Raw genomic sequence first — 57,374 nt, forward strand, 5'->3', positions numbered from 1 at the left:
GCTACCGGGCCAGCGATCGCGACCGCATCACCGGCGACCCGGCGACCGAGCCCTATCGCGAAAACGGCGTTCTGACGCCCTATGGCGGACTCATCTACGCCCTGACTCCGCAATGGTCGGCGTACGTGAGCTATGCCGACATCTTCCAGCCACAGAACGCGATGACCGCCGCCGGCGACAGGCTGCCTCCCGTCAAGGGCCGCAACTACGAGGCGGGCCTGAAGGGCGAGCTGCTCGACGGCAAGGTCAACGCTTCGCTGGCGCTGTTCCGACTCGACCAGAACAACCGGGCACAGGAAGACCTGGTCAATGTCTGCACGAGGAGCACCTACTGCTCCGTGTCCACCGGCAAGGTGCGCAGCGAGGGACTCGACGCGGAGATCAGCGGCGAAGTGGCCCGCGGGTGGCAGGTGTTCGCGGGTTACACGTTCAACCACTTCAAGTACCTGAACGACACGGCCAATGCCGGCATCGATTTCGCCAGCACGTATTCGCCCAAGCACATGGTGCGCGTGTGGACCGAGTACCGACTGCCCGGCGCGCTGAACGCCTGGACGCTGGGCGGCGGCGTGAACTTCCAGACCGCGAGTTCACGCACCACGGGGTCCATCAAGCTGGAGCAGGCCTCGTACGCGGTCTGGAGCGCGCGTGTCTCCTACCAGATCAACCGCAACTGGTCGGCCGCGCTGAACGTGAACAACCTGTTCGACAAGACCTACTACCAGACCGTCGGCGCGCCGGCCTGGGGCAATGTCTACGGCGAACCGCGCAGCGCCATGGTGACCTTGCGCGGCAACTTCTAGACAGGATGGCCGCCTGCCCAGGCAGGCGGCCCCAATGCCAGATGTCTAGGGGAAAAGAACGGCGCCTCCGCGATTGAGGTCCGCCAGCAATGCGCCCTGAACATAGACCGCATAGTCCGCGAAGAACATCGCGGCGCCCCCGCTCGCTCCGGTAGGAACACTCAGGCCGGCGTAGAAAAATCCTTGGCTCGCCTGGTCATTGAGTCGCGCGAGTCCTTCGGTCGTATTGATATCGACCGGGCCCCCAGGGATTTCATCCGAGAAGCGATAGGCCACTGCCGCGGGCTTGCTGCTGTCGAGTTCGTAGGTATTGAAAACGCATCGCACGGGCTGTCCGTTGCGGTTCGCAAAGTACTCGAAATAGCCCCTGTAGCGGAATCCGCTTTGACCGCGGCTGGTGAGTTGCGGCTTGGGATCGGAGACGATGGGTTCGAACGCGTAACTGTAGGTCGCCCCTGAGGCTGCAGAGCTTTTGACGACGATCGCATTCACGCTCGGGCTGAGACCCAACTCCGTATTCAGGAAGCGATAGCCTTCCTGTCCCCACGCATTCAACTGTGCAATGAAGTCTGCCGGCATCATCAGATCGAAGCTGAACTTCCGATAGGTGTAGGTGACGGGCTGACTTTCGTTCTTGACCAGGATGAAGCTGGCCTTGCGGATGGCGTTGAGGGAATCGTCCAGGGTGTGCGTCTCCCCCACCAGGTGGTGCAGCACATAGCCCTTGGCGCCCTCGTCTTCCAACCGCTGCAGCAGCGCGTTGCTGGCCCCGTCCCAGCCATCGCGACCGGAGAAGGTGAGCGTGAATTCCTTGTAGCTGTATTTGTCGTTGGCGGCTTGCGGATTGACATACAGCGAATTGCTTCCCACGGGACGCATGCGGACACTGCCCTTGGCGCCCTGATCGTTCAGTTGCTGCACGACGGCCGGCACTGATGCAATGTAGGAATCCTTGTCCCCGTCCCAGGCGGATGGGAGCGTCTCATACTGCGCGGGTGCGGGTGTTCCGGGTTCCTGGGTTCCAGGTTCCTGCGTTCCTGGGCCTGGCGTTCCAGGCCCCTGCGTCCCGGGCCCTTGCGTTCCAGGGCCTGGTGTTCCTGGCCCTTGTGTTCCGGGGTCGTCCGTTCCAGGCCCGATAAGCCCCACGGGGAAGCCACCTCCACCTCCGCCTCCGCTGCCACCCCCACATGCCGCAAGCATCAAGGCGACTGCCGTTGCAGCAGCCACTGCAGGTTTTCTGAATTTCATTCCCTTGCCTTTCAATTTTGTCGAAGCCAATGCTGCCGAGATGGCAACGTTGTCCATGGCGATCGGGCCTCCCAGCGTGGCCCGTCAGATCGCCGTCGACGTTTGTATGGCTGGCGGGAGAAATTTCCCCATGCCGAAAGTCACACAACCTGAAAGCTGTGGGAAATTGATAATTTTTTGTGAGGCAGTTATGACTAATTAGAACCATTAGATCGGAATAGAGACGGCGTCTTCTCCTTCCAATATCTAGAGGATGCACGTGGCGATTGAGGATTTTCTTCCCCGATCTATTCTTCTCTCCTGACTTTGAAAAGTAACGACTTGGCAAGACGTATTTGAATCCAGCATCGACCCACGAACAGCGCCTTGGCAATGGAGAGGAAGGCAATCAGGTCACCGGCGACGGGTCTATGAAGTACCGGGTCGCCGGAGAAAAAAACCGCGTCTGCCCCGTGACGGACGTCAGTTCTGCCATCGCCTGCAGGAGCGCAGCGGCGCTCACCGGCTTGAACAGCATCGGCACCCCCGATGACTGTGCACGCCGCAGTTGCTGCGGGGCCGTCTCGCCAGTTATCAGCAGAAGGGGAATGTCAAGCTGAAAGCGCTCGAGCAAGCGCAGGCCGACCTCGAGTCCATCTCCCCCGTCGGCCAGCCGGTAGTCGCACAAGAGCATCGAGAACGGAAGGCTTTTCGCATCCGGGTGCGTCAATGCTTCGACCGCATGCGATTCGTCCGTCACAGCCACCACATCGACGGCGTGCGCGCGCAGCAGTGCCGCCATGGCCAGGCGAATCTCCGCTTCGTCGTCGATCAGCAGCACCGGCCCGGGCAGGTTCGGTGCAGCAAGGCTGCGATGCGCGGGCATCTCCAGTTCATCGAGCAGCAGTTCGGCCGGTGCGGTGATCGCTGCCTCGGCCTGCGGCAGAACCACGCGGAAATGCGTGCCACGTCCCGGTCGCGAGTGCACCTCGATCGGGTGAGACATCAGGTGCGACAGGCGCTGGACGATCGACAGCCCGATTCCGAGTCCGCGCGCCCGGTCGCGGCCCGGGTTGTCGACCTGATAGAACTCCTCGAAGATGCGGCTCAACTGCTCAGGCGCAATGCCGACGCCGGTGTCGCGAACCTCCAGCCACACCTTGTCGCCTCGCCGCCGCGCGACCACGCTCACACCGCCCTCCTGGGTGTACTTCAAGGCGTTGTCGACCAGATTCGAAAGCAGGCGGAACAACAGCTGGATGTCGCTGCGCACCCACATGCCACTGGCACGGATGCGCAATTGCAGGCCCTTCTGCTCAGCGTAGGGGGTGAAGGTCTGGTTGAGGACAAGAAGCAGCGCATCGAGTTCCAGGGCCTGCGGTTCAGACACGACGACGCCTGCATCGAGATGCGACACGTCGAGCATGGTGTCCAGTGACGCGCCGAGCGCGTCGACGGCGCGCATCAGGCGTTTGGCATTCGTTCTTTCAGGATGGTCGTGCAGTGCGGTTTCCATGGCCGCGCCGAACAGTGCAATGGCATGCATCGGCTGGCGCAGGTCGTGACTGGCCGCGGCAAGAAAGCGAGTCTTTTCCGCGCTGGCTCGCTCCACGGCGGCGATGCGTTCGCGCAACTGTGCGGCGAGCATCTCGTTCTCGAACTGCAACATCAAGGAGGCTGTCAGCCGCTTGTTCTGCTTCACCCCTTCGTGCAGTGTCAGTACCAGATTGGCGAAACTGAAGAGCGCCAGAAACCAGTGCAGCGTGCCACCGTGCCAGATCAAGGCAAGAATCAGCCCGCCCATCACGGGGATGCCGCAGCCGAACATGGCCCCCTTGATCGGCCAACGGGCCTGAATGGCCCGGGTCCAACTGACCATGATCACGACGATCACAACGGTCGTCATTGCCGGGCTCTGGATGAGCACGAGGAACAAGGCGCATGGCAGCGCCGTGGTCACGCTGACCAGCGTCACGATCCACGCGTAGCGGCGCGCCCAATGGTGGCTTTCGGACAAGGGGACATCCGGCGTCCACCGCGGCGCAAGCAAGGCATACAGATTCATCGACACGACGGCGGCGACCATGCCGATCACCAGCAGGTGGTGGGTCGAATCGATGTTCAAGTAGCCGAAGATGCCAATGGCAATGGCGAAGCCGATGTGCGCACAGGTGGCCGTCGTGTGCGCGGCATACACCGAGGCCACGTGTTCGCGGAGCACCCGATGGTCCAGATCGGCGGCCGCCGGGGCCTGATGCATCGATCGGGCAGCGTCATTCATGAATTGGCCCTTCGTTCTTGTTTCTTCGACGATCGCGTTGCACCTCCTGCGGTGAATCAACGCAGGCTGCTGATCAGTTCCGCGCGCGATTGCACACCGAACAGCAAGAGGATCGTCGAAACATAGTTCTTCACCGTGCCTTCGCGCAGCTCGGCCAACAGTGCGATCTCCTTGTTGGACTTGCCTTCGAGAATCATCTGCAGCACACGCGCCTGGCTTCCTGTCAGCGAACTCAGGGCGCCACCAGCGGCACGGCGGGGTGCCCGCGCAACCCACCTGGACGTACCTGGAAGGCCATCGACAACGTCCCGCCCGAGCAGGCCGCAGGCACGGATGAAGCTCACCACCTCCTTGAGGTTGGCCGACTTCGGCAAGAACGCGCTGGCGCCCTGAGCCAACGCACTTTGCGCAATGGCGTTCTGGGCCAGCGCGGTGGCGCCGGCGCCCGACAACGCGACCACGCGGGCCTGCGGATAACACTGGAGAAAAACGGACACGCCGCTCAGGCCTCGTGTGTCAGGAAGTGCCAGATCGAGCAACACCAGCCCGATGCTCGCCTGAGAGCGCTCATACACAGCCAGTGCCTGCGCCATGCTGCTGGCTTCGAAGACCTCGACCGCCGGCCCGTCGGGCGAGGCCTGCGCCTGGAGCAAGGCACGCACGCCCAGGCGCACCAGGTCGTGGTCGTCCACGATCAGGATGGCGGACGCCCGGGTCGACGCAGGAATGCTCATGGCGCGCATGTTAGGGTCATGCGCCGCCGGCCGAAAGTGACGAAAGTCAACTCACCAGCAGACCTTTACTCCTTTTTCAGCCCGATCTGCAGCGCAATCTGCCCAAAGCGCGCAAGGTCTGACCGGGCCCGCGCCGCGGCCTCAGCAGGCGAACTGCCAACCGGCATCCACCCCGCGTCAATCAACCTCTTCCGCGTCTCAGGCCGCGCCATGCCCTGGACGATCACCGCGTTGAGCTTGTCGACGATGGCCTGCGGCGTGCCCTTGGGCGCGGCCAGTCCGAACCATCCCGAGGTCACGAAGCCGGGCAAGCCGGCCTCCTGCGCCGTGGGCACGCCGGGCAGCGATTCGCTGCGCTCGCGCGTCGTGACGAACAGCGCGCGCACCTTGCCGGCCTGCACGTTCGCAACCTGCGCGGCGGCGTTGTCGATCATGGCGTCGATGTGCCCGCCGAGCAGGTCGGCGATGGCGCCCGTGCCGCCCTTGTAGGGAACGACGTTGGCCGAGATGCCGGCCTCCTTCATGAACATCATCTGCGTCAGGTGGGCCTGCGTGCCCACGCCTGCATTCGCGAACGAGATCTTTCCCGAATTCGCCTTGGCATGGGCGATGAATTCCTTGAGGGTGCGTGCGGGAAAGTCCGGCCTTGTCACGACCACGAAGGGAATGTCGACCAGGATCGTGATGGGCGCCAGGTCTTCCACCGGCTTGTACTTCAGGTCGTACAGGTAGGGATTGACGGCCATCGTTCCGCTGGCCACGAGCACCAGCGTGTGCCCGTCCGGGTTGGCGCGCACGGCCTGCTGCAGCGCCATCGATCCACCGGCGCCCGGCTTCGCGTCGACGACGACCGGCTGGCCGAGCGCCTTGGCCATGAGGTCCGCGATCTGCCGCGTCATGGCGTCGGTGGCACCGCCTGCCGCATAAGGAAACACGATGGTGATCGGCTTGCCGGGGTAGCCCGGGCCGGCTGCACGCGCCGCGGTGGCGAGCGATGCCGCATACAGGGACACGGCAGCATTCAGCACGAAGGTTCGGCGATGGATCGTCATGCGGGCATCTCAACGTATCGGAGCGAAAGAAGCAAGGGTGCGGCCTGTTCGGCGAAGCGCATCAGCGCGGGCACCATGTCGGGCTGATACCAGTGTTCCTCGTGCAGCAGGTTCAACGAACCGAGGGTGCAGCCGTCGTGCCGGATCGGCACATTGATTGCAGACCGGCAGCCCAGCGCGTCGATCAGCGCATGGTCCGGGAACGCGCGGCGGCAGGCTTCCTGATCAACGCAGATGCGCGCCCGGCCGCCCTGCACCACCTCGCGAAAGAAGTCGTTGTCATGGTGCAGTGGCTTGGTGCCGCCGCACGGGTAGGCCACCGAGTCGCTCGTGTACAGGCGCCGGGACGCCGCAAGGCCGGGGTCGATCGCCAGCACGGTGAAGAGCCGGTGCCCCGGAAACCGCCGCAGCGCGTGGTCCAGGGCCTCGAAGGAAGCCGGCTCGATGGCACTCACTGCGCGATGCCCAGGCGATCGATGATGGGCCCCCAGGCGGCCGACTCGCGCTGCGTGAACTTCAGGACATCGGCCGGCGTCGACTTGACGCCGACCAGCATCTGGCCGGCCAGGCGCTCCTTCATCTCGGGCGTGTCCAGGGCCTTGTTGATCTCGGCGTTGAGCCGCGCGACCGCGTCGCCGGGTGCGCCCGCGCGCGCCACCAGGGAGTACCAACCGGGCACCTCCATGTCGATGCCCAGCTCCTTGAACGTGGGCACGTCGGGCAGTTGCGGCAGTCGCCGCTCGCCGGTCACCGCCAGCGGCACCAGCTTGCCGCTCTTGACCAGCGGCACGACGCCGACGGGGACGGTCGTCATCACCGGCGTGTCGCCCGCCATCACGCTGGTCAGCGCGTTGGGGCCACCTGCGCCGCTGATGGGCACATGCTGCATCTGGATGCCGGTGCGCGACTTCAGCAGCTCGCTCGCAAGATGGGTGGAGTTGCCGATGCCGGCGGATGCAAAGCTGAGCCGCTGCGGCTCTGCCTTGGCCATCTTGATGAGCTCGGGCAGCGTCTTCACGCCCAGGCCCGGCGACACGACCGTCACGAACGGGGTGTTGGCAATGACGGCGACACCGGTGAAGTCGCGGGCCGGCTGGTGCCCCAGCGACTTGTACAGGTGTGGGTTCCACGACATGTTCGAGACGCCGGCCAGGAACAGCGTGTAGCCATCCGCGGGCTGCGAGAGCACATAGGCCGCAGCCAGCGTGCCGTTGGCGCCGGGCCGGTTCTCCACCACGACGCTCTGCCCGATGCTCTTGGCGAGCACATCGGCCAGCGTGCGCGCCAAGGTGTCCGGCCCTGAGCCGGCCGGCTGCGGGACCACGACCTTGATCGGTTTGGAAGGAAAGCCCTGCGCGAAGGCGGGTGCGGCGAGCAGCGAAGCTGCAACGGCCAACGCGGAAAGCATGGTGCGACGGGTGGTCATGGGGAGGTCGAGGTGGGTAGGTTGCGAAAGCAGATGCGGGCGGGCGTCGGTCTCAACCCACGGTGGCGTAGTCGAGCGACTTGGGCGTGGCGGTGAGCACACGCGGCGTCGCGCCCACCACGACCGTGTCGTCGATGCGAAAGCCCCCCACGCCGTAGACGTACAGGCCGGGCTCGGCCGAATAGACCTCGTTGTCGAGCAGCGGACGCTGGCTGAAGGCCATGTCCTCCGGGTACTCGTGGTGCACGATGCCGATGGCGTGGCCCGTGCGGTGACGGATGCAGTCGGCAAAGCCGGCGCGCTCGATCACGGCCTGCGCCGCGGCGTCGATCGCGCACACGGGCCGGCCTGTCACGGCCGCGCCGATGGCCGCATCGGTCGCATCGCGCGCGGCCGTCCACAGCGCCTTCTTCTGGTCGTCGGGGCGCCCGCAGAACCAGGTGCGCTCGTTCTCGATCGTCAGGCCGTTGAGCCGGGGAATCACGATGTTGACCAGCACGTCGCCTTCGCGGATGCGCGCGCCGCAGGAGGCACCGTCGCCGTGCGGCGAGGCCGACGCCGGGCCGCTGAGCGTCCAGCAGCGCACGACCTCGAACTGCTCGCCGGGGAAGCGCTCGGCGGCCTCCTGCACGAACAGGCTGGCCATCGCGCAGTCCATCTCCTGCACCAGACGGCCGGGCTTGATCGCTTCGCGGTAGCGGTCCTGCAGCCAGTCCGTCAGCCCGGCCATGGCCTGCATGACGGCCAGTTCCTCGGCGTGCTTCTGCCAGCGCAGGCTGCGCACTTCCGCGGTGGCGACGCGCACGTTCAGGTCGGGCAGCAGGCGCTGCACGGCCGCCATCACGCCGCTGCCGGCATCCAGCGCGATGCGCGAGCGGCGCAGGCCGGCGCGGCTCAGGCGCTCGGCGAGGATCTCGGGGAGCTGCGACACGAGCGGCAGGCGGTTGCTCACCATCGGATGCTCGGCATAGAACGTGACGTCCGTGATCCACACCTTGTGCGCTTCCATCGAGAAGCGCATGTGGTTCGTCGACAGCTCGTTCATGACCAGGAAGCCCTCGCCCTGGCGCGGCACGACCGCGAAGATCGGCCGCTCCCAGGGCTGCACGTCGGTGTGGAAGTTGGTGGCGAATTGAAAGAAATCCGCGGTGGTGAACACCAGCGCATCGACGGCGAGTTCGTCCATCAACCGGACCATCTGGTCGTGGCGGTACCGCCAGACGGCTTGCGTCAGCTTGGGCATGTGTCGTTTCCTTGAAGGGGCCGGAGGCATCCGGCGGGTTGTCTGAACAGCTCGGGGTGCGGGCTACAGCGCGTCGAACTCGACCACGCCGGCCTTCATCACCAGGGGAATGCGCTCGCCCTGCCCCAGCAGGCAATCGAGATTGCGCATCGGATCGCCATCGACCAGCAGCAGGTTGGCCAGCGCGCCCGGGATCAACCGGCCGAGCCGGTCGCTCATGCCCAGCACCTCGGCGCCGATCAGCGTGGCGCTGGCGATGATCTCGGCCGGCGACAGCACCTGCGCGCGCAGGCGGAACTCGTCGCTCTGCAGGCGGTGCGACTCGCCCAGCAGGTCGGTGCCGAAGCCCATCTTCACGCCGGCCGACTTGTAGATCTCGAGCGAGCGCAGCCCGGCGCCGCGCACATCTTCCACCTTGGCCACGCTGGCGGGCGGCAGCCCCAGCGCCGCGCCTTCGTTGGCGAGGGCGTCGTAGGTCACCAGCGTGGGCACCACATAGGCGCCGTGCTCGGCCATGAGCGCGGCGGTGGGTGCATCGACCAGATTGCCGTGCTCGATCGTGCGCACGCCGCAGCGCACCACGCGCTGGATTGCGGCCGGGGTGTAGGCGTGGGCCAGTACATAGGTGTTGCGGGCCGCGGCCTCCCCGACGATGGCGCGGATCTCATCCTCGCTGTAGCCCAGGGCATCGACCGGGTCGGTGGGCGACGCCACGCCGCCGCCGGCCATGATCTTGATCTGGTCCGCGCCCATCTGCAGTTCTTCGCGCACGGCCTTGCGCACGGCGTCCACGCCGTCGGCCACGCGGGCGAGCATGCCCACGCGGGCGCAGTTGGGGCACACGGCGTTGGCCACCAGGTAGTCGGAGCGCGCGCGGCCGTCGCCATGGCCGCCGGTCTGGCTCAGCGCGCGACCCGAGACGAACAGGCGCGGCCCCTGCGCCAGCCCCGACTGCACCGCCTGCTTGAACGCATCGCCCGCGCCGGCGGCGTCGCGCACGGTGGTGAAGCCGCGGCGCAGCATGCCGCGCAGGATCGGCAGACTGCGCAGCGTCGCCAGCACGTTGGGCATCAGCGCCTGGCGCTGCAGGTTCAGGTCGACGGCCACCACGTGCACATGCAGGTCGATCAGGCCGGGCATCACGGTCTTGCCTGCGGCGTCGATGACCCGCGCATCGCGCGCCACGATCGGCCGGTCGGACACCTCGCGGATGGTGTCGCCCTCGATCAGGATGTCGTGGCGGTCCTGCAGCTCGGGCTTCAGCGGATCGAGCAGGCGGGCGTTCTTGACGAGGATCTGATTCATGGGTCTGTTTGCCGGGTTCCGAGGGCATGGGCGGCGAGGAATGACGGGATCGTAGGATCGCGTCACAATTCCGAAAAATTTATATGATGAATCCACTCCATTGACCGTATGAATGGTTTCAGCCTCCCCTGCCCATGAACTACCGCAACGCCGATCTCAACCTGCTGAAGGTCTTCGAAGCCCTCATGAACGAAGGCAACGTGACGCGCGCCGCGTCCAAGCTGTCGCTGACGCAGCCCACGGTCAGCAACGCGCTGCGCCGGCTGCGCGAGACCTACGGCGACCCTCTGTTCGTGCGCAACGGCGCGGGCATCCGCCCGACGCGGCGCGCCACGGAGTTGTGGGCGCCGCTGGCGCGCTCGCTGCGCACCATCCGGGGCACGCTCGAGGGCGAGAGCTTCGATGCCTCGCAAAGCGACGCCCGCCTGACGGTCTCGATGACCGACTACGTGGCGTGCATCGTCGCCCCCCGCCTGCTCGAACGGCTCGGCGAACTCGCGCCAGGGATGCGGCTGCACACCCACCCCGGCACGGTCGTGGACTTCGGACAGTCGCTGGACGACAACCGCGCCGATTTCGCCATCGGCGCCTACAACGACGACGTGCAGCGCCCGGGCTTCATGCGCTCACGCCGGCTGTGGTCGGTGGACTTCGCCTGCTTCATGCGCAACGACCATCCGCTGGCGAAGCTGGACAAGATTCCGCTGAAGAAATTCCTGGCTGCCCGCCACCTCGACGTGAGCCTGGCGGGCCGTGTCGGCGGCATCTACGACCGCGTGCTGCAAGGCCGCGGGCTGCAGCGCAACCTGGTCAGCACGGTGAGCCACTATTCAGCGGCCTACGAGGCCGTGCGCCGCTCGGACCTGATCGCCGTGCTGCCCTGGTCCGAGGGCTTGGAGACGATGCGCATGACGGGCCTGAAGCGCGTGGCACCACCGCTGGCGGCGCCGGCGCGCACGGTCGAACTGGTCTGGCACGAGCGGCACGAGACCTCGGCGCTGCACCAGTGGTTCATTGCTTTGGTCGTCGAGATGCTGGCGCGGGAGCCGGCTGCGCGCCCTGCGCGGGCTAGGCCCGGAACCAGATCCTGAGCGTCACGTACATCGCATAGCCCAGGCCCAGGACGCACCACGCCAAGAAGAACATGTTGGCCCAGTAATCGCCCGCATGCGCCGCCAGCGTGTAGGCCTGCCCCACGCAGCCCTTTCCGACGCAGGGCACCTCGCCCCGGACCAGGGCGCGCAGCATGGCGAAGAAGAGGTAGCAGGTCACGCCAGCGGTCAGCAGGAATCCGACGGGCCCTACGAGCCCCTGGGTGAGTTCACCCTTCTCATCGCGATAGCCCTTGCGCAGCAGCTTCTGTCCGTACCTGTACCAGGCATATCCGAGCAGGAGCATCAGGGCGTAGTAGAGGAAGGCGCGCATGTCCTGTGATCGTCGAGGTGTGGCGGGAGTGAGTGTTTCGCAAGGATCGTATCCGAGCGAAGCACCCGCCACCGGCCCCGCTACTGCGCGCTTGCCACGATGGCGATACCCCGAATCTGCCCGGCGCTGGGTGCGTCCACCGGCTTCGCGTAGCGCGATGGCGCAAAGCGGTGCAGCAGCTCGGCCTCGCGCAGGCGCGCCGAATCCAGGTTCGCCAGCTTCACATGGCCAAAGCCACGCACCGACAGCGGCAGCGCCGCGATGCGCGCGGCGGTCGGCTGGTTGTCGGGGGTCAGCGCGGTGGCCATCTCCTGCAGCAGGCGGTCGAAGTGCTCGATCAACGCGCGCTCGGTGCGGCGCTCCGCCGTGTGGCCGAACAGGTCGAAGGGCGTGCCGCGCAGGCGCTTGCCGTGGGCCAGCCACTTCATCGCCGGCAGCATCCATCCACCGAGGCGCACCTTGGCCGGCGCCTGCCCGTGCGCGGGGCGCGAGAGCAGTGGCGGCGCCATGTGGAACTCGAGCTTCAGGTCGCCTTCGAACTGGTCCTTCAGCTTCTGCAGGAACGCGCCGTCGGTGTACAGGCGCGCGACCTCGTACTCGTCCTTGTAGCTCATGAGTTTCAGCAGGCTGCGCGCTGCGTTGCGTGTGAAGGGCAGGCTCGCGTCGCCGCCCGGCAGTGCGGACTCGATCCCCTGCAGTGCGCGAATGCGCTGCTCGAAGCGTTGCGCCCATGCAGCGTTCTGGTAGCCGGTGAGGTGGCGACGCGCATCGGCGAGCAGCGCATCCAACGGGCGGTCGTCGACCTGGTGCGCCGCAGCCTCGACCGGTGCCGCGCGCAGCTGATCGAGCGCCGCCGGGTCGCCGGCCGCGAGCCGCCCGAGCGAGAACGCCGACTGGTTGGCCGCCACGGCCACGCCGTTGAGTTCGATCGCATGCATGAGCGCCTCGAGGCTCAGCGGCACGAGGCCGCGCTGCCACGCATAGCCGGTGGCCACGATGTTCGCGGCCAGCGTGTCGCCCAGGAACTCCTCGGCCAGGCTCTGCGCATCGAAGGTCTCGACCTGTTCCTCGCCCGCGACGAAGCGCATCTTCTCCAGCAGCAGGTCGACATGCAGGTCGGCATCGGGGTTGCGCAGCGACTCGGCCACCGGAATCTCGTGGATGTTCGCGAGCACGCGCGTGCGCCCGTGCCGCACGGTCTGCAGCGCGTCGGCCGAGGCGCCCACCACCACGTCGCACGCGAGGATGGCGTCGGCCTGCTGCGTGTCGATGCGCACCTGGTTCAGCCGCTCGGGCGTGTCGGCCAGCCGCACGAAGCTCAACACCGAGCCGCCCTTCTGCGCGAAGCCCATGAAGTCGAGCACGCTGGCCGACTTGGCCTCGAGGTGCGCGGCCATCGCGATGACCGCGCCCACCGTCACCACGCCGGTGCCACCCACGCCGGTCACGAGCAGGTCGTACGGGCCGGTCCATGCGTGCGGCGCGGGATGCGCGAGCGCGCCCACGCGGTGCAGGAAGGCATCGCGCCCGGCCGCGAGCGCCCCGCTCTTGCGGCGCAGCTTGCCGCCGGTGACACCCACGAAGCTGGGGCAGAAGCCCTTGGCGCAGGAGTAGTCCTTGTTGCAGCTGGTCTGGTCGATCTTGCGCTTGCGGCCCATCTGCGTCTCGTGCGGCAGCACGGCCACGCAGTTGCTCTGCACGGTGCAGTCGCCGCAGCCTTCGCACACGGCCTCGTTGATGAAGAGGCGCTTGGGCGGATCGGCCAGCTCGCCCTTCTTGCGGCGGCGCCGCTTCTCGGCGGCGCAGGTCTGCTCGTAGATGAGCACGGTCACGCCGGGCATCTCGCGCAGGCGGCGCTGCACCTCGTCGAGCGCGGCGCGGTCATGGAACTCGGTGCCCGCCGGAAACTTGTTCTTGATGGCGTCGTAGTGATGGATCGCATCGCTCACGACCACCACCTTGGTGACGCCTTCGGACTCCACCTGTCGCGCGATCGCGTCCACGCTGATGACGCCATCGACCGGCTGCCCACCGGTCATCGCGACCGCGTCGTTGAACAGGATCTTGTAGGTGAGCGTGGCCTTGGCCGCGACGGCCTGGCGGATCGCGAGGTAGCCCGAGTGGTAGTAGGTGCCGTCGCCCAGGTTCTGGAACACGTGCGGCGTCTTCGTGAACATCGCGTGTGAGATCCAGTCGACGCCCTCGCCGCCCATCTGGATCAGGCCCGCCGTGCTGCGGTCCATCCAGTTGGCCATGAAGTGGCAGCCGATGCCCGCGCGCGCCGTCGAGCCTTCGGGCACCTTGGTGCTGGTGTTGTGCGGGCAGCCGGCGCAGAAGTACGGCAGGCGCTTGACCGCATCGCTCGCGTTGGCCAGCAGCTCGGGCGGCGTGAAGTCGCGCACATGCTGCAGGTGATCGCCCAGGTCGTGGTTCTCGGGAAAGTGCGCGGCCAGCCAGTGCGCGACCAGCTCGATGAGGCGCGAAGGCCGCAGCTCGCCGAGCGCCGACACCAGCGGCTGGCCCGCGTGGTCGTGCTTGCCCACGAGCACGGGGCGCGCATCGGGCGGGGCGTTGTAGAAGATGTCGCGCAGCTGCGTCTCGACCACCGCGCCCTTCTCTTCCACGATGAGGATCTCGCCGAGCCCGCGCGCGAATTCCTTGAGGCGCGTCTGCTCGACCGGAAAGCTCAGGCCCACCTTGTACAGCCGCACCCCGGCACGCGCGAGCTGAACGGGCGAGAGTTCGAGCCGGCGCAGCACCTCCATCAAATCGTGGTGCGCCTTGCCGCAGGTGACGATGCCCACCTTGGCATGCGGGCTCACGATGACGTGGCGGTCGATGCTGTTGCGCCGGGTGAAGGCGGCCACAGCGGCGAGCTTGTCTTCCAGCCGCGACTCGATGCGCAGCGACGGCAGGTCGGGCCAGCGGTAGTGCAGGCCGTCGGGCGGCGCGGCGTGGCCGGTGGCGGCGCGCACGGCATCGGCGTCTTCCCAGGCGGCCACGCGCGCATTCACCGCATCGAGGTCCACCGTGCCCGCGCTCTCGACGATCTCGGACAACGCCGCCATGCCGACCCACGCGCCCGAGTAGCGCGACAGCTCGTAGCCGTACAGGCCGAACTCCAGGTACTCGGCCACGCTGGCGGGCTGCATCACGGGCATGCGCCAGGCCATGAAGGCGTGGTCGCTCTGGTGCGGCATCGACGACGACACGCAGCCGTGGTCGTCGCCTGCCACCACCAGCACGCCGCCGTGCGGCGACGAGCCATACGCATTGCCGTGCTTGAGCGCATCGCCCGCGCGGTCCACGCCCGGGCCCTTGCCGTACCACATGGCGTACACGCCATCGACGGTGCGCTCGGGGTCGGATTCGACACGCTGCGTGCCCAGCACCTGCGTGGCCGCGAGCTCCTCGTTCACGGCAGGAACGAAGCGGATGCCGGTCTTCTTGAAGCGCTCGCCGGCCTTCCAGATGGCCTGGTCGACCATGCCCAGCGGCGAGCCGCGGTAGCCGCTCACGAAGCCCTGCGTGTGCAGGCCGCGTGCCGCGTCGCGCTGGCCCTGCATCGCCAGGATGCGGATCAGCGCCTGCGTGCCGGTGAGGAAGACCGAGCCGGCATCGGCCCAGAGGTTGTCGGAAAGTTGGTAGTCGGGCCGTCGGAGTGCGGTCGCTTCAAGTGGGGCGTTCATGCCCGGAATTGTTCTGCGCCCCCCCAAGTAAGTGTTTCTTCAATACACTGGCGCAGACCCTTGTTTGAAGAAGAATCCACTCGAAAATCACGATGAACGTCGGTTTTGTTTCTCTTGACGAGCATTGCCTCAAGATTCTTTCTGCACTGCAGCATGACGGCCGGCAGACCGTGCAGCAGATTTCCGAGGCCGTGGGCCTGTCGCCCACACCCTGCTGGAAGCGCATCAAGGACATGGAGGCGGCCGGTGTCATCCGCGGCTACACCGCGCTCGTCGATCCCGAACACGTGGGCCTGCACGTGTCGGCCGTGGCCGAGGTGAACCTCGACCGCCACAGCGAAGCGATGGTGCAGCGCTTCGAAGAAGCCGTGGCGGCAAGCCCGCAGATCATTCGCTGCGTGTCGGCCAACGGGCCCGCGGACTACATCCTCAACGTGACCGTGCCCGACATGAAGCACTACGAGCGCTTCCTGCACGAGGTGCTGTTCAGCCTGCCCGGCGTGACGCACGTGCGCTCGAGCATCGTGCTGCGCGAGATCAAGTCGGAGACGGCACTGCCGCTCGGGCACCTGCTGGATGCGAAGGCCGGGCTGGCGGGGTCACGGCGGTCGCCGTGAGGCGTGGCGCAGTGGCCTCTAGCGCTTGCGCCGGATGACGTACGCGTTCTGCGCCAGCTCGAAGCCGAGCGTCGGGTAATAAGACATCGCGTCGGGCGCAGACAGCAGGATCAGCGACACCTCGTCGCCGATGATGGCCTGCGTGCGCTGCACGAGTTCCCGGCCGATGCCATGGCCCTGGTACTTCTTGTCCACCGCCAGGTCCGACAGGTAGCAGCAGTACGCGTGGTCGGTCAGCGACCGCGACAGCCCCACCAGTTCGTTGTCGACCCAGGCCGACAGCAGGAGGCTGGGCGCGGCGAACATCCGCGCGATCCGGGCGAGATCGTTCGTGGGGCGCTTGATGCCCGAACGGTCGAAGACGCGGGCGACGTCGGCAGGGTCCAGAGGCACGTCCTGGCGGTAGTCGATGGTGATGTTGTTCATGTGTTTCCTGGGTAGCGACGGCGCCAGCGTCATTCCGTCTCGGAAGACCCGAGCTTCTTGAGTTCGGCGAACTTGGCCGCCATCGTCGGGTTGCCGCGCGTCAGCTTCTTGATCGTCACGTCCTGCGCCTTGTCGTTCGCAAGGCGCAGGTTGCGGTCGGTGCCGAGCAGCGCCTCCTTCGTCTTCTGCAGGTGGTCGATCGACTTGTCGATCTCCGCGATCGCCTTCTGGAAGTGGCCGTGGGCCAGGTCGTAGTTCCTGCCGAAGGCGGCCTTGAAGGTCTCCAGCTCGGTCTCGAACTTCGTGATGTCGATGTTCTGCGCCTTGACCAGCGCCAGCTCCGACTTGTACTTGAGCGAGTTCATCGCCGCATTGCGCAGCAGCGTGATGATGGGCAGGAAGAACTGCGGGCGCACGACATACATCTTCGGGTAGCGATGGAACACATCGACGATCCCGGTGTTGTACAGCTCGTTGTCGGGCTCGAGCAGCGACACCAGCACCGCGTACTCGCAGCCCTTCTCGGTGCGGTCCTTGTCGAGTTCCTTCAGGAAGTCTTCGTTCCTGTTCTTCGTGGCGGTGCGGTCGTTCTCGTTCTTCATCTCGAACATGATCGAGACGATCTCGGTGCCGGCCTCGTCCGCGTCGCGGAAGATGTAGTCGCCCTTGCTGCCCGTGCGCGCGTCGTTGTCCTTCTCGAAATAGGCGCGGGGAAACGCCATCGACCGGATGCGATTGAACTCGGTCTCGCAGTGCAGCTCCAGGGTCTCGCCGACCATCTTGGTCGACAGGCGCGCCTTCATGTCGCGCAGCCGCTCGATCTCTCCTTCGCGATCCTTGATCTGCGTCTCGTACTTGTCCTTGAGCGATTTCTCGGCGAGTTGCTTCTCGAGCTCCGCCCGCTCGAGGCCGCTCTTCCACTGATCCCGCTCCTTCTCGACCACACTGACGGCCTCGCTGATCGCGAGCTTTTTCGCCACCTCGATGGCGTCGAGCCGGGCCTTCAGTTCCTGGATTTCCACGTCCTTCGCAGCGGCGCTCTTCTGCAGTTCGCCCACATGCCGTGCCTCGGCGAGCGCGGTGGCGGCCAGCTTGTCCTGCTTGGCCTTTTCAAGCTCGTTGGCGAGCGCGTCGCGCTCCCGCTCCACGGCGCCCAGGGCCTCGCTCACGGCGAGCTTGCGCGCGACATCGCCGGCCTCGAGCTTCGCCTTGAGTTCCTGGATCTCGCCGTCCTTGGCGGCGGCAGCCTTCTGCAGTTCGCCGGCGGCCTTGGTCTGTGCGAGTTCGACGGCGGCGCGCTTGTCGCGCTCGGCCAGTTCCAGCCGCTCATGCAACTGCTTCTCGAAATCGCCGTCGCGCACCTGCTTCAGGATGTCCGCGTAACCGGCTTCGTCGATCTTGAATGCCTTGCTGCAATGGGGGCAGATGATTTCGTGCATGGCTATGTGCGCTCCACCGTCAGGGTGGGCGTCGACAAGAGAGAGGGTGCAGCGAAGCGCCGCGCCGTTCGGGCGGGATCGCGGGAAGTGATGCTGTTCATAGGGTCAGGGACATGGAGCCATCCGACTGTAGCCGGACAGGGAGCGCCGGCGAGCGGCAAGCGCTTGAAGACCGAGGCCGACGTCTGCGAACGAACGATCCCGTATCGAAATCACGTTGCTAGAATCGCCGCTGCAAAAATCGACTCTGACCTGTTCAGAGCTCCATCCAGCCGTAAGCGTTTACGTCAACCAACGCATCACCAGTGGCACCCGCATGCCGACTGGCGGTGTGCGTTGGTCGCTTCGGTGCTCATCGTCCCGCCCATTCGACCGGCTGGTGCCGCCTTTGAAAACTCAAGGAGCGGCGCTCGATGACGAACGTCCAAACAAACTCGTCTTCCCTGCGCACGTTGGTCTGGATGACCCTCGCGCTTTTCCTCGCCTACCTGTCTGTCGCCATGTCGATGCCGGCCGTGACGCTCCACGTGTCGCAGACATTGGGCATGGGCAATGTCGCGTCCGGCCTGGGCGTCGGCATTGCCTTTTTGTCCACCATCCTGAGTCGCGGCTGGGCGGGTCGGCTCGCTGACGAACGCGGCGGCAAGGTCGCCATGTTCTGGGGCCTTGTCCTCTATGCGGCGGCATCGCTCCTGTGCTGGGCGTCCTCGCTGCCCGTGCTGGGCCATGGCGTCGGCGCGTACCTGGTTCTTCTGGTGGGGCGTCTCGTGCTCGGCCTCGGCGAAAGCTTCGCGCTCGTCGGCATGCTGGGCTGGGCGATGGCGGCCATGGGCCCCGCGCGTTCCGGGCAGGTCATGGCACTCGTCGGCACCGGCATGTACGGCGCTTTCGCGGTAGGCGGCCCGCTGGGCCTCTGGCTGCTGGAGCGACTCGGCTTCGCCGGCCTGATGGCGGGCAGCATCGCCTTGCCGCTGGTCAGCGGCGCGATGCTGTGGTCCATCGCGCCCGCCATGTCTGCACAAGGGCGCCGCGCACCGTTCTCGGATGTGCTGGGACTCATCTGGAAGCAAGGCGCGGTCGTGGGCCTGCAAGGCGTCGGCTTCGCCGCCTTGGGCGCGTTCTTTCCCTTGTACTTCCTGGCGCATGGCTGGCAGGGTGCCGGCTACGGACTGACGTGCTTCGGCCTGGGCTTCGTCGCAGTGCGTCTGCTGGCGGGTCGCTTGCCCGACCGCATCGGTGGCACCAAGGTCGCGCTGGTCTCCCTCGCGATCGAAGCTGTGGGTCAAGCGCTGCTGTGGCTGGCGCCCCATCCCGTCGTGGCGATGGTGGGCGCACTGCTGACCGGCATGGGGTGCTCGATGGTCTTCCCCGCCATGGGACTGGAGGCCGTCAAGCGCGTGCCCGCCCACCTGCGCGGAACGGCCATCGGCGGCTTCGCGGCGTTCCAGGACCTGGCATACGGCGTCACAGGCCCGATGGCGGGGCTGATTGCCGACCACTACGGTCACGACAGTGTGTTCCTGGTGGGGCTGATCGCGACGGTTGTGGGGATCGGGATGACGTGGCGGCTTGCGAAGGGGTCGCAGGCGGGGCGGGCATCGACGCTGGCCTGAGGCTGTGGCAGGTCGACCGAAGGCCTGCTCCGGGCCGGGATTTCAAGCAAAGGACCGTCGATATTTGACGAGCCCGCGCTTGATCGAGCCATCGAAGCCGCAGCGCTCGAAGAACCGATGGGCGTCCTCACGCTCCACCGAACTCAGCAACATGATCTTCGAGCAATCGCTCGCCGCGCAGAACGCCTCGACCTCCCGCATCAGCGCGGCCCCGACCCCTCGGTTGCGAGCGGCCGCGTCGACGACGACGTTCTCCACGACCGCGAACGGCTGCCGCTTGTACATCACGTCCTCGCACAGCGAGACCAGCACCGTGGCGCACACCTGGCCGTCGACCTCCGCAACAAGAAGCGCCGTCCTCGGGTCTTCGGACAACGCCTGCAGGCGTTCGGGCAGCACGCAGCGCGCCGTGTCTGCGACCAGTTGGCCGTAGAGCGCATCGATGCGTGCGGCGTCGTCGGACACCGCACGACGGACGCTGAGGGATGGGATGGGCATGCAGGCGGTCTCCGCAAAATGACGTCGGGTTCGGGCGAGGCCCGCTTCTGACTGGATTCTCCCGCAGCCCTGCGCCTGCGAAACGCGCGACGCCCACATAGACTGTGGAAATGTCCCAGCCCACCGCCGCCTTCAGCACGTCGTCCACCACCAACAACTACGCCGAGAAAACCGCCCGCCTGGTGCCAGGCCTGCACGACCTGCAGACGATGGCAGCCCTGCTCGTCGCCGAGCGCGCGCCGGATGCGGCCAACGTGCTGGTCATCGGCGCCGGCGGTGGCATGGAGTTAAAGGTGCTCGCGCAGGCGCATCCCCGATGGCATTTCGTCGGCGTCGATCCGTCGCAGCCCATGCTCGACCTCGCCGCGGAAACGCTCGGTGCGCTCGCCGAGCGGGTCGCGCTGCACCACGGCTACACCGACACCGCACCTGAAGGCCCGTTCGACGCGGCGACCTGCCTGTTGACGATGCACTTCCTGACGCTCGATGAACGCAGGTCGACGTTGAAGGAAATTCGTCGTCGCCTGAAGCCCGGTGCGCCGTTCGTCATGGCGCATCTCAGCTTTCCCCAGGCGGACGGAGAACGAGAGTTGTGGCTCTCGCGCTATGTCGCCTTCGCAGCGGCTTCCGGTGTCGATCCGGACAACGCACGCAAGGCTGCCTCCGCGATCGGTTCCACGCTGACGCTGCTCAGCCCGGCGCAGGAAGAGGCACTGCTGGAAGAGACGGGTTTCACCAACGTCCGCTTGTTCTATGCGGGCATGGCGTTCAGAGGCTGGGTCGCGCAAGCCTGAGACGAATCCTCACTCGGGCGTTCGCAACTCCGCCCACGCCGTCAACATCTTCACCTGCGTGCGCAGCCAGCTCGTCGGCATCGACTGCGTGCCCCACACCGCGATGCGGCCCGCGTGTTCGCCCATGAGCCAGAACTGCCGCACCGCCATGAAGGCGGCGACGGCGTCGACATCCGCCGAGGGCAACGGGCGCGCGCTGCGGTAGCCCGCCATGTAGCTGCGCCAACGCGCCAGCGACGTCGCGTCGAGCGATCCGCCCGCAGTGCGCGGGTGCATCGCCCACAGGTACACGCACAGGTCGTAGGCCAGCCAGCCGGGGCCCGCGTCGTCGAAGTCGAAGAACGAGGCGACGCGCACGCCGTCAAGCCCCTCCGTCACGAAGTTGTTCATGCCGCGGCAATCGCCGTGCCCGTGAACGCGCGTCAGGGCCGGCATCGCGGTGATGCGGGCTTCGAGTGCGCGTGCGATGGCGCTGAACTCCGGGCGCAGCGTGTCGGTCATGGTGGGCGCGGCGTGCAGGCGCTCGAGCGACGCGTGCAGCAGGTCGGGCAGTTCCAGGGTGTAGCGGCTGGCGGGGCCGTGGTAGTCCTGCGCGGCTTCGTGCAGCAGTGCCAGGCCGCGGCCGGTGGCTTCGACGTCGGGCAGCACGTCGCCGGGCACGTCGCCGTCGAGGTGCTCGAACAGGATCAGCGGACGCTCGCCCTCGGGCAGGTCCATCGCGACGGCATGTGCGCCATCGCGTGCCGCCAGCGCGCGGGCCACCGGCACGCCCCTGGCCTTCAGGTGCACGAGCAGCGCCGTTTCGTAGCCGATGTTGGGGGCGCCGCGCGGGCGGTCGGCGCTCAGGCGCGCGACGGCGTGGCGGCCGTCGGCAAACTGCAGGCCGTAGACATGGTTGAAGCTGCGTCGCAGCAGCTCGCACGACCGGACCTCGCCGAAGTCGTAGGCCTGCGCCACCTTCTCTGCGATGGCGGCGCCCGTGGGCGTGGTCTGGGCGATCTGGGCAGAGCGGGCGGGCGTCGTCACGGGGCGGCCTTTCGGGAGCGTGGGGCGGGCGATTCTGCCCTACCCTTCGCTGCCCCGCCGCCTTGCGTCAACGCTCCAGATCGCGATCGAGCAAAGCGCCCCCGTCCCCCACCTGCCGCCACGCAGGCGCCAGCGCCTTGCGCGCCGCATTGAGCTCGGCCATCGAGATGTGCAGCTCCGCCATGGTCTGCACCAGCAGCTCGAGCAGCGCGGCGCGCTGGCGCAGTCGCACGGTCTCGGCGCGGCGCGCGCGTTGGGCCTGGCGCGCCGCGGCCTGGATGGCGCGGCCCGTGGGCGAGTCGTGCGAGGGATGGTGGTGGTCGTCCACGGACAGGCCGGATGCGGCGCGCATGGGCAGTGGCCTCACGCGGCGGCGGGCACACCCTGGACGGCGGCGGTGGCAGCGGCAGCGTCGGCATTCGCCGCATCGCCGCGCGTCTCGGCGGCGGGGCCGTAGTTACGCAGGTGCAGGAAGAACTCGCCCATCATCTGCATCCACAGCCGCACGGCAAACGCCAGGTAGGCGGGGCTCACGCCGCCGGCCACGACCACGTCCATCTCGAGCACGACGAAGTCGCCGTGCTGCGCCACGCGCGCAAAGCGCTTGCTGCGGTGCCAGGCGGCCAGCACGGCCTCGGGCAGCGTGCCGCCCTGCACGCGCAGCGGGCAGCTCAGGGTGAAGTCGGTGTACTGGGTGGTGGTGACGGCATTGCCCCACAGCACCTGGAAGCCGATGCCGTGGCTGGCACTGTGCAGGCGCACCACGCCATCCTGTTCGATGGCGGTGACGGCGCCGCCGGCGGCCTTGATGGCGTCCGACACCTGGTCGGGCGTGACGGCGTCGAGCATCTCGAAAGGCGCCGGCGTGGCGGCCTGGTCGTCGGTGTCCGGGGTCGTGGCGGTGGTGTTCATGGTGTGGTTGTTCTTTCAGGAAAAAGGGGGAATTTGTTCAGTTGGTCTTCTTGAGCGCGGCGTCGAGCGCGGCGCTGTCGATGCTCAGTTGCGCCGGCGGCGCCAGCTGAGCCATGTAGGCCTGGACGAGTTGCTGCTGCCGTTGCTGGCGCAGGGCGGCCTGCAGCTGCGGCTTCATTTCCTCGAGGGTGGCGGTGCGCGCGGGCTGGGTGTCGAGCAGCTTGACGATGTGAAAGCCCGCCTCGGCCTGCACCGGTTCGCTGACCTGGCCCTGCTTGAGCTTGGCCACGGTGTCGCGCAGCTCGGGCAGGATGCGCGCGAGCGGCAGCGTGTCGACCTCGCCGCCGCGCTCGGCGCTGCGGCGGTCCTGCGAGCTGGCGTGCGCCACGGCTGCAAAGTCGCCGCTGCGGGCCTGCTTGGCGAGGCGGTTGGCTTCGTCGCGCACCTTGGCAATGGCGGCCGGGTCGCGCTCGGGCGTGGCCAGGTAGATCTGCGCCACGCGGTAGGCGGCCGGCAGGTTGAAGCCGGTCTTGCCCTGGTCGTAGGCGGTCTTCACCTCGGCGTCCGACGGGAAGCCCGCGGGCACCTGGCTCACGGATTCGAGGTAGCTGGTGGCGACGATGCGCGCGGTGATCTCGCGCGTGGCGGCGTCGATCTTGGCCTTCACGTCGGGCCGGTCGGCCCAGCCCTTGGCGCGGGCGTCGCGCAGCAGCGCTTCGCTCACGAGGCGCTGGCGCAGCCAGCCGTCGAGGCTCGCGCGGTCGGCCTTGACGGCGGCGCGTTCGGTCTCGGGCAGGGTCTGCAGCAGCTTCTCGATCTCGTCCTGGCCGATGGTCACTTCGCCGATGCGTGCGACGACGGCGGGGCCAGGTGCAGCGGGTTGCTGCGCGGCGGCGACGCCGACCGACGAGACGAGCAGCACGCCGGCTGCCGCGCGCAGGCGGCGGCCGAGCCCGGCTGCGGGAGTGGCTTGTGCGGGGTTCATTGGGGCTTTCCTTCCGTGGGGGATGCAGCAGCCGCAGGCGCCGGCGCGCTCACGGCGCGCACGTCGAAGCGGCTCTCGTAGAGCTTGTCGCCGTACTGCTGCGCGATCTGTTCGTACTTGACGCGGCTTTGCGCCGCGAAGGGCTGGCGCGAGGCGAGCACGCTGCCCACGTCCATGGTTTCGTAGGCGCGCAGCACTTCCTGCCCGACGGCATAGAGCTGCGTGTTCTTGGCCTCGCACTGCGTGAGCGCGGTGCGCTGCAGCGCGGCCTCGCCGGCCAGGCGCTGGCGCTCGGCCTCGGAGGCGCGCGCCATCTTCAGCAGCTCGTCGTAGGCGCCGCGGAACTGCGCGATCTGCGCACCCGCCTTCTCGCTGGCGGCCTGGGCCTGCTCGCGCAGCTGCGCGTTGCCGGCGCTGGCCTGGCCGCGCGCGTGGCGCTCGGACGCAAGCTGGGCCTGGCTGGCGGCCAGTTCCTTCTTCAGCGTTTCGAGCTCGGACGCGGCCGGTGCCGCGCCGGGTGCCGCGGGCGCCTTGCCCGCGGGCTGGCCGGCCTTGAGCGCGGCCAGCTCGTTCTGCGCCTGCTGCAGCTGGGTGGTGGTGGTGCGCAGCTGCGCGCGCAGCCGCTCCTCCATGCTCTGGCCCTGCGGCTGCTGGGCCTGCGCGACGCCGGCCGTGGCGGCCAGCGCGGCCAGGGCCAGCGCCGGGAAGATCGTTCGGGACACGGCGGACTCCTTCTTAGAAACGCGCATTGAATTCGAGCTGCAGGGTGTCGATCGACAGCGGCGGGCCGTAGACCTCCTTGGTCGAGATCCAGCGGCCGGTGAACCACATGTTCTTGTCGATCGCGTACGAGCCGCCCAGGAAGTAGCCGCGCGCATTGGTGCCGCCGCCGTGGAAGCTCGAATCGTTGTAGCCGTCGGGCATGGCGTCGGGCTCGATGCGCTTGTAGCCCGCGAGCACGTTCCAGTCGCCGCGCGCGGCCGGTGCCGGCTTGCCGTAGGTGGCCTGCAGCATGTAGGCGTTGCCGCCGCTCTTGAAGTCGGACTGGGTGGTGCCGCCGGTCGGGCCGAAGTTGTTCACGATGGCGCCGCGAATGCCGCCGCGCTTCCAGATGTCGTTGGCGTCGTAGGCGGTGTTGCGCACGAAGTTGGCGTCCAGGCGCAGGTTGTTGCCGGCCACCTGGGTGTCCCAGCGCAGGTTCAGGTCGATCAGGCGGAACTTCGAGGCCAGGCCCACGTACTGCGGCTGCGGCGTGCCGGCCGGGTTGAGCGGGTCGAGCGAGATGTCGCGCAGCAGCATGAGCGTGTTGCCCTTCTGCATGAAGGCCGGTCGCGACCAGTCGGTGCTGCAGCCGTCGGCGCCCGCGTACAGCGCGCAAGGCTCGGAGACCTGGCCGCTGACGTTGCGGAAGTTGTAGTACGCCAGCGCGCCGCGCACGCGGTTGTCTTCGTTGATCTTCCAGTCGGCGCCCACCTGCGCGCCGAGCAGCCACTTGTTCTCGCTCTTCATCTTGCGCTGGCTGCGCGTGGGCGAACCGTCCGCCGAGTACTCGAGCGGAATGAGGCCCAGCGTGCCGAACAGCGAGAGGTCGCGGTTCGATGCGAGCTTCTTGTCGAACTGCGCGGCAATGCCGTCGAAGTTCAGGTCGCTCGAATACAGCAGGTCGGTCGACATGAAGGGGTTGGCAAACCGACCGCCGGTCACGGTGAGCCAGTCGGTCGGCTTGTGCGAGATCCACATCTGGTCGAGCCACACGCTCTTCTTGCCCAGGCCGCCGCCCAGCGTGGTGGTGGTCGAGACGGGGCTCTCGTCGCTGCCCGAGGCCAGGCGCACGCCGGCCTTGGTGTTCTCCGACAGGTCGGCCAGCAGGCCCACGCGCGCGCGGGCACGGAACAGGTTGCGGCGGTCCTGGCGCGTGTTCAGGATCGACGGCAGCGACAGGTTGGTGTTCGGGTTGACGTCGTAGCCAGCGCCCTGGTTGAGCGAGGGCCAGTTGATCTCGATGTCGCTGTTGTTGCCGGCGTAGCTGCGCGATTCGTTGCGCACGCGCACGTCGCCTTCGAAGCGGATGCGCTTGCTCCACTCGGGCGTCTCGTTGGGCGCGGCCCAGCCTTCGTCCTTGGCCTGGGCCATGACCTGCGCCTTGACCTCGTCGCGGATCTGGTCGCGCACGGTCTGCGAGATGTAGGGCACGCGCACGTCGCCCGCTTCGAGGCGCATGCCGCCCGCCACGGTGGCCGATGCGGCGGTGGCCGACACGGCCGCCTGGCGCTGTGCCTGCTGCGCGGCGATGGCCTCGGTCTGGGCCTGCGCCAGCAGCGCTTCGCCCACGTCCTTGGCGAGCGTGCCGCTCTGGATGAGGCCGCGGATCAGCTTGACCATGGCGGATTCGCCCGCGGGCGCGGCGGCGGTCTGGGCCATGGCGGTGCCGGCCGACAGCACGAAGGCGGAGGCCACGGCCGCCGCGAGCGCGCACTGGCGCAGGGCCGGCATCGCGCCCCGGCGCGGGAGGGTGTTGTGCAGGGTGTTCATCGCTTCGTTCACTGGAGGAAAGGAGTCGGGCCGGGCGTCGGCCGTACAGGTGTGGAAAGTCATGGCCGGCGGCCTTTCATCGACACGCGCATCGGAAAGCGCATCGAGGCCGGCGGACGTTCGTCGACGCGGTCGAGCCCGCGCACCAGCGCCAGCACGGCCTCGTCGATGTCCTCGGTGCCGGTGCCGCGCACCAGCTGGGCGCGCGTGGTCTTGCCGTCGGCGCCGAGCCACAGGTCGATCTGGATGTCGTCGAACACCAGCTGGCGCGTGCGCGGGTCGCGCGACAGCGCCTGCTGCAACATGCTCGACACGTAGCGCGCGTACGAGCCGCTGCCCAGGCCGCCGCCGGCGCCGGTGCCGCTCATGCCGCCGCCGCTGCCGGCCTGGATGCCGAAGGCGTCGTTGCCGGCCTGGCCGGCGCTGTCCATGGTCACCGGATCGCCCAGGTCTTTCGAGGGGCTGGGCGGCGCGTCGTCCTTCGGCGCTTCCAGCGGCTCGACCGGCTTGGGCTCGGGCTCGACCACTTCGGGCTTGATCTTTTCCGGCTCGGGCTCGGGCAGCTTCTCGGGTTCGGGCGGCGGTGGCGGGGGCGGCGGCAGCATCAGCGTGGGCGCATCGGCCACCACGCGCTTCTGGCTCGCGGTGTCGGACAGGAGCCGCCACACGAGCAGCGCCAGCGCCACGACGATCGCCAGGCCGATGACCACCCCGCCCCAGCGGCGCCACAGCGCGGCCGTTCCACCCGTGCCGCTGGAGCGCGGCGCGGGCGAGGCAGAAGAAATCGGGTCGCGAGGGTTCACGCTCCGGTCCTCACTTCTGCTTGCCGGTCACGAGGCCGATCTGGTTCAGCTCGATGCGGCGCAGCAGGTCGAGCACGTCGACCACCTTCGCGTACTGCACGCTGGCATCGCCGCGCACGATCACGGGAAAGTCGGGCGACAGCGCCTTCTCGGTGCGCAGGCGCTCCTCGAGCTCGGGCAGCGTGACCGGGTAGGCGTCCAGGAACACGTTGCCGGCGTTGTCGATCGTGATGGCCTTGGTCTTGGGCTTTTCCAACGCCACCGAGGCGCTGGCCTTGGGCAGGTCGACCTTGATGCCCGGGATGCTGGCGTTGCTGGTGAGGATGAAGATCACCAGCACCACCAGCAGCACGTCGACGAAGGGCGTGATGTTGATGCCGCCCGTGCGCTTGCGCACGGCGAACTTCGCGGCTGTGTTTGCCATGGTGCGCGGTCCTCAGGCGCGGCGCGCCTGCACGGCCACCGGCAGCGAGCGGCCCTCGCCCTGCTCTTCGGCCAGGCGCGTGACGAACTCGTCGACGAACACGGCCATGTCGGCGCCGATGGCGTCCGAGCGCGAGGCCAGCCAGTTGTAGCCGAACAGCGCGGGAATCGCGACGCCCAGGCCGGCGGCGGTACACAGCAGCGCGGCGGCCATGCCGGGCGCCACCGAGTTGATGTCCACGGCGCCGGCCATGGCCGCCACCACGAACACCAGCATGATGCCGATCACGGTGCCGAACAGGCCCACGTACGGCGCGCCTTCGATGGTGGTCGACAGCCAGTTCATGCGCTTGGACATGCGCTCGGTCTCGCGCACCATCACGCCGTCCATCGCGGCGCGGATGGCGCCGATGGTGGAGGCCGACACCGCGTTCAGGTCGTAGCCGCGGTCATGGCGGCGGCGCATCTCCTCGATCGCCACTTCGTACAGGCGCCACAGCGAGGAATCGGCACGCACTTCCTGCGGCACCGTGTTGTTGGTGGCCAGGCGGTCCAGCGGCGCACCAGCGGCTTCGCGGAAGTGCTCGATGAAGGTGGCGTTGGCGCGCGAGGTGGCGCCGAAGTTGCGGCCCTTGCCGATCATGATGGCCCACGACAGCGCCATCATCAGGCCCAGCAGGCCGACCACGATCCATGCGTCCAGTGGCATCGCGGCCAGGATGAAGCCGAAGTGGCTCTTGCCGGCCTGCTGCTCGTCGGGACCGAAGGCGGCCAGGCGCGACTCGGCGCCTTGCGACACGGCATCGGCCAGCAGCAGCGCATCGGGGCGCGCGACCTTCGACAGGCGCACTTCGTCGATCGCGCCGGTGAACGGGGCGAAGCCGGCGACGGGTGCAGCGCCCGGTGCAGCGGGTGCGGCGGTCGGTGCATCGGCACCGAGCGCGGCGGCGGTGTTCAGCGCGGGCAGCTTCGCGGCCAGCGACACGGCCGGACGGCCGCCCACATACAGCGCGACGCTGTCACCCTCGGCCTTCACCGCCAGGTGCGACCACTGGCCGGCCTGCACCGGCTGGCCGGGCGTGCTGCGCTGGCCGTTCACCTGCACGAAGGGCACGCCCTGGTCGATGCCGACCACGAGCTCGCCGGCGCCGTCGCGGCGCGCATAGATCGCCTGGCGCGCACCGAGCGAGTCGGGCTTGATCCAGGCCGAGAAGGTCAGCGTGCCGCCGGCCGTCACGGCCAGCGAGGGCGTGGCTGGCAGCATCAGCGCGCCGTTACCGAGCTGGGCGCCCTTGCCGATGACCGTGCCTTCGACGGGCACCGCGGCGGTCTGGCCGTTGTTGCCGTAGGCGGTGGTGTCGCGCGGCGGCACCGCGCCTTCGGCGAAGTGGTAGACCAGCGTGTAGTCGGGGTCGAAGCTGCGCTGGCCGTTGCCCGAGGCCGGGGCCTTGGGGTTGCCGTAGTACATCCAGAGTTTTTGCGGCGTGCCGGCCGAGACGTTGGGCACGTCGACCCAGATCAGCGCGATGCCCAGGAGCGGATCGAACTGCTCGATCTGGTGGTTGAGCACGGTCTTGTCGTCGCCCGCCACAAAGCGCAGGTCGGCGCCGGTCTCGCTCACGCCTTCGAACTTGAAGTTGCCCGTGTGCAGGCGCACCAGCACCGGCACGCGGCCGGCATCGCTGCCGATGGCGCCGGCCTGCGGGCCGCCGTCGATGGTGACGGGTTTGCGGTAGGCCCACTCGGCCTGCCACCAGGCATGGGCCAGGCCCGGCAGGAGCGTGCTCAGCAGCGTGAGCGCGATGAAAAGAAGTCGTCGCATGACAGGGTTCTCCGGAAAGCTCGTGGAATGAGAAAAAAATCGAAAAGAGGAATGGCTGTTGCCGTCGGTCGTTCGTTCGGTCAGTAGCTCGCGGTGATGCTGAAATTCACCTGCGTGTCGTGCTTCCTGGTGCGCGGCCCGTCGACCAGCGGATAGCCGATGTCGACGCGGCCCGAGAAATACGTGCCCACCTTGAAGGTCGTGCCCACGCCCACCGAATACAGCGAGAAGCGGTCGGCCTGTTCGGGCAGCGGGCTCTTCAGACGCAGCCGCGCGGCGTCGGCAAAGGCGTACACGCGCCAGTTCTCGACGGTGCTGCCCAGGAAGGCGAGCGGCTTGCTGCGCAGCTCGACCGAGCCGACCACGCCGTAGTCGCCGGTTGCTTCCGCCGAGAGGTAGCCGCGCACCGAGTTCATGCCGCCCGCGGCGATCTGCTCGCTCGAGACGAGCGGCGAATCGGTCATCTGCGCGTTGACGCGGAAGGCCACCTGCGTACCGCCCTCGAAGCTGTGCGCGCCGTTGAGGTCGGTCTTCAGCACCATGAAGCTGGGCGAGGCCTTGTAGCGCTTGTAGTCGAAGGCCGCCCAGTCGCTGCCGTACTTGAACGAGCTGCTCGTGCCCGCCACCAGCGACACGCCCACGCCGTACTGGCTCTTGTCGGTCTGGCGGAAGCCCGAGTACGACAGCGTGATCGGCGCGTACTTGAGCGGCACGGTGTCGCCGCTGCCCTTGAGCGTCAGCGCTTCCTTGTTGTTCTTGAAGTCGACGCCCACGCTGAAGGCATGCCACCAGTTGCCGGTGTTGGGCACCGTGTAGGTGGCCTTCAGGCCGATCGAGTGGCCCTTGCCCAGCACGGTGGTGCCGCCCACGGTGGCCACGTTGCTGTCGGACACGAAGGCGTTGGCTTCCAGGCTCCAGTTCGTGCCCTTGAGCGGCGCGTTGTACGAGGCCGAGAACACCTGCGTCTGGTTCAGGTCCTGCGGCGCGCCGAAGAAGCTGATGGAGGCGCTGTGGCCCATCTGCCAGAGGTTGTCGTGGCCCAGCGAGGCGCTGGCGCGCAGCTTGCGCGTGTCGGCGCTGTAGTCGTTGTTCAGGCCTACGCTGGCGCGCCACGGGCTCTGGTCCTCGACCTTCAGGTCGACGTCCATCGTGCCCGGCATGGTGCCGGGGCGCACCAGCGGCATCACCTGGCGCTTGGGGCTGCGGTTGAGCGCGGTGAGCTCGGCCTGGGCCTTGTTGAAGTCGGGCACGCCGCCCTCCTTCAACGCCGGCACCTGGTCGCGCACGTCGAGCGGCGAGTTGTACTCGGCGCCCACCACGCGCACGCGGCCCACGCGGGTTTCGTTGACCTGCAGGAACACCACGCCCTGCGTGACCTGCTGTTCGGGCAGGTCGACGTACACCGACTGGTAGCCCGCCGCCTGGTAGGCCGCGAGCAGCGCGTCGCGCGCGCCCTCCACGTCCTTGAGCGTGCGCTCGGGGCCGAGGAAGGGCGTGACCGCCTTCTCGATGGCGCGGGCGTCCAGCACGGTGTTGCCGCGCACGATGTATTCGGCGATGTCGACCTTGCGGGCCGGTTCGGCGGCCGCGGGCGCGGCCGGTGGGGTGGCCGAGGTCGCGGCCGGCGTGGAGACAGCGGCAGGTGCTTGTGCGAACGCTGCCACCGGGGCACCGATCGCCATCACCGCCAGCCACACCGCTCTCCAGCAGGTCGGTGGGGCGTTCTTCTTCATGTCATGCATTTACAGCTCGGTTCTCAAGGATGAAGCTCGCGTGGCAGCGGCTCATGGTGGAGAGCCTTCATGTCGCTGCTGCGTACCGATACCTAGACGCACGGCGTGCGCGGCGACTGTCGTTTGTCACGAAAACTTCATCAAGAAATCGGCACGAGGTCCGGCGCGACGGGTTTCGCGCACATAAGAAGAAGGGCCTCCGCATGGGAGGCCCTTGTGTTTTTTCCGCCTGCGCGGGTAGCGCAAAGGTTCAGCGCCTCAGCGTTTCAGCCCCCGCTGCTCGCCCGGCGTGAGCGACTGCATCTGCGCGGTCGTGAGCGCGCCCGCGCCGAGCACCTGCACCACGCCCTTGGGGTCGTAGGCCGCGCCGCTGCGCTCGCGGCCGGCACCGGCGCCACCGCCCTCGCCGCCCTCGCCGCCCGCGGGTTCGTTGCCGAAGCCGAGCACGCGCACGGTGAACACCGAGGGCAGCGCCTGGCGCTGCGCCGCGCGGTCGCGCTGCACGGCGTCCTGCGCCGCGGTGGCGGCCTGCGAGGCGGCGGCGCTGGCGTTGGTGAGCGCGCCCACGTTCACCGCCGCCACCACCGGGACGCCGGTGGACTTGCCCTGCACCTGGATGTTCTCGGCGTTGGCCACGCGCAGCGCCGCCAGGTTCACGTTGCCCGACACGCGGATGCCCGCCTCGCCGGCGTCGATGGTGCCCAGCGGCGCGATCAGGTCGATGTCGCCCGGCGGCACCTCGGGGATCGGGTTCAGCGTGGAGATGCCGGCGCCGGTGTTGGGCGTGGTCGGCGACAGGCTGACGTTGCCGGCGTCGTCGTACAGGCGCCGCTGCGGCGTGTAGACCACGGTCGACTTCGAGCCCCGCCCGGCGTTGATGTCGCCCTGCGCCGACCAGGCCAGGATGCCGCCGCCGAAGGTGGTGAAGATGCGGCTCTGGCCCAGCAGGATGCTGTCCAGCGAGTAGATCTGCACCTCGCCCGCGCCCTGCGTCAGCACGCCCGAGCCCTCGCCCGGCACGAAGCCGCCGTCCACCCCCACCAGGGTGCGCCCGCCCGGCACGAGGATGTTCACGTTGCCGCCGAAGTTGGTGTGGATGCCGGCGTCGAGCGCGTCGTACACGCCGATGTCGCTGGGCCGCCCGGCGGCCGTCCAGGCGTCGCGCCGCAGGTAGCTCTTGCCGGCCTGCGGGCGCTTGGTGAACGGGTCCGAGCTGCTCGCGTAGTAGTTGGCGCTGCTGAACATGGTCAGGTCGCCCTGGTAGCGGCGCGCGCTGCCGTCGGCGGCCTGCGCGGGGAACAGCGTGGCGATGGCCTCGCGCCCGCGCAGGTAGCTGCCCCGGCGCGGACCGCCCTCTTCGTTGTACTCGCGCCCGCCGGCGCGCAGCTCGGCGAAGTACACGTTGCGCAGGTACACCTGCTGCTGCTCGGGCGGCAGCGCGGCGAAGAAGGCCTGCGCGTCCATGGTGGCGGCGTCGAAGTGGCGGCCCTGGCTGTTGCTCCCTCCGAAGCGATCGCGCAGCCAGTTCACCAGGTGCAGGCCTTCGGCCAGGCCGAACTCGCGCACCAGGTCGCGGCGCGTGCTGCCACCGCCTTCACTGCGCTGGCCGTCGATCTCGGCCTGCTTGCGCTTCAGGTAGGCATCGGCACCGGCCTCGTCGCCGCCGTAGCCGAACTGCTGCGACAGCCAGCCGGCCAGCGTGAGCTCGCCGCCGTAGCTGTACAGCGCGGTGCCGGGCTGGTCGGCGAAGGGCTGGCCGCTGGCGGCACGGCGCTTGGGGTCGAGATAACGCGCGGCGAAGCCGGCCCAGTCCGGCCCGTCGCGGCCCACGCCCACCGCCACCGAGATGCCGGCGCCGCTGCTGCGGTCGCCCGGCTTCACGTTGACGATGGCGCCCAGGCTCTTGAGCTCGCCCTTGTCGGCCATGTACAGCTCGCGCCCGGCGCTCAGTACCAGCTCGCCGGGGCCGGCGATGTGGAAGCTGCTGTTGCGGATGTCGCGCCCGGCCTCCACCACCGACACGTCGTCGGCGTGGCGGTGCACGATCAGGTTGCCGCGCGCCGAGGCGGCGTTCAGCGTCTGCGGCTGCGGCGGCAGTTCCGGCCGGCCGGGGAAGTCGCGCCCGCGCCAGCCCGCGCCCTCCGACGGCACGAGATCGACCTCGCCCAGCGCGGTGCCGGCGCCGACGATGTCGCGCCCGGCGCGGATCGCCACCGGGCCCGCCCCTTCGTACCAGAGCCCGTTCGGCGTCGCCACGCCGGTGTTGGAGCCGCGGTAGACGATCGAGCCGGTGCGCAGGCCCACGATGTCGCCCTCCAGCGCATAGAAGCGCGACGGCGGCTGGCCCGCCGGCGCCACGTCGGCCACGCTGGGCGAGGTGAGCGTGAACAGCGGAAAGCGCAGCCACGAATTCTGGCCGTCCAGTGCAATGGAGGGCAGCAGCGCGTCGGCGGCCGTGTTGTGGATCAGCTCGCGGCCGTACCAGAGTTCGCCGCCCAGCGCGGCGAAGCCCGGCTGGAACGGGTCCACCAGCCGCGACGGATCGGCGCCCGAGGGCGTGACGGTGTAGCCCGCCGCGTGAATGGAGTCGCGCGCCAGCAGCTCCAGCTGCGCGGTGCGCTTCACCGCGTACTGCGGGCCGACCGGCGACGGCGCCAGCGTGAGGCTCCAGGGCGACAGCACCGGCCCGTTGCTCGATTCGTCGCGCACGCCCGAGCTCGCGCTGCCGTAGTACAGGCTGCCGCTGGCCGCCAGCGCGCGCAGCACCGCCGGGTAGACGAAGCGGCCGTCGGTCGCCTGGTGGTTGGTGCGATCGCCCAGGTCGGTCCAGCCCAGCGTCGGCGTGAGGTTGCCGCCGGCGCTGAACAGGTCGATCGCGGTCGACGGCGTCCACAGCGAGAACCAGGTCCAGCCTTCGCCCGGGTGCTGCGTGCCGTTGGCGCTGAAGGGCGTGCCGTGCGTGAGCGTGGGCACGCGCCCCGGATCGGCCACGCCGCCCAGCACCAGATCGCCGCGCGCATCGAGCCGCACGCCGGCGTCGCCGGGAATCAGCACCGGGCCGCCCGAGGCGATCGACGAGCCGGCGACGTAAGGGCTGAGCGCGCGCGAGTCCTTCGGGCCGGGCGTGCCGAAGTCCAGCTCGATGCCGCCCACCGCGCCGCTTTCCAGCCGCAGCGCGCCGCGCAGGTTGGCGAAGACCCCGTTCAGGTCCAGCCGCATGCGGTCGTAGCGCTGGAGGCTGCCGGCCTGCCAGGTGGTGCTGGCGGGCACTGCGCGCACCTCGGGCGCCGGGTTCAGCGTGCCGCCGATGCGCACGTCCAGGTCGCCGCCGCCGGTCAGCAGCAGTTCGCCCGCGCGCGTCACGCGGCCGGTGCTGCCCACGGCGAGATGCAGGCCCTGGCTGCGCGCCACGTAGGTGGCGCTGTGGTCGCCCATCTGCTCCATCATCCCGGCGTTGCCGCCGGTCTCGAACACCAGGTTGCCGCCGCCCAGCGTGCCGATGCCGGTGAAGCCGACCAGGTAGGGCCAGAGGCCGCCGAGGTCGTAGGTCGTGCCTTCGTGGCCCGCGACGTAGCTGCCGAAGTTGATCCACCACGCGGTGGGCACGCCCTCGGCGCCCGGCACCACGCTGCCGGTGCCCTGGCGCCACAGCCAGTTGCCGAGCATGGCGCTGGGCATCTGCTTGCGGAAGATGCCCAGCTCGTCGGTCGTGCGGCGCATGTTGCCGCGCACGCCGATGGTGTCGCCGCGCGCATCGCCCTGCACGCGCATGCGCAGGTTGCCGCCATGGTCGGGGTACCAGGCGCGGTACAGGCTCTGGCTGTCGACGAACTGCTCGAAGATGTCGTAGCCGCCGTTGAGCACCGTGCCTTGCGGGCCCTTGGCGCGCGGCAGGTGGAAGTCGGCGTCGTCGGCGCGCGCCGCGGCGCGGGTGCCGGCGGTGTAGATGCCGTAGGGCGAGCGCTGCGTGAAGTCGTTGCCGGCCAGCAGGTCCAGGTCGCCGGTGCCGGTGCGCACCACGCTGAACAGCGGCTGGCGCACGGGGTAGGACTTGAAGTCCCAGACCTCGGGGGTCTCGGAGACCAGGTCGCAGTAGCCGATGTCGCACATGCCCCAGGACACCTCCTCCGGCGTGAGGATGCTGCCCAAGCTGCCCCAGCCTTCGTCGGCCGCCTGCTGGTTCCAGGACCACACCTTGCCGCCGGAGACCAGCTCCTTCGTGAAGGCGTTGCCGTAGTGCGTGTCGGCCAGCAGCAGGTCGCGCTGCGGCCCGCGCGGCTGCAGCGCGCGGCTGTCGGCGGCCTGCGTGTCGGCGCCGGCCACCAGGCGCATCGACCACGACTGCGAGCCCTCGGCCAGCATCGGCGCGATGGCGAAGTTGCGGCCCTGGTTGCCGTCGCCATCGGCCAGGCGCAGCCGCACCGACGCCGCGCCGCCGGGCAGCACGACCACCGTCTCGGCCGGGATGACGGCGCCGCGCTGCAGCGGCACCTCGCGCGCCAGCACCGGTCCGTTGTAGCGGTAGAACGGCGGCTGGTTGACGTCCAGCACGGCGCCGTCGGGGAACGGCAGCGGCACGCCGACCGGCCACAGCATCGGCCCGACCTTGGCCGCGCCCGCCAGCCGCACGCCGGGGTCCAGCTGCATGTTCGCGCCCAGCACGAGCGGCTGCGCCAGCACGGTGCCGGCCGCATGAAGGACCTGGCCGGACGCATCGCGCACCGCGCCGCCGAGCACGGTGCCCGCGGGCAGCGTGTAGCCCTCGGTGAGCACCGCGCGCACCGGCAGCACGGTGCCGGCGGCCAGGCTCATGGCCTTGAGCGGCGCCTGGAAGTTGAGCGCACGACCGGGCTGCAGGAAGGTGTTCTCGGCCAGCGTGACGGCGCCGCCGCGCGGCACCACCACGTCGCCGCCGAAGGGCACGCGCCCTTTCAGCAGCACCCAGCCGTCGTCGTCGCGCGTGGCCGGCAGCGCCGAGGTGTCGAAGCCGTCGTTGATGCTGCCGTGGATCTTCAGGTTGCCGCCCGCGCGCATCACCAGCGCACCGGCCTCGCCCGAGCCGTAGACGCCAGTGCGCTGCGTGCGCGCGTTGAGGCTGTCGTAGCGGAAGGCCGAAAGGTCGAGGTCGCCGTCGATCTGCAGGTCGCCATCGGGCGTCCGGCTCACGATCTGCACGCCGGGGCGCAGGTGGAAGGCATCGCCGTACGCGCGCAGGCCGGCCAGCCGGCCGTCGACCAGCGCACTGTTGGCCAGCACGTTGCGCATGAAGGCCGTGCTGTCCTCGTGCTTGGCCTGCAGGTAGGCCTGGTCGATGCGCTGGTAGGGCCGCCCGCTGATGTCCGGGTCGGTGCCCGTGGGCGCGTCGTCGTAGCGGAAGAAGCCGTTGACGGTGATCGTGCGCGCGCCCTCGATGCGCTGCGTGCCGCCGGCGTCGATGTCGATGTCGTTGCCGCGCGCGCCGCCCAGGCGCGGCGCGTTGAGCTCCACCGTGCCGAAGGCGCGCGGCGTGCCGTCGGTGCCGGCGCGCAGGTCCATGCGCGCGCCGCTCTCCAGCACCAGCCGGCCCTTGCCGCTGTCGATCTCGATGGTGGCGCGGTTGGGCGCCTCGATGGCCTGGCCGTAACTGTCCACGCGCAGCCGCGTGCCGTGCGCGTCGAGCAGCGCGTTGCCGGCAATGGTGACGCCGTCGCGCGCCGCCAGCCGGATGCTGCCGACCTGCACGCCGCCGGCGTCCACGGTGCCGGCCACGGTGAGGTGGCCGCCGTCGACCGAGAGGTTGATCTCGCGCGCCTTCAGCTCGTCGCCCACCACCAGGTCGCCCTGCTTGAGCTGGAAGCTGCGCTCGCCGACCACGCCGCCGTCGGTCAGGCGGCGGTTCAGGCCGGCGAAGTCGGCCAGGCGCTGCGCGCGCACGTCGATGCGCCCCGCCGCGTAGGGCACCGCCGTGCCGCCCGCGTCGTACTCGCCGCTGCTGCCACCCGCGATACGGCCCAGCAGCTCGACACTGCCGGCGCCCGCGCCCAGCGCGGTGACGGCCAGCCGGCCGGCGCGGTTGTTCTGCGCCGACAGGTCGATCTGCGCGCCCGCGGCCTGGCGCACGTTGCCCGTGCGGCTTTCGATTTCCACGTCGCCGCCCCAGCTGTACTTGTCGACGTCGAAGAAGCGCAGGCGCCGGCCGGCCAGGTCCAGCCGCGCGCCGTCGTGCAGCTGCACGTCGCCGTCGGCGCGCAGCACCAGCTTGCCGCTGGGCAGCACCACGGCGGTGTCGAGCGTCACGCTGCGTCCGTCGATGGCGATCTCGGCGCCCAGCGCGCGCGACGCCTCGGCGTCGGTCATCGTGCCCGGCCGCATGCCTTGCGGCGTGGCCACGCGCACGTCGCCGCCGACGGTGTAGCGCATCACCGAGCCGGCCTCGCCGGTCAACAGCGGCGTGTCGATGCGCAGCGCGCCGCCCGTGCGCACATAGCCCTTGGCCGCCTCGTCCCACGCGCCCTGCGACTGGTAAACCGAGAGCGAGCCCTTCTGCCGCGCCGTGACCTGTTCGCTCGCGTTGAGTTGCACCTCGCCGAAGCCCAGCACCAGCCGGTCCATGTCGTGCACGGTGTCCACGCGCATGTCGCGCGCGGCGCCCAGTTCGATGCGCCGGGCGTCGATCTGCAGCCGGCCGCTGCCGGTGCCTGCGCCGCCGGTGGCCACCAGGCCGGGCGGCGTGCGCGTGCCGTTCCACACCAGCACGTCGGTGTGGATGCGCGCCACGCTGTCGGCGTCGCCCCAGCCGTAGATGGCGGGCGTGGTCAGCATCAGGCGCGCGATCGTCGACTGGCCGGTGGCGGGGTCGATGGTCGACAGCTGCGTCGAGCCGAAGAAGTTGACCGCGTCGCGCACGGTGAACACCAGGTTCTCCAGCGCCGGCGCGCCGGTGCTGGTGTCGCCGCGCAGCAGGCGGTCGAGCACGGACTGGTTCAGCGTCAGGCCCGGCGGCAGCGCGCCGCGCGCGGCCGCGTCGCCCAGCGCGCGTTCGCCGCCCACGTTGATGCCGCCCAGCGCCAGCACCAGGTTGCGCGTGCCGTAGCGCGTGCTTTCGCCCAGCGTGAAGGCCTGGTCGGTGGCGGCGGTGATGGTGCCTTCGGAGTACAGCCGCGCGCCGGCGCTGCAGCTGCCGCTGGAGGCGCACACGCCGATGTCGATGCGGCCGGGGCCCGTTTGGCCGCCGCTCGACGCGGACGGCGGCTGGATGTCGATCCAGCCGTTGGACACCGCCAGCACGCTGCGCAAGCCCGGCTCGTAGATGTAGCCGCGGCGCGAGTCCCAGGCCGCCGGCCCGCGGCCCAGCGTGTCGATACCGGCACCGGACTCGACGGTGATGCCCGAGTCGCGGCGGTCGGTGACCAGGAACACCTCGCCCGCGCGCAGCACCGCGCCCTCGCGCAGCACGATGCCCTCGGCGGCGCCGCTGAAGCCCAGGCGGTTGGCGTCCCTCAGCCGGTCGGCCGCGGTGGCGTCCTGCACGAAGGTGCCCGCCGGCGCGCCGCCGATGGCCAGCTGCGCGGCACCGATGGCATTGAGGTCGCGCGCATGCAGCGAGGTGCCCTTGAAGTCCGGCGTGGGCGCGGCGCCGTCGCCCAGCACCTCGAAGGAGCGCGCCGTTCCGCCGATCACCAGCGCCGTGCCGCCCATGCCGTCGCCCACCGTGGCGTAGCGCGCGGTGCCGGCGAAGCGCAGCGCGGGTTCGCCGGGCATCTCGCCCGCCGAGCCCTTCAGGCCGAACTGGAAGCGCAGCGCCTTGGCGTCGCGCTCCAGCAGCGGGCGCGGCACGCCGTCGCGCAGCGCCTGCGCCACGGCGAAGTCGGCATAGCCGGTCTCGTTGTACTGCGCGTAGGTGCGCAGCACGTCGCCCGGCGTGAACACCGCCTGCAGCGGCAGCGCGTCGTGGATGCCGGTGCCGGCCACGCCCAGCTGCGCGGGCGCGGTGTAGGAGCCGTTGCGCATCGCCGTCGCGCTGCCCGGCGCGCCGACCTGCGCGGCCAGCCCGTTGAGCTCGACGCGGAAGGCGCCGGGCAGCAACGCGTAGGTGGACGGCATCAGCGTGTAGCGGCCCGGCGGCAGGCCGGGCACGCCGGCGCCGATGGTGATCTGCCGGCCCAGCGCCGGATCGCTCGCGCCCTTCTCGGCGCCGAGCGGCGCCTGCAGCGGCTGCACGCCCGGCACGATGGCATAGACCGGGTTGGTCGCCAGGCCGGGCAGCACGAAGCCCTTGCGCTGCGCGCCCACCTGCACCAGCGGGTGCATGCGCGCGTCGGTGGAACCGCCGCGTCCGGCCAGGAAGGCGGTGCCGGTGAGCGTGCCGCCGCCCGACATGTCGAGCACCGCGCCCTCGCGCACGTCCACCGCATGGCCGGACAGCGTGATGGCCGGGCCGACGCCGGGCACGCGGTAGGCCACGTCCTTGCCGTTGAAGAGGTAGGTCAGCCCGTCCTGCGTGCCGCCGTAGGGCATCAGCAGCCCGTCGGCGCTGACCGAGGTCAGGCTGCCCGCATGCAGCTGCACGGTGCTGGTGGCGGTGTCGCCGAAGACGCTGCCCAGCGCGATGCCGCCCAGCGGCGCGCGCAGCACGCCGCGCTGCTCGATGTGGGCGGCGTGGAAGGTGAGCGAACCGAAGGCCGACTGCGGCATGGCCGGGGTGTCGCCCACGCGCTCGATCACCAGCCGGCGGTTCATGTCCATCTCGGCCTGGCGGGTGCCCCACTTGTCGATGACGTTGCGCTGGCCGACCTGCACCAGCCCGCTGTCGCCGGTGGCCGGGTAGATCTGCGCCGCCGCCAGCGTGAGGTCGCCCGGCACGTAGAACCTGGCGTTGTTCGACAGGCGCAGGTCGCCGCTGCTGCGCAGCAGCGTGCGGTCGAAGGCGTTGCGCTCCACGACCAGGTCCTCGGGCACGTTGCGCACGATGGTGCCGCGCACGCCCTGCTGCACCATGCCCGCCAGGTCGATGAGCTGCGCGTCCAGCCGCAGCGAACTGCCGGCCGACACCAGCGGCACGCCCAGCGTGCCGGCCCCCCCGCCGGCGTTGCGCGAGCCGAGCACCGGGTTGGGCAGGATGTAGTCGTCGATCTGGGTGCGCCCGCTGGCGGCCAGTCGGATGTAGGGCGCCGCCAGTGCCACGCGCGCATCGGGCACGGACGCCTCGGCCAGGGCCAGCGCGGTGGTGGTCAGGCGCAGGCTCTGGCCCAGCGAGAGATCGACGCTGCCGTCGAAGGACAGCATGCCGTGGCTGAGCAGCGACAGGTTGTCGAAGCCGCCGTCGTGGATGCGGTCGACGCCGATGCGCGCCGTGCCGTAGGCCAGCGCGCCGTGCGCCTGGCCCGGGCGCAGGCCCACGGCGTCGGCCACCGCGCTGCGGCCCTGCACCTGCGCCAGCAGCATCTCGCGCGGCACGCGCACCGCGTCGTCGACGTTTTCGCCCTTCAGATTGTAGCGCGCCACCGTGCCGTAGAGGGGCGTGTCCAGGTTCAGCGCCAGCATGCCGCCGGCCGCGCCCGCGCCGCCCGCGGCGGCGCGCAGGTCGCCGTCCAGGAACAGGCCGCGGAAGGAACTCAGCGCGATGGTGCCGCCGTGGCTGGCGACCTCGGTCGCGCCACGGCCCGGCAGGTCGAGCGTCGCCGAGGTGCCCGAGGCCTCCAGCCGCGCGCCGGGGCGCAGCACCACGAAGGCATCGGCCGCGTCCACCTGCGTGGCATCGAGCACGTGGCGCCCGCCGATCTCGATGGTGCCGCCGTTGGCCACCTGGCCGTAGCGATGGCCGCGCGCGTCGGTGGCCACCACCGGGCGCGCGGCGACGTCGATCAGCGCGTGCTCGCCGATCCAGTACGAGCGTGCGTTGGGCATGCCGTCGGCCAGGTTGCGCGCGTTGCCCATGCCGTGCTCGCCCGGCAGCAGCGCGACGCGCCCGCCCCAGGCCGAGAGCGTGCCATCGACCGTGATCTGGTCGTTGCCGCGCAACGTGAGCGTGCGGCCGGGGTCGAGCGCGATGTGGGCGCCCTCGCCCACCACCAGCGGCGCGCGCTGGTAGAGCGTGCCGGCCTCCAGCGTCAGGTCGGCGCCGGCGCGCTGGGTGAGCTTCTGCTTCACCGGATCGTCCTGGTACACCGGCGGGGTCCACAGCGGCAGCGCGATGGACGGGTCGGCGCCGGTGGGCGCGAGCGCGCCGGCGACGGGGTCGAAGCGCTGCACCGGCATGCGCACCTCCACGCGCGCGCCGTCGGCCACGGCCACGCCGTCCTGGCCGCGCACCGTGTATTGCGCGAAGCCGCTCTGGAACAGGTCGGTGTCCAGGCGCAGCAGCGGCTGCACCGCGACCGCGCGCGGCAGCGCGGTGCCGGCGACGATCGGCGTGCCCGCGGGCATCACGGTGTCGGCGGCGGCCACCGTGCCGGCCTTGTACGACGTGGTCTTGGGCGGGATCGGCAGGCCCGAGGGGAACACGTCCCTGGGCAGCACGTAGCCCTGGGCCAGCAGGGTGATGGCCGCCAGCACGCTGCCGGCCGGCACCGTCTGGCCCGGCTCGTAGCCCTTGCCGTCGAGCAGGAACGCCTGCGTGCCCGGCGGCACCACCCAGTCGGCGCCGGTGATGACGGTGCGCGCGTTGCTGACGCCGGGTTGCACGCTCTCCTTGAGCGCCTCGCCCGGCAGCGCGCGCGACACCGTGACGGCGAAGTCCATCGGAATCTCGCTGCCGGCCGCGATCACGTAGTCGCCGGCCAGCCGCAGGTGCACGGTGCTGCTGCGCCCCGCCGCGAGCTGGCCGTCGCCGCCCGCGGGCAGTTCGCCGATGCCGATGGCCGCGCCGTTGGCCAGCGTCAGCTTGCCGCCGCCCTTCACGCCGTGGCCGCGCACCTCGCCATCCATGCGCAACGTGCCGGGGCCCGCGCCTTCGTTGCCGGGCTGGGCCGCCATCAGCGTCACGTCGCCGCCGCGGCCGCCGCGCAGTTCGTTGCCGGCCAGCAGGGCCGCGCCGCCCGACACGTCCACCACGCTGCGCGCGCCGAGCACCACATCGCCGGTGCTGCGCAGCGTGACCTGCCCGCCGTCGACATAGGGCAGGCCCTCGATGCGATCGGGCGACTGCGCGACGTGGCTCCACAGGCCGCGCGCATCCAGCCGCACGCCCTCGCCCACCGCCACGCGCGGCGCGTAGCCGACCGGCAGCACGTCGGCGATGGAGATGTCGACCCAGCTGCCGCCGTTGGCGCTGGCGAAGCGGCTGACCAGGTCGCCCAGCGCAATGCTGCCGCCGCGCGCGACCAGGTCGGCCTCCACCGCCACCGTGGGCGCGTGCAGCGCGATGCTGCCGCCGGGCGCGACGGCAAGGGCCGACGTCACCGCCACCGTGTCGTTCGCATAGGCGACGACGCCGCCCAGGCGCTGGCGCTGCAGCCACTGGCTGTCGATGCGCACGTGGCCCGCGAGGTCCTTCGGCAGTGCCTCGCCGGCGGCCAGCGCATCGGCCAGCGAGGCGGGCGAGATCGGCGCCTCGGCGAAGGTGACGCGGTCGACCCGCGCGGACGGGTTGTCGCGCAGCAGGCCGGTGGCGGCGTCGTAGACCGGCGCCACGCCGCCGATGACCAGGCGCCCGGCCAGCGGGGCCGCGGTCTGCAGCTGGCGGTAGCTGTCCAGGCCGACATCGCGCTTGCGCTGCTGGCGCTCGCCCTGGAACACGGTCGCGTCGATGTCGCCTTCGAGCACCGCGGCGCGCGTGCCGACCTGCACCTGGCCGGCATCGCGGCCCACGGTGTAGCCGTTTTCCAGCCGCTCGCGCGGCGCGATCAGCGGGTTGTAGAAGTAGCCGGTGGTGGTCTTGCCCCAGCGCGCGTGCTCGTCCTCGAAGCCGCGATAGAGGCCGGTGTAGACGATGTCGGCCGGTGCGGTCGACAGGTTGTACAGGCGCCCGTCGGGACCCTTGAGCCAGCTCTGCTGCAGCCGGCCGGTCTGCACGTCGAGCGTGCCGCCGGCCACGTTGATGCGCGAGCCGCGCTGCGTGACCAGCTCGCCGCCGGCAAAGGCCACCGTGCCGCCCGACGCGGCCCATTCGCCGACCGTGTGGCCGTCGGTGTTGAGGTAGCCGCCGACCTCCAGCAGCCCGCCGCCGGTGTACCAGCGCTCGCCGGCGTAGCCGTTGACGCCGGCCGCCACGCGCACGAGGTCGCGGCGGTCGATCCACATGTCCAGGTTGTTCAGCCGCTTGCCGTCGCGGTTGAGCGGCGCATCGCGCTGCTCGTTGCCCTGCACGTTGATCTTCACGTTGTTCGACGCCATGGCCACGCCGACGCCGACCGCGCCGGCCACGTCGATGGCGGCGCCGCTGGCCACGCGCGTGCGGCGCTCGGCGCGCGCCTGCACCTGGCCGCCGGTGGCCAGGGTGAGCGAGCCGCCGTCGAAGTCGATGTCGCCGGCCGAGTCGATCTTCACCAGCGACTGGTCGCGGCGGTTGTAGCCGCCGTCGCTCAGGCGCATCGAGTCTTTCAGCAAGGTGTCGCGCTGCACGTCGAGCGCGGTCGCGCCGTCGTTCTCCAGCACGATCGCGCTGGTGCTCTGCGGCGCCAGCGTCACGCGCGCTTCGCCGGCCTCGCCCACCGCCCGCAGGTGCAGCGTGCCGCGCGTGTTGACCGAGCTGCTGGACAGCAGCACGCCCTGCTGTTCCACGGTCTTGCCGACCAGGGTCACGTCGCCGGTCGGCGCGGCGATCAGGCCGGTGTTGCGCACGCGGCCGGCGGCGCTGCCGGCCAGGCGCAGCGGATCGACCTCGTTGCCACGCGTGCTCGAGTCGCTGTTGCCGTCGGTGCCCATGCCCTTGCGGATCACGAAGGCGTCGCCGGCGGCCAGCACGGTCTGGCCGTTGGCGGTCGTGATGCTGCCGTGGTTGTGCGCCTCGCGCCCGGCCAGCAGCACGTAGCCGCCGCCCTCGGTGACGCTGGTGGGCCGGCGCGTGGCGATGCGCGCGCCGGGCTCCACCACCACGTCGGCGGTGGCCGCGCCGTGCGTGGCGCCGGTGGCGTGGAGCACCAGGTCGTTGGCCAGCACCGGCACCTGCGTGCTGCCGCGCGTTTCGCTGTACAGGCCGCGCTTGAACTGCGCGTCGCTCATGCCCACGGCAGCGGCCACGAGGTTGCGCGTGTCGACCTGGCTGCTGCCGCTGAACACGATGCCGTTGCGGTTCACGACCATCACCGTGCCGTCGGCCTGGATCTGCCCCTGGATCTGCGAAGGCCGCGCCTTCGGGTCGTTCACGCGGTTGAGCACCGACCAGCTGGCCTGCTGGCCGAACTTCACCGTGGTGTTTCGCCCGACGTTGAAGGTCTCCCAGTTGAGGATCGCCTTGTCGGCCGTCTGCTCGACCGTGACCACGGTGCGGCCCGCGGCCTGGCGCTGCGAATCGGTCGTGAGCGGGCGCGCGTTGTGCCAGCCGGCGGTGAGCGCGTTCGTGTCGACCTTCAGGCCGCCTTCGGCCAGGCCGTCGGGCACCGAGGGGTCGTGCTGCGCGGCGGCGCGTGCCGCGGCCTGCGCCGACTGCTGCGCTGCGATGGCGCGCGCCGCCAGGTTCAGGTTGCCGAGGGACTGCTGCAGCTGTTCGTTGGCACGCTGCTGCTGCGCCTGCGGCCCCGCGAGCATCGCGGCGGGCAGGCCGTTCGGCAGGCGGCCGGTGGCGAGCGCGGTGCTCTGCGCCATGTTCTTCTGCGCCATCCACGCGCCGCTGAACGCCTGCTGCGCCTGCGCCCCGTCGAACGCGGCGCCGCCGGCCAGCAGCAGCGCGATGGCGCGCACCAGCGGCGTGAGCCGGACCTGCGCGAATGCGGCAGACGAATAAGAAGAAGAGGACGCGTTCGGCGGATTGCGCCGGGACACCGTGCGGCGGCTGCTGCGTTGCATGCGGACTTCCATGGGTTCGTGTTTCGTTGCTCGATCGGGGCCACGAAGCGCAAGGGCCCGTGGACTACCGAGCTATGACAGCGAAGGTCCGGCGCGACTGCACCATGTCACGAAATCTTCACGAACGCACTTCAGGCGCTGGCGGCGCCCAGCAGCACGATGCCGCCGGGCAGCTGCGTGAGTTCGGCGCCGTACACGTCGCGCACGAGGAAGGCCACGTCGTCCAGCCGGTCGATGGAGAAGCTGGCCTGCACGCGGCTGCGGCCCAGCGCCTCGTTCGTGAGGATGAGCCGGCCGTGGCGGTAGCGGTTGACCTCGGCCACCACCTGCGACAGCGGCACCTGGTCGAACACCAGCTGGCGGCGGCGCCAGGCGACGACGGGGCCGGTGTCCACGCCGGTGACGACGCCGAGCCCCGCGGGGCCGTAGCGCAGCTGCCGGCCTGCGTCGATCCGCGCCTGCTGCGTGCCCTGCGCCACGTCGACCTGGCCCGCCAGGCAGGTCACGCAGACCTCGCCGTCGAGGTGGCGGATGTTGAAGCGCGCGCGCGTCGCCGACACCGTGCCGCCGCCCGCCGCGACCGTGACGCGCGCCGAGGCCGGGCCGCCAGCCAGCACTTCGGCCTCGCCGGACACCAGTTCGATGGCTTCGCCTGCAGGCTCCGACGCTGCGGCGCGCCGCAGGTTGATGCGCGTCTGCGTGTTCATCTGCAGCACCACGCCGTCGCCCATGGCGACCTCGCGCTGCTCGCCGGTGGCGGTGCGGTAGTCGTCGCCCCATTCGGTGACCGAGGGCCACAGCGCCAGCGGCGGCGACACCGCGAGGTAGGCGACCGACGCCGCGACCGCACCGCCCAGGAAGGCACGGCGTCCGGGCACCGGCAGACGGCGGCGGGCCGCCTCGCGCGCTTCCTGCTGGCGCACGCGCTGCGCGGCCGGCGCCATGGCCTGCCACACCTGGCGCGCCTGCACGAAAGCCTGCGCGTGCTCGCGGCTGCGCGCGCACCAGCGCCGGAAGGCCTGGGCGTCGTCTTCGGTGGCCTGTTGCGAGCCGAGCCGCACCACCCAGGCTTGCGCTTCGCGTTGCAGGGTTTGCTTCATGGCCTCGGTCGCCTGGGGTTCTTCAGCGGTCATCATGGGGAGACTGTTTTCCGGCGCCAGGACCGAAGCGCTGGATGAAATCCCGCCCGAGCCGCTCGCAGCAATGTTCCAGGCCGGCGCGCAATTCCTTCTCGACGGTGCGCGCCGACACGCCGTAGCGCGCCGCGATGTCCTTGTGCGGCATCTCGTCGACACGCGCGGCCAGCACGATGGCGCGGCGGCGGCGCGGCAGCTCGGCCAGCGCGCGCTCGAGCGCCTCGAGTTCGTTGCGCGCCTCGGCACCGCGCGCGGGGTCGGCGGCCTCGTCGGCCATGTCGTACAACGCCTCGACCTCGCCCACGCTCAGCAACCGCGAATTGCTCTTGCGCTGGTCTTCCGCCACGTTGAGCGCGATGCGGAACAGGTAGGCCGAGGGGTAGCGCACGGCACTGCGCACGGTCGAGTTCTCCACGCGCAGGTAGGCCTCCTGCAGCGCGTCGTTGGCGAGGTCTTCCGAACCGAGGCGGTGGTGCAGGTGCTTGCGGAACTGCGCATAGCGCGCCAGGAACAGCGCGCGCAGCGAGGCCTTGATCGATTCGGACATGCGACTCAGCCTGCGCGCGCGCGCAGGTACGGCCGGCAGTCGCGCGCCGGGTCGGGGCGCGGGGTCAGCAGCAGCGTGACGGGCTGCGGCAGCGCGGCCGGCGGCGGCGTGTCCAGGCCGAGCGTGCGCAGGCTGGCGAGCACCGTGGCGTCGCGCGCCGGCACGCCGCTGCCCTCGAGCAGGCGGGCCTCGGTGACGGCGCCCGCCGGGTCGATCCACAGCTGGACCGCGAGCCGGTAGCGGCCGAAGGCGTCGGGCTGCGCGATGCACAGCACGCGCGTGACCGCCCCCTGCAGGACGGCCGCGTAGGCCTGCAAGGCCGGGACGTTTCCGGCCGGGGCGGCGCCCGTCGGCGCGCGTTCATCGGGGGCGGCGGTCGCCGGCTGTGTCGGCACGAGCGTGAACGCGCTGGCGCCGGTGTAGCGCGCCACCAGCCCGGTGCCCACGAGCATCCGCTGCAGCGCGTCGCGCGGTGCGAAGTCGCCCTGCACCGGCGACGCCTCGCGGCCGTCGGTGAGGCGGCTGGTGACGAGCACCGAATGCCCCGTGAGGTGGCCGAAGACGGCGAGGGAGCGCGCCAGCGGCTGCGCCGGCAGGTCGAAATGCAGCGCCGGCGCGTCGCTCGCCGGGTCGTCGGCTGCCGCGGCATGGGCGGCGCACATCACCAGCGCCATGACCAGGCACCAGGACAGTGTCAGGCCACCGCCCGATGCGGAAGTACGTGTCATGTGACGGAGGATCAACAGCAGCAACGAAGGGTCTGGAAAGCGGCCGTCCGCCGTGCGGCCCGGGTGAGCGTGCGGGCGAGACTAGCGACCGTGCATGACCGACATGTGACGTTTCGTTCACACTTCCGACCTCGCGAGATTCCGTCTTCTTCCTGACTTGCGCGCAGTCCAGACTGCCGGGTTGGCCGTTGCCATGGCACGGCGTTCCTTCTACTTTCTTCCTGGGGTGCAACGATGCGCGTCGGTGTGTGGCTGTTCGGCGTGATGCTCTCGGTGATCGCCACTGGCGCGGCAGCGCAGACGTCGCCCTCCGGCGGCGAGGCCGACGGCAGCTGCGTCGAAGTGGTGGTGAATGGCGAGCGCACGCCCGCCTACGACTGCCTGACCCGCAAGCTCGCGCCCACGATGCCGGCACGCGGGCCGGACGACGCCGCGCCCGGGCTGGCCTCGGAAGCGATCACGCAGCGGCCGGGCAATCAGCTGGGCTTGTTCAATCGCGCGGCGACCGGGCATCGCATGGGCAACACCTTCGGCACTTCGGTGTATCCGCAGCGTCCGCCGCCGGCGGTGTACACCTCGCCGCTGCTGCCGCCCCGGCCCTGAGCGAGGCCATGCGGGAAAAGAGGCCGGGCGTTCAGAGTTGCTGGGTCACCAGCACCACGAACCCGGCCAGCGAAATGGCGACGCCCATGGCTTTCCTGAAGGTCTTCAACATGTCGTGTGCTCCATCGGTGAGATCCGTGAGCCTCGATGGTGCGCCGCTTGCGGGCGCTGCGGGTTTGGCAATCCCGATGGCCGGGATAGAAAAACTTCAACCGCGGGGTGCGGATGAACCCGGTCAGCTCGCCCGTGCGCCGGTCCGGGCTTCGGCGAGCGACAGGCGCTCGCGGGCGAACTGGCTGGCCCGCAGGCGCACGCGCGCGACCGCGGCGTCCAGCGAGGGTTGCTGCATGAAGACGAGCACGCCGCGCTTGAGCCCGCGCAGGCGAAGTTCGGCAACGCCGGCATAGCGGCCGCCGGTGGTCTGGCGGATGTCGATCTCGCTGGACCAACCGTCGGAAAGTTCGACGAAAAGATGTTGCTGTGTGGCGCTCATGTCAGTGAGGAGCTTAGGGCTACTGCCGGCGCCGCCCTAGGACATAGTTCCTAGGTATTAGCATTTAATTTCGTTTAATAACAATTTCACGCGCTTCGCGCAAAGGGACACCATGTGTGAACATCCGCATGACTTTCGGCACTCGCGCCGAAACAGCGTGCCATCTAGGATGGAGCGGCCGTGATCCGTCTCCCTCTTTCTGCGCATCCTCCCGACCGGCCTGCCCCGCAGGTCGACACCGTCCGCCCCGATTTCCGCGCCGCCGCATGAAGGACGAGACCCACTCCGCCGAACACCTCTACACCATCGAAGTCGAGGGGCGCAACGTCACGGTGCGCGACGTGATGGTGGCGGCATTCACCTACCGCATCAAACTCGAGGAACTGCTCGGCTCGCCCCGGCAGGTTGCGCACTGCTACCGGCTCTGGCGCCGGCTCGAGCGGCTCGACGAACCGCCCATGACCCGCCTGGACATCAAGTACGCCACCGCCTGGCGCGACGCGCATGCGCAGGCCTGGCAGGTGGCGCAGGTGTTTCTCACCGACCCGCACACCAAGACCTTCGTGCTGCGGCTGGCCGCTCCCTAGCGCGCGTCAGCGCATGTGCGCCATGTCCCGGATGTCGGAGCGCAGCGCGCTGCGGTCGGCGCCCACGAGCGGCAGGTTGACCAGCAATTCGAGCCGGCGGCGCAGCGAGTACAGCACCTGCAGCGCGCCATGCGCCGCGTCGTCCGGGCCGGTGTTGGCGCCGGCCACGTCGGGATAAGGCCACAGGGCCGCATCGGGCTGGCCGGGCCAGCGCGGCTGCAGCGGTTCGAGCGCGGGGTCGAGCGTGATGACGACATCGGCGTTGTGCGATCCCGCGCGCGCCAGCAGGTCCCAGCTGCGCGGCGGCGAGGTCGGCAAGGCCATGCCGGCGCTGCCCAGTGCCTCGACGGCCGCGGGGTGCACGTCCGCCGCCAGCCGCCCCGGCTGCCCGCACGAGCGCACCGAAAAGCGCTTCGCATCGAGGTGGGCAAGACAGGCCTCGGCCAGCACGCTGCGCAGCGAATTGCGCCGCGAGACAAAGACAACCTCGATCCGTTTCTGCATGGTCGAACGACTATAGCCACGCCGTGTGGCAGGTGGGTGCCGAAGCACAGGGACCCTTTTGCAGACGCCTGTTTACCCCGGACCTGCAGACATGACAAATAAGTGTAAACACTCGTAAACCTTGCGGGATGGGTCGGCGTTAGAACCGCATGACAACCGACCCCTCCCTCGTTGTGCTTGCTTTCCTGGTCGGTCTTGCCGCGGGCGTGACGCTCATGAGCATGCTGGCAGTCCTGCGTTCCGACCAGGACCGCCTGCCGCGCTCCGAGCACACCCGGCTGTAAGGCAGACCGCGGGCATCGCCTGCCGGCACGTGGCCGGCCGGCGCAAGCGGGCGCGCTTGTTCAGAACCCCGACTGCTCGATCAGCACCGAGGTCGCCGCATGGATCCAGCGGCGGGCCAGGCTCTCGCGGGTGCCTTCGAAATGCGCGCGCACCTCGCGCACGCCGTCGACCGGCGCGTCGTCCTCTCCCTCCACCGTCACGCGGAACCAGGCCTCGGCCGGACGCAGGTCTTTTTTCTGCGCGGTCGGGTTGAGCGCGATCGGGCCGCCGTGGTCCTGCGCCAGCAGCAGGTGCGGCAGCCGGCGCACCGGGCTGTTGTCGATGGCGCGCAGCGACTGCCCCGCCGCCACGGCCGTACCCTCGTTCGTTTCCATCGCCGCCAGCCGCGCCACATATTCGACCACCCGGGAACCGGGCCACATCCGGCCATGTTCTGCCGGCTAACGCGCACCGCGACAAGCGGGTCTGAGGCACGGGGCTGTAACCATGTGCGCGACCGCCGAAGAGGCACGGCAGGCCGCTCGGTCGACTCCGGAAATGGACCGCAGCGCGCCTTCAGGAAACTTCGCGCGGCCTCGTCGCTTCGATGTAATTCGAAAGAATCAACAACATCCGCTTGCAGATGCGAGACCAGTCGAGCACCCGGTTCGGCGGGCCATCACGCCCCCTGTGTACGCCCGCGCAGCTTCGACTGCTTAACCCGGCAATATTTAACGATTCAAGATAATTGTTACGTTTTTGGAGCATCTACGAACCCCCGATTCCTGCCTTCGCGGGGGTCTGTTGCACAGGGCGCGGTGATACTGTTCCGGCCCCGAATCTTGCGTTCCTGGTGTGCGCACTGCGCACCGGAGGACACGAGGCGTGGCACATCATCCAACTCGCTCATGTAAGAAAAAATGAACAAACTGCTCGCACTCATCTTCGTGGCTGCCGCCATCACCGCTTGCTCGAAGCAAGAGTCCACGCCCGCAGCGCCGGCCGCTCCCGCAGCACCTGCTGCCACCGCACCGGCCACGCCGGCACCCGCACCGGCCGCCAGCGCACCGGCTGCTGCTGCGCCTGCAGCCACCACGACGGCATCGGCCGACGTGCCCAAGGAATGCCAGGAGTACCTGGACAAGGTGAGCGCCTGCGTGGGCAAGCAAAGCGGTGCCGCCGCCGACGCGCTCAAGGGCAGCCTCGAGCAGACCAAGGCCACCTGGGCCAGCTACGGCGCCAACGCCGCCCAACTCGGCGCTGCATGCAAGGCTGCTTCCGACGCCTTCGCCGCACAAGCCACGGCCATGAAGTGCTGATGCACTGAGTCGCTGACGCCGGCGAGGTTGCCCTCGCCGTGCGACGCGACACACCTCCTCGTCACCGACGAGGAGGCGCCGCTCCCACAACGGTCGGCGCAAAACGGTCCCTGTCAGGCCGAAAGAATCCAGTCCCATGACAGACCTCCTCACGAATCTCACCTGGCACGCCCTTTCGGGCCCGCATGCGCCCTATGCCAGCGGTACATCGACCGCACGCCGGTACGCCACAGGCTTCTCCCCCATCGTCGGTTTTGCCGACGCACTGCACCCCGACCTCGACGCGCTGCTGCCCTTCTGCACGCCGGACGAGCACTTCTATGCCATCGGCTGGTCGGGCCCCGCGCCGTCCACCTGGCAGGTCGACATGGAATCGGTCATCGTGAAGATGATCTGGGACGCACCTGCGCCCGTGGCCGACACGCTCCCTGATGTAGTCCGGCTCGGCGCGGCAGATGTAGAACAAGTGCTGGCCCTGGCCGACCTGACGCGCCCCGGGCCCTTCTCCACGCGGACCATCGAACTCGGCGAGTACTTCGGCTGCTTCGACGACAACGGCCGGCTCGTGGCGATGGCCGGCGAGCGCATGGCCGCCAGCACGCTGCGCGAGATCAGTGGTGTCTGCACGCACCCCGATGCGCAGGGCAAGGGCTATGCGAAGCGGCTCGTCACGCGCTTGGTGGCGCAGCAGATGCAGCGTGGCGAAGTGCCGGTGCTGCATGTGATGCAGGGCAACGCGGGCGCGCGGCGCATCTATGAACGCATGGGTTTTCGCGTGCACAGCGAACCCGTCGTTCGCGTGATCTCGCGGCGCTGAGCGGCGCCGCTAGCGCCTCAGAAATTCGCGCAGCGCATCGAGCGCGCGCAGCGCACCGGCTTCGTCCACGTCCCGGTGCGTGACCAGGCGCAGCCGGCCGTACAGCATCGAGACACGGATGCCCTTCTCTTGCAGGTGCTTTTGAAGTGCGTGTGCCGTGTCCTGCCCGCGATCGGCCAGATCGAGGAACACGATGTTGGTCTGCGGCGCCTCTGCCCGCACGCCGGGGCGGTCGCACACGCCTTCGTACAGCAGCTTCGCCAGCCGATGGTCTTCGGCCAGTCGCTCGACGTGATGGTCCAGCGCATGCAGCGCCGCTGCGGCCAGCACACCGGCCTGGCGCATCGCGCCGCCCGCCGCCTTTCTCACGCGCCGCGCCCGTGCAATGAAGGCCGCACTGCCGCACAGCGCACTGCCGACCGGCGCACCCAACCCTTTGCTGAAGCACACCGACACGGAGTCGAAGTGCCCCGCGATGCGCCGTGCGCCGGCCTCGGGCGACGTCGCATCGCTGGCCGTGGCCGCGTTGAACAGGCGCGCGCCATCCAGGTGCGTCGACAGGCCGTGCCGCCGCGCCAGGCCAGTCGCGGCGCCAAGGTACGCATCGGGCAGGCATCGCCCCCCCAGCGTGTTCTCCAGCGCAAGAAGCCGCGTGACGGCGAAGTGCTCGTTGTCCGGCTTGATCGCCTCGGCGATCGCCGCCAACGGCAGAGTGCCGTCGTCCGCGTGGTCCAGCGGCTGCGGCTGCACGCCGCCGAACATCGCGGCGCCGCCGGCTTCCCAGCGGTAGCAGTGCGCCATCTGGCCGACGATGTACTCGTCGCCGCGCCCGCAATGCGCCAGCACCGCGCACAGGTTGGCCTGCGTGCCCGACGACACGAACATCGCCGCCTCGAAGCCCAGCATGCCGGCGATGCGCGCCTGCAGTGCGTTGACGGTCGGGTCTTCGCCATAAGTGTCGTCGCCCACGGGCGCGCGCTGCATGGCCTCGTACATCGCGGCCGTGGGCCGCGTGACCGTGTCGCTGCGCAGATCGACGCACGCGCTCATGCCGCGCCCAGCGTGCCGCCGAGTTCCTTGTTGACGACCGAGAGCCAGTAGGCGATGCCCAGCGGCAAGGCCTGGTCGTTGAAGTCGTAGTACGGCGTGTGCACGTCGCCCTGGCCGTCGCCCTTGCCCAGGCCGTTGCCGATCAGCATGTAGGCGCCGGGCCGCTTGCGCGCAAAGAACGCGAAATCGTCACCGCCTGTCAGCGGCGCCTGCTCGGGGTTCACAGCCTGCAGGCCCACCACGTCGTGTGCGGCGCGGATCGCGTTGCGCGTCGCGTCGGGATCGTTCACGAGCGGCACGGAGTTCCACCAGCACTTCACGTGCACCGACGCTCCCTCAGTGGCGGCCGCGTGCTCCGCATGCTCGCGCAGGCGCTTTTCGAGCAGCGCCTGCACCTCGTCCGAGAACGCGCGCATGGTGCCGGAGATGCGCAGCTCCGCCGGAATCACGTTCATGGCCTCCGGGTCGCCCGCGCCGATGTGGCCCACGCTGAGGGTGGCCGGGTCGGTCGGCGCCACGTTGCGGCTGACGATCGACTGCAGGCCGAGGATGAAGTGCGCCAGCACCACGCTCAGGTCGGTCGACAGGTGCGGGTAGGCGCCGCCATGGCCGCCGGTGCCGTTGAAGCACACCTGCCATCGCCCCGACGCCGCCATCATCGCCTGGCTGCGGATGCCGAATTGGCCCAGCGGCAGCGCAGGCATGGTGTGCATGCCGAAGATGCGATCGCAGGGAAAGCGCTCGAACAGCTGCGCCTCGAGCATCGCCAGCGCACCGCCGCGCCCTTCTTCCGCGGGCTGGAAGATCAGGTGCACGGTGCCCTCGAAGTCCGGGTTCTCGGCCAGGGCCTGAGCCGCGCCGAGCAGCATCGCCGTGTGGCCGTCGTGGCCGCAGGCGTGCATGCGGCCCCGGACCGTCGAGGCATGGCCCAGCGTGTTCTGCTCGCACAGGGCCAGGGCGTCCATGTCGGCGCGCAGGCCGATGGCGCCCGCCCCCGCGCGCCGGCCGCGCACGACACCGACCACGCCGGTGTTGCCGACCTTCTCGTGGGTCTCGATGCCCCAGTCGCGCAGCTTGCCGGCGATCAGCGCGGAGGTGCGGACCTCTTCGAACCCCAGCTCGGGGTTGGCGTGGATGTCGCGGCGGATGGCCGCGATCTCGTCGATGTGCCGGTTGGCAAGATCGAGCAGGCTCATCGCGCCACCTCGCTCTTCTCGGGCGGCATGCGCGAGACGATGCCCTGCATCTTGCCTTGCGTGTCGGCCACGACCTCGGCGAAGCCGGGGCGCGCGCCTGCGGCGGCCGGCATGAAGCCGATGCGCCGCAGGTTCGCCGCCACCTTGTCGTCGGCCAGCACGGCATCGACGGCGGCCGACAGGCGCTGCGTGACGTCCGGCGGCGTGCTGCGCGGCACGAAGAAGCCCAGCCAGGTGTTCAGGTCGATGCCCTTGAGGTACTTGCTCTCGTTGAGCGTGGGCACGTGCTTGAGCAGCTCGTCGCGCTGCAGGCCGGTGGTGCCGAAGCCGCGCACACGGCCACTCTCGATGGCTTCGGGAAAGGTGGCCGGGGCCACCAGCGTCAGGTCGACCTGGCCGCCCAGCAGGTCGGTCACCTGCGTGGAGCCGCCCTTGTACGGCACGTGCAGCATCGAGGTGCCGCTGCGCTCCTGGATGTCGCGCATGACCACGTGCTGCAAGGTGCCGATGCCCGAGGTCGCGTAGCTCAATGCGCCGGGGTTCTTGCGCGCGAACTCGATCAGTTCGTCGGTGGTGCGCGCCGCAATGCCGGGGCGCCCCACCAGGACGAACGAGGAGTCGCCGACGCGCGCCACCGGCACCAGGTCGTCGGTCTTGTAGCTGACGGCGCGATTGACCAGCGGTGCCAGCACCACTTCATTCACCGAGCCGAGCAGCAGCGTGTAGCCGTCGGCGCGGGCACGCACCACCTTGGCTGCACCGATGGCGCCGGCACCGCCGCCGAGGTTTTCGATCAGCACCGGCTGGCCCAGCTGCTTGCCGAGCGCCACATGCAGCGCTCGCGCCATGGCATCGACGGAGCCACCCGCCGGGTACGCCACCACGACCGTCACCGGCTTGTTCGGATAGGCCTCGGGCGGCGCGGCATGGCCGTGAAAGGCCGCGGCGCACAGCAGCGCGGCAGCGAGGAGTCGGGTTCTTCTTGGCATGGTCGGATGGATGTCGCTGGAATGAACTGGAAAGGCCATTCTTCAATGACTGCCCCACGGGGAACCAATGCCTTGTGGCCCCCAGCCATGCATCCTGCTTATAGCTTCAGGGGTGCTTCCTGGCGTAGCGAAACAGATGCTCCTTCAGCGTGTTCGCCGCCTCGCCGCGCTCGTCGCGCACGCTCAGGATGCCCAGCGGCGGCAACGCGGGCAGGTCGGTCACATCGATCAGTGCGATCTGCCCCATGTCGATGAACTGGCGCATCGCGCTGTAGGGCGTGAAGCTGAGCAGCGTCTCGCTCTGCAACTGGGCCAGCACCATCGCGCTGGAGCGGACCTCGAGCTTGCGGTAGCGCGCCGCCGTGCCGTGCGCGGCCATGAGGGCGTCGAAGGTCTTTCGCGCATGGGTCGCGGGATGCAGCATGAGCCACATCTCGTCCAGCAGGTCCGGCAGGCGCAGCCCGCGCTTGCGCACCAGCGGATGATTCGGGCCGGCAACGACCACGAGCCGGTCGGGCAGAAGGTCGGCGAACTCCCAGCCCTCGGGCCACACCGGCGGTTCACGGCACAGCATGAGGTCGACCTCGCGGTTGGAGATCAACGCGCTCGACTCCGCGGCATTGGCCTCCTGCAGCTGCACGAGGATGTCGGGCTTCGATTGCCCGAAAGCCGGCAGCGCCCGCACCAGCAGGCCGTTGATGGCGCCATGGATCGCGCCCACGCGCACGATGCTGTGCCCACTCGATTGACGAAAGGCCACGAACTGCGTGCCCGCCTCGAGCGTGGCCAGCGAGCGCTGCACGAACGGCAGCAGCTCACGCGCCATGTCCGTCATGCGCATGCCGCGCGCATGGCGATGGAACAGCGGGCACTGAAGAAACTCCTCCAGGTCGGCCACCAGGTGCGTCACGGCGGGCTGCGTGAGACCGATCGCGTCGGCCGCGCGCTGCGCGCTGCCGAACTCGGCGATGGCGGCAAACGCCTGCAGATGGCGAAAGCGCGCCCCCGTCATGAGACGCGCATAAAGAACAGCAGACGACGGAGTCATGGCACGGGAGCAGGCCGCAACGGCCCGGGCGGGAAAGCCCGGATGCTAAGCGCCCGTTGCACGCGCGGCCATGGGTTGTGTCCCTGAGGCCGGGGCACCCAGCCATAAGCAAAGCAGACCTCTCGGTCTCAATTTTCATTTGTTGTGTCCCCGCCCCAAAAGAAGAATCGCGGCCGGCAACGCAGCCCTCAGCACAACAACGGAGACAACCGAATGAAGAAGAGATTGACCGCCCAGGCCGCCCTGGTCCTGGCCCTTGCCGCCTCGGGTGCAGCGCACGCCCAGTCCACCCTCACGATCTTCGGCGTGCTCGATGCCTCGATCACCTCGACCACCAACCGGGCGCAGAACCTGTCGCCGCGCGGCGGCAGTGTCTCGCTTTCGCGTACCGAGCTGGCCAACAGCCGCAGCGCCAGCAGCCGGCTGGGCTTCATGGGCCAGGAAGACCTGGGCGGCGGCATGGCGGCGGCGTTCTGGCTCGAAGCCCCCGTGACCAACGACGACGGCGCCACCGGCATCGCCACCTTCTCGCGCCGCTCGACCTTGAGCCTGCTGGGTACCTTCGGCGAGCTACGGGTGGGCCGCGACTACATGCCGGTGTTCGTCAACGACGTGCTGGTCGACCCCTTCAGCTTCAACGGCGCCGGTGCCGCCCTCACCTTCATCGCCAACACCGGTTCGCGGCTCGACCGCGTCTCGCGCGCGAACAACTCCATCGCCTACTTCCTGCCACCGAACCTGGGTGGCTTCTACGGCCAGGCAATGTATGCATTGCATGAAGGCACCAAGCAGACGCTGTGGACCACGCCGCCACCGCCCAACAGCACGCGCACCGGCCGCCACATCGGCGCGCGCTTCGGCTACGCGAAGGGGCCGCTGGACATCGGCGTTGCCTTCGGCCGCAGCACGACGGGCGACGACTACAACGCAGGCACCACCGACGAAGTGCAACTCGCAAGCCTGGGGCTGACCTACGACTTCAACTTCGCCAAGTTCTACGCAGGGGTCAACCGCAGCAAGGCCGGCCGCGACTACGCGAGGCCGCCTGTCTCGCCGCTGCCCGACGTCACGCTGAACAGCGCCCTGATCGGCGTCACCGTGCCGGTGGGTGTGGGCGTGATCCGCGCGACCTATTCACGGGCCGTCTACGACGAGCACCTGAACGACAGCCGCCCCGACCCGCAGGCCAGCAAGATCGCGCTCGGCTACCTGCACAACCTGTCCAAGCGCACCGCGCTGTATGCCACCGTGGCCCGGCTGCGCAACAAGAATGGCGCGGCGATCACCATCGGCGGCCCGGCCTACCTGCGCAGCGCGTCGCTCGTGCCGACGACGTCGACGGGCTACGACGTCGGCATCCGG

Annotated in this window: 45 protein-coding genes (2 of these 45 cut by a window edge); 11 read left to right on the forward strand and 34 right to left on the reverse strand. The window is 69.5% G+C overall.

What is annotated here, in order from left to right:
* Positions 1 to 803, forward strand: partial view of a TonB-dependent siderophore receptor gene (locus AC3WQR_RS00740; RefSeq protein ID WP_492740910.1) — the 3' portion only. 1,717 nt of this gene lie to the left of the window's left edge; the window shows 803 of its 2,520 coding nt (coding positions 1,718–2,520); its start codon lies beyond the left edge, outside the window; the stop codon is at positions 801 to 803.
* 45 nt (positions 804 to 848) lie between these two features.
* Here AC3WQR_RS00740 and AC3WQR_RS00745 read toward each other — a convergent pair whose 3' ends face one another.
* The 8 genes from AC3WQR_RS00745 to AC3WQR_RS00780 all read right to left on the reverse strand — a co-directional run bounded on the left by AC3WQR_RS00745 (position 849) and on the right by AC3WQR_RS00780 (position 10,071).
* Positions 849 to 1,736 carry a hypothetical protein gene (locus tag AC3WQR_RS00745; protein ID WP_492740911.1) on the reverse strand — a complete coding sequence of 296 codons (888 nt, stop codon included), beginning with the start codon at positions 1,734 to 1,736 and terminating at the stop codon, positions 849 to 851.
* A gap of 703 nt (positions 1,737 to 2,439) precedes the next feature.
* The gene (locus tag AC3WQR_RS00750) at positions 2,440 to 4,311 is read right to left on the reverse strand and encodes an ATP-binding response regulator (protein WP_492740912.1); all 1,872 of its coding nucleotides are present in this window, start codon (positions 4,309 to 4,311) and stop codon (positions 2,440 to 2,442) included.
* A 56-nt stretch (positions 4,312 to 4,367) separates the two neighbouring features.
* Positions 4,368 to 5,045 (reverse strand): response regulator transcription factor, encoded by a 678-nt coding sequence (locus tag AC3WQR_RS00755; protein WP_492740913.1) that lies wholly within the window; start codon positions 5,043 to 5,045, stop codon positions 4,368 to 4,370.
* A 65-nt stretch (positions 5,046 to 5,110) separates the two neighbouring features.
* A complete protein-coding gene (locus tag AC3WQR_RS00760; RefSeq protein ID WP_492740914.1) occupies positions 5,111 to 6,097 on the reverse strand; it encodes a Bug family tripartite tricarboxylate transporter substrate binding protein in 987 nt (328 codons plus the stop codon).
* Complete coding sequence (locus AC3WQR_RS00765) at positions 6,094 to 6,552, reverse strand: GAF domain-containing protein (RefSeq protein ID WP_307585276.1); 459 nt, start codon at positions 6,550 to 6,552, stop codon at positions 6,094 to 6,096. Before AC3WQR_RS00765 ends, AC3WQR_RS00760 begins: the two co-directional genes overlap by 4 nt.
* The gene (locus AC3WQR_RS00770; RefSeq protein ID WP_307635536.1) at positions 6,549 to 7,523 is read right to left on the reverse strand and encodes a Bug family tripartite tricarboxylate transporter substrate binding protein; all 975 of its coding nucleotides are present in this window, start codon (positions 7,521 to 7,523) and stop codon (positions 6,549 to 6,551) included. The genes AC3WQR_RS00765 and AC3WQR_RS00770 overlap by 4 nt, the downstream gene beginning before the upstream one ends.
* 52 nt (positions 7,524 to 7,575) lie before the next feature.
* Positions 7,576 to 8,766 (reverse strand): M24 family metallopeptidase, encoded by a 1,191-nt coding sequence (locus AC3WQR_RS00775; RefSeq protein WP_492740915.1) that lies wholly within the window; start codon positions 8,764 to 8,766, stop codon positions 7,576 to 7,578.
* Positions 8,767 to 8,829: 63 nt separating this feature from the next.
* The gene (locus AC3WQR_RS00780; RefSeq protein ID WP_492740916.1) at positions 8,830 to 10,071 is read right to left on the reverse strand and encodes a metal-dependent hydrolase family protein; all 1,242 of its coding nucleotides are present in this window, start codon (positions 10,069 to 10,071) and stop codon (positions 8,830 to 8,832) included.
* Positions 10,072 to 10,205: 134 nt separating this feature from the next.
* Here AC3WQR_RS00780 and AC3WQR_RS00785 point away from each other — a divergent pair, with 134 nt between their 5' ends.
* Positions 10,206 to 11,162 carry a LysR family transcriptional regulator gene (locus AC3WQR_RS00785; RefSeq protein WP_492740918.1) on the forward strand — a complete coding sequence of 319 codons (957 nt, stop codon included), beginning with the start codon at positions 10,206 to 10,208 and terminating at the stop codon, positions 11,160 to 11,162.
* On the opposite strand, the gene AC3WQR_RS00790 is transcribed toward AC3WQR_RS00785, so the two are convergent.
* Both AC3WQR_RS00790 and AC3WQR_RS00795 read right to left on the reverse strand, forming a co-directional pair.
* The gene (locus AC3WQR_RS00790) at positions 11,140 to 11,496 is read right to left on the reverse strand and encodes a hypothetical protein (RefSeq protein ID WP_492740919.1); all 357 of its coding nucleotides are present in this window, start codon (positions 11,494 to 11,496) and stop codon (positions 11,140 to 11,142) included. The genes AC3WQR_RS00785 and AC3WQR_RS00790 overlap by 23 nt on opposite strands.
* An 80-nt stretch (positions 11,497 to 11,576) precedes the next feature.
* The gene (locus tag AC3WQR_RS00795) at positions 11,577 to 15,185 is read right to left on the reverse strand and encodes an indolepyruvate ferredoxin oxidoreductase family protein (protein WP_492740920.1); all 3,609 of its coding nucleotides are present in this window, start codon (positions 15,183 to 15,185) and stop codon (positions 11,577 to 11,579) included.
* Between the two features lie 92 nt (positions 15,186 to 15,277).
* Here AC3WQR_RS00795 and AC3WQR_RS00800 point away from each other — a divergent pair, with 92 nt between their 5' ends.
* Positions 15,278 to 15,802 (forward strand): Lrp/AsnC family transcriptional regulator, encoded by a 525-nt coding sequence (locus AC3WQR_RS00800; RefSeq protein ID WP_492740921.1) that lies wholly within the window; start codon positions 15,278 to 15,280, stop codon positions 15,800 to 15,802.
* Positions 15,803 to 15,820: 18 nt separating this feature from the next.
* Here the strand turns inward: AC3WQR_RS00800 and AC3WQR_RS00805 are convergent, their stop codons facing one another.
* Entirely contained in the window at positions 15,821 to 16,228 is a 408-nt protein-coding gene (locus AC3WQR_RS00805) for a GNAT family N-acetyltransferase (protein WP_492740922.1), read from the reverse strand.
* Between the two features lie 29 nt (positions 16,229 to 16,257).
* Positions 16,258 to 17,667 (reverse strand): DUF2130 domain-containing protein, encoded by a 1,410-nt coding sequence (locus AC3WQR_RS00810; protein ID WP_492740923.1) that lies wholly within the window; start codon positions 17,665 to 17,667, stop codon positions 16,258 to 16,260.
* Positions 17,668 to 18,080: 413 nt separating this feature from the next.
* On the opposite strand from AC3WQR_RS00810, the gene AC3WQR_RS00815 reads away from it, so the two are divergent.
* Positions 18,081 to 19,280: an MFS transporter gene (locus tag AC3WQR_RS00815; RefSeq protein WP_492740924.1), complete on the forward strand. Its 1,200-nt coding sequence runs from the start codon at positions 18,081 to 18,083 to the stop codon at positions 19,278 to 19,280.
* A gap of 42 nt (positions 19,281 to 19,322) precedes the next feature.
* Here AC3WQR_RS00815 and AC3WQR_RS00820 read toward each other — a convergent pair whose 3' ends face one another.
* A complete protein-coding gene (locus AC3WQR_RS00820) occupies positions 19,323 to 19,778 on the reverse strand; it encodes a GNAT family N-acetyltransferase (RefSeq protein WP_492740925.1) in 456 nt (151 codons plus the stop codon).
* 110 nt (positions 19,779 to 19,888) lie between these two features.
* Here AC3WQR_RS00820 and AC3WQR_RS00825 point away from each other — a divergent pair, with 110 nt between their 5' ends.
* Positions 19,889 to 20,572: a class I SAM-dependent methyltransferase gene (locus AC3WQR_RS00825; RefSeq protein WP_492740926.1), complete on the forward strand. Its 684-nt coding sequence runs from the start codon at positions 19,889 to 19,891 to the stop codon at positions 20,570 to 20,572.
* Positions 20,573 to 20,581: 9 nt separating this feature from the next.
* On the opposite strand, the gene AC3WQR_RS00830 is transcribed toward AC3WQR_RS00825, so the two are convergent.
* The 14 genes from AC3WQR_RS00830 to AC3WQR_RS00895 all read right to left on the reverse strand — a co-directional run bounded on the left by AC3WQR_RS00830 (position 20,582) and on the right by AC3WQR_RS00895 (position 47,142).
* Positions 20,582 to 21,598, reverse strand: a complete 1,017-nt coding sequence (locus tag AC3WQR_RS00830; protein ID WP_492740927.1) for a phosphotransferase enzyme family protein — start codon at positions 21,596 to 21,598, stop codon at positions 20,582 to 20,584.
* A 67-nt stretch (positions 21,599 to 21,665) separates the two neighbouring features.
* Positions 21,666 to 21,950, reverse strand: coding sequence for a hypothetical protein (locus AC3WQR_RS00835; protein ID WP_235944056.1), 285 nt, complete (start codon positions 21,948 to 21,950; stop codon positions 21,666 to 21,668).
* A gap of 11 nt (positions 21,951 to 21,961) precedes the next feature.
* Positions 21,962 to 22,510, reverse strand: a complete 549-nt coding sequence (locus AC3WQR_RS00840) for a YbjN domain-containing protein (protein WP_369629306.1) — start codon at positions 22,508 to 22,510, stop codon at positions 21,962 to 21,964.
* 37 nt (positions 22,511 to 22,547) lie between these two features.
* Complete coding sequence (locus AC3WQR_RS00845) at positions 22,548 to 23,495, reverse strand: peptidylprolyl isomerase (RefSeq protein WP_492740928.1); 948 nt, start codon at positions 23,493 to 23,495, stop codon at positions 22,548 to 22,550.
* A complete protein-coding gene (locus tag AC3WQR_RS00850) occupies positions 23,492 to 24,217 on the reverse strand; it encodes a hypothetical protein (RefSeq protein WP_492740929.1) in 726 nt (241 codons plus the stop codon). Before AC3WQR_RS00850 ends, AC3WQR_RS00845 begins: the two co-directional genes overlap by 4 nt.
* A 13-nt stretch (positions 24,218 to 24,230) precedes the next feature.
* Positions 24,231 to 26,090: a putative porin gene (locus AC3WQR_RS00855; RefSeq protein ID WP_492740930.1), complete on the reverse strand. Its 1,860-nt coding sequence runs from the start codon at positions 26,088 to 26,090 to the stop codon at positions 24,231 to 24,233.
* On the reverse strand, positions 26,087 to 26,830 hold the full coding sequence (locus AC3WQR_RS00860; protein ID WP_260684867.1) for an energy transducer TonB: 744 nt from the start codon (positions 26,828 to 26,830) through the stop codon (positions 26,087 to 26,089). The genes AC3WQR_RS00855 and AC3WQR_RS00860 overlap by 4 nt, the downstream gene beginning before the upstream one ends.
* Before the next feature lie 10 nt (positions 26,831 to 26,840).
* On the reverse strand, positions 26,841 to 27,254 hold the full coding sequence (locus tag AC3WQR_RS00865; protein WP_062474100.1) for an ExbD/TolR family protein: 414 nt from the start codon (positions 27,252 to 27,254) through the stop codon (positions 26,841 to 26,843).
* A gap of 12 nt (positions 27,255 to 27,266) precedes the next feature.
* Complete coding sequence (locus tag AC3WQR_RS00870) at positions 27,267 to 29,075, reverse strand: DUF2341 domain-containing protein (protein WP_447745385.1); 1,809 nt, start codon at positions 29,073 to 29,075, stop codon at positions 27,267 to 27,269.
* 80 nt (positions 29,076 to 29,155) lie between these two features.
* Positions 29,156 to 30,808, reverse strand: a complete 1,653-nt coding sequence (locus AC3WQR_RS00875; protein WP_492740931.1) for a ShlB/FhaC/HecB family hemolysin secretion/activation protein — start codon at positions 30,806 to 30,808, stop codon at positions 29,156 to 29,158.
* A 258-nt stretch (positions 30,809 to 31,066) separates the two neighbouring features.
* Positions 31,067 to 44,731: a filamentous hemagglutinin family protein gene (locus tag AC3WQR_RS00880; RefSeq protein ID WP_492740932.1), complete on the reverse strand. Its 13,665-nt coding sequence runs from the start codon at positions 44,729 to 44,731 to the stop codon at positions 31,067 to 31,069.
* 131 nt (positions 44,732 to 44,862) lie between these two features.
* The gene (locus AC3WQR_RS00885) at positions 44,863 to 45,831 is read right to left on the reverse strand and encodes a FecR family protein (RefSeq protein ID WP_492740933.1); all 969 of its coding nucleotides are present in this window, start codon (positions 45,829 to 45,831) and stop codon (positions 44,863 to 44,865) included.
* Between the two features lie 22 nt (positions 45,832 to 45,853).
* Complete coding sequence (locus tag AC3WQR_RS00890; RefSeq protein WP_095745876.1) at positions 45,854 to 46,414, reverse strand: RNA polymerase sigma factor; 561 nt, start codon at positions 46,412 to 46,414, stop codon at positions 45,854 to 45,856.
* A 5-nt stretch (positions 46,415 to 46,419) separates the two neighbouring features.
* Complete coding sequence (locus AC3WQR_RS00895) at positions 46,420 to 47,142, reverse strand: secretin and TonB N-terminal domain-containing protein (RefSeq protein ID WP_159276242.1); 723 nt, start codon at positions 47,140 to 47,142, stop codon at positions 46,420 to 46,422.
* 234 nt (positions 47,143 to 47,376) lie between these two features.
* On the opposite strand from AC3WQR_RS00895, the gene AC3WQR_RS00900 reads away from it, so the two are divergent.
* The gene (locus AC3WQR_RS00900; protein ID WP_492740934.1) at positions 47,377 to 47,745 is read left to right on the forward strand and encodes a hypothetical protein; all 369 of its coding nucleotides are present in this window, start codon (positions 47,377 to 47,379) and stop codon (positions 47,743 to 47,745) included.
* Positions 47,746 to 47,980: 235 nt separating this feature from the next.
* Here AC3WQR_RS00900 and AC3WQR_RS00905 read toward each other — a convergent pair whose 3' ends face one another.
* On the reverse strand, positions 47,981 to 48,238 hold the full coding sequence (locus AC3WQR_RS00905) for a hypothetical protein (RefSeq protein ID WP_062482654.1): 258 nt from the start codon (positions 48,236 to 48,238) through the stop codon (positions 47,981 to 47,983).
* Between the two features lie 266 nt (positions 48,239 to 48,504).
* Here AC3WQR_RS00905 and AC3WQR_RS00910 point away from each other — a divergent pair, with 266 nt between their 5' ends.
* Positions 48,505 to 48,825 carry a hypothetical protein gene (locus AC3WQR_RS00910; protein ID WP_070061202.1) on the forward strand — a complete coding sequence of 107 codons (321 nt, stop codon included), beginning with the start codon at positions 48,505 to 48,507 and terminating at the stop codon, positions 48,823 to 48,825.
* Positions 48,826 to 48,831: 6 nt separating this feature from the next.
* Here AC3WQR_RS00910 and AC3WQR_RS00915 read toward each other — a convergent pair whose 3' ends face one another.
* Entirely contained in the window at positions 48,832 to 49,329 is a 498-nt protein-coding gene (locus tag AC3WQR_RS00915) for an arsenate-mycothiol transferase ArsC (RefSeq protein ID WP_062482660.1), read from the reverse strand.
* A 149-nt stretch (positions 49,330 to 49,478) separates the two neighbouring features.
* Here AC3WQR_RS00915 and AC3WQR_RS00920 point away from each other — a divergent pair, with 149 nt between their 5' ends.
* Positions 49,479 to 49,613, forward strand: a complete 135-nt coding sequence (locus tag AC3WQR_RS00920; protein ID WP_260684871.1) for a hypothetical protein — start codon at positions 49,479 to 49,481, stop codon at positions 49,611 to 49,613.
* 60 nt (positions 49,614 to 49,673) lie between these two features.
* On the opposite strand, the gene AC3WQR_RS00925 is transcribed toward AC3WQR_RS00920, so the two are convergent.
* Positions 49,674 to 50,036 (reverse strand): hypothetical protein, encoded by a 363-nt coding sequence (locus tag AC3WQR_RS00925; protein WP_447745405.1) that lies wholly within the window; start codon positions 50,034 to 50,036, stop codon positions 49,674 to 49,676.
* A 477-nt stretch (positions 50,037 to 50,513) separates the two neighbouring features.
* On the opposite strand from AC3WQR_RS00925, the gene AC3WQR_RS00930 reads away from it, so the two are divergent.
* On the forward strand, positions 50,514 to 50,912 hold the full coding sequence (locus AC3WQR_RS00930; RefSeq protein ID WP_062472018.1) for a hypothetical protein: 399 nt from the start codon (positions 50,514 to 50,516) through the stop codon (positions 50,910 to 50,912).
* Between the two features lie 136 nt (positions 50,913 to 51,048).
* Complete coding sequence (locus AC3WQR_RS00935; RefSeq protein ID WP_447745408.1) at positions 51,049 to 51,729, forward strand: GNAT family N-acetyltransferase; 681 nt, start codon at positions 51,049 to 51,051, stop codon at positions 51,727 to 51,729.
* A gap of 9 nt (positions 51,730 to 51,738) precedes the next feature.
* On the opposite strand, the gene ltaE is transcribed toward AC3WQR_RS00935, so the two are convergent.
* The 4 genes from ltaE to AC3WQR_RS00955 form a co-directional block, all read right to left on the reverse strand.
* On the reverse strand, positions 51,739 to 52,779 hold the full coding sequence (ltaE, locus tag AC3WQR_RS00940) for a low-specificity L-threonine aldolase (RefSeq protein WP_447745411.1): 1,041 nt from the start codon (positions 52,777 to 52,779) through the stop codon (positions 51,739 to 51,741).
* Positions 52,776 to 53,975 (reverse strand): amidohydrolase, encoded by a 1,200-nt coding sequence (locus AC3WQR_RS00945; RefSeq protein WP_447745414.1) that lies wholly within the window; start codon positions 53,973 to 53,975, stop codon positions 52,776 to 52,778. The genes ltaE and AC3WQR_RS00945 overlap by 4 nt, the downstream gene beginning before the upstream one ends.
* Positions 53,972 to 54,964 carry a tripartite tricarboxylate transporter substrate binding protein gene (locus AC3WQR_RS00950; protein WP_447745416.1) on the reverse strand — a complete coding sequence of 331 codons (993 nt, stop codon included), beginning with the start codon at positions 54,962 to 54,964 and terminating at the stop codon, positions 53,972 to 53,974. Before AC3WQR_RS00950 ends, AC3WQR_RS00945 begins: the two co-directional genes overlap by 4 nt.
* A gap of 106 nt (positions 54,965 to 55,070) precedes the next feature.
* Entirely contained in the window at positions 55,071 to 56,012 is a 942-nt protein-coding gene (locus AC3WQR_RS00955) for a LysR family transcriptional regulator (protein WP_447745418.1), read from the reverse strand.
* 213 nt (positions 56,013 to 56,225) lie between these two features.
* Between AC3WQR_RS00955 and AC3WQR_RS00960 the strand changes: the two genes are divergently transcribed.
* Positions 56,226 to 57,374: the 5' portion of a porin gene (locus tag AC3WQR_RS00960; protein ID WP_447745421.1), read on the forward strand. The gene runs 12 nt beyond the window's last position; only the first 1,149 of its 1,161 coding nucleotides appear in the window; it begins with the start codon at positions 56,226 to 56,228; its stop codon lies off the right edge, out of view.

It is taken from the genome of Variovorax sp. FW305-3-2-15-B-LB1, assembly GCF_058787635.1.

Coding starts and splice junctions, on each gene's coding strand:
- AC3WQR_RS00750 (WP_492740912.1), bottom strand. CDS start 4,311: ATGAATGACGCTGCCCGATCGATGCATCAGGCCCCGGCGGCCGCCGAT.
- AC3WQR_RS00755 (WP_492740913.1), bottom strand. CDS start 5,045: ATGAGCATTCCTGCGTCGACCCGGGCGTCCGCCATCCTGATCGTGGAC.
- AC3WQR_RS00760 (WP_492740914.1), bottom strand. CDS start 6,097: ATGACGATCCATCGCCGAACCTTCGTGCTGAATGCTGCCGTGTCCCTG.
- AC3WQR_RS00770 (WP_307635536.1), bottom strand. CDS start 7,523: ATGACCACCCGTCGCACCATGCTTTCCGCGTTGGCCGTTGCAGCTTCG.
- AC3WQR_RS00775 (WP_492740915.1), bottom strand. CDS start 8,766: ATGCCCAAGCTGACGCAAGCCGTCTGGCGGTACCGCCACGACCAGATG.
- AC3WQR_RS00780 (WP_492740916.1), bottom strand. CDS start 10,071: ATGAATCAGATCCTCGTCAAGAACGCCCGCCTGCTCGATCCGCTGAAG.
- AC3WQR_RS00785 (WP_492740918.1), top strand. CDS start 10,206: ATGAACTACCGCAACGCCGATCTCAACCTGCTGAAGGTCTTCGAAGCC.
- AC3WQR_RS00790 (WP_492740919.1), bottom strand. CDS start 11,496: ATGCGCGCCTTCCTCTACTACGCCCTGATGCTCCTGCTCGGATATGCC.
- AC3WQR_RS00795 (WP_492740920.1), bottom strand. CDS start 15,185: ATGAACGCCCCACTTGAAGCGACCGCACTCCGACGGCCCGACTACCAA.
- AC3WQR_RS00800 (WP_492740921.1), top strand. CDS start 15,278: ATGAACGTCGGTTTTGTTTCTCTTGACGAGCATTGCCTCAAGATTCTT.
- AC3WQR_RS00805 (WP_492740922.1), bottom strand. CDS start 16,228: ATGAACAACATCACCATCGACTACCGCCAGGACGTGCCTCTGGACCCT.
- AC3WQR_RS00810 (WP_492740923.1), bottom strand. CDS start 17,667: ATGCACGAAATCATCTGCCCCCATTGCAGCAAGGCATTCAAGATCGAC.
- AC3WQR_RS00815 (WP_492740924.1), top strand. CDS start 18,081: ATGACGAACGTCCAAACAAACTCGTCTTCCCTGCGCACGTTGGTCTGG.
- AC3WQR_RS00820 (WP_492740925.1), bottom strand. CDS start 19,778: ATGCCCATCCCATCCCTCAGCGTCCGTCGTGCGGTGTCCGACGACGCC.
- AC3WQR_RS00825 (WP_492740926.1), top strand. CDS start 19,889: ATGTCCCAGCCCACCGCCGCCTTCAGCACGTCGTCCACCACCAACAAC.
- AC3WQR_RS00835 (WP_235944056.1), bottom strand. CDS start 21,950: ATGCGCGCCGCATCCGGCCTGTCCGTGGACGACCACCACCATCCCTCG.
- AC3WQR_RS00840 (WP_369629306.1), bottom strand. CDS start 22,510: ATGAACACCACCGCCACGACCCCGGACACCGACGACCAGGCCGCCACG.
- AC3WQR_RS00845 (WP_492740928.1), bottom strand. CDS start 23,495: ATGAACCCCGCACAAGCCACTCCCGCAGCCGGGCTCGGCCGCCGCCTG.
- AC3WQR_RS00855 (WP_492740930.1), bottom strand. CDS start 26,090: ATGACTTTCCACACCTGTACGGCCGACGCCCGGCCCGACTCCTTTCCT.
- AC3WQR_RS00865 (WP_062474100.1), bottom strand. CDS start 27,254: ATGGCAAACACAGCCGCGAAGTTCGCCGTGCGCAAGCGCACGGGCGGC.
- AC3WQR_RS00870 (WP_447745385.1), bottom strand. CDS start 29,075: ATGCGACGACTTCTTTTCATCGCGCTCACGCTGCTGAGCACGCTCCTG.
- AC3WQR_RS00875 (WP_492740931.1), bottom strand. CDS start 30,808: ATGAAGAAGAACGCCCCACCGACCTGCTGGAGAGCGGTGTGGCTGGCG.
- AC3WQR_RS00880 (WP_492740932.1), bottom strand. CDS start 44,731: ATGCAACGCAGCAGCCGCCGCACGGTGTCCCGGCGCAATCCGCCGAAC.
- AC3WQR_RS00885 (WP_492740933.1), bottom strand. CDS start 45,831: ATGAAGCAAACCCTGCAACGCGAAGCGCAAGCCTGGGTGGTGCGGCTC.
- AC3WQR_RS00890 (WP_095745876.1), bottom strand. CDS start 46,414: ATGTCCGAATCGATCAAGGCCTCGCTGCGCGCGCTGTTCCTGGCGCGC.
- AC3WQR_RS00895 (WP_159276242.1), bottom strand. CDS start 47,142: ATGACACGTACTTCCGCATCGGGCGGTGGCCTGACACTGTCCTGGTGC.
- AC3WQR_RS00900 (WP_492740934.1), top strand. CDS start 47,377: ATGCGCGTCGGTGTGTGGCTGTTCGGCGTGATGCTCTCGGTGATCGCC.
- AC3WQR_RS00905 (WP_062482654.1), bottom strand. CDS start 48,238: ATGAGCGCCACACAGCAACATCTTTTCGTCGAACTTTCCGACGGTTGG.
- AC3WQR_RS00910 (WP_070061202.1), top strand. CDS start 48,505: ATGAAGGACGAGACCCACTCCGCCGAACACCTCTACACCATCGAAGTC.
- AC3WQR_RS00915 (WP_062482660.1), bottom strand. CDS start 49,329: ATGCAGAAACGGATCGAGGTTGTCTTTGTCTCGCGGCGCAATTCGCTG.
- AC3WQR_RS00920 (WP_260684871.1), top strand. CDS start 49,479: ATGACAACCGACCCCTCCCTCGTTGTGCTTGCTTTCCTGGTCGGTCTT.
- AC3WQR_RS00925 (WP_447745405.1), bottom strand. CDS start 50,036: ATGTGGCCCGGTTCCCGGGTGGTCGAATATGTGGCGCGGCTGGCGGCG.
- AC3WQR_RS00930 (WP_062472018.1), top strand. CDS start 50,514: ATGAACAAACTGCTCGCACTCATCTTCGTGGCTGCCGCCATCACCGCT.
- AC3WQR_RS00935 (WP_447745408.1), top strand. CDS start 51,049: ATGACAGACCTCCTCACGAATCTCACCTGGCACGCCCTTTCGGGCCCG.
- ltaE (WP_447745411.1), bottom strand. CDS start 52,779: ATGAGCGCGTGCGTCGATCTGCGCAGCGACACGGTCACGCGGCCCACG.
- AC3WQR_RS00945 (WP_447745414.1), bottom strand. CDS start 53,975: ATGAGCCTGCTCGATCTTGCCAACCGGCACATCGACGAGATCGCGGCC.
- AC3WQR_RS00950 (WP_447745416.1), bottom strand. CDS start 54,964: ATGCCAAGAAGAACCCGACTCCTCGCTGCCGCGCTGCTGTGCGCCGCG.
- AC3WQR_RS00955 (WP_447745418.1), bottom strand. CDS start 56,012: ATGACTCCGTCGTCTGCTGTTCTTTATGCGCGTCTCATGACGGGGGCG.